At 50.2% G+C, this 57671-nt stretch carries 59 protein-coding genes (2 of these 59 only partly in view); 19 read left to right on the forward strand and 40 right to left on the reverse strand.

Annotation, left to right across the window (positions count from 1 at the left end):
- Positions 1–1559, reverse strand: the 5' portion of a protein-coding gene (locus JM656_RS18730) for a hypothetical protein (RefSeq protein WP_203359057.1). The gene continues 115 nt to the left of window position 1, outside the view; 1559 of the gene's 1674 nt are visible here — the first part of the coding sequence; the start codon lies at positions 1557–1559; the stop codon falls past the left edge of the window.
- 247 nt (positions 1560–1806) lie between these two features.
- On the opposite strand from JM656_RS18730, the gene JM656_RS18735 reads away from it, so the two are divergent.
- The 5 genes from JM656_RS18735 (at position 1807) to hypT (ending at position 6456) form a co-directional block, all read left to right on the forward strand.
- Positions 1807–2970, forward strand: a complete 1164-nt coding sequence (locus JM656_RS18735; RefSeq protein WP_203359058.1) for an MFS transporter — start codon at positions 1807–1809, stop codon at positions 2968–2970.
- A gap of 185 nt (positions 2971–3155) precedes the next feature.
- The gene (locus JM656_RS18740) at positions 3156–3842 is read left to right on the forward strand and encodes a YjiH family protein (RefSeq protein ID WP_203359059.1); all 687 of its coding nucleotides are present in this window, start codon (positions 3156–3158) and stop codon (positions 3840–3842) included.
- Positions 3839–4300 (forward strand): YjiG family protein, encoded by a 462-nt coding sequence (locus JM656_RS18745; protein WP_162380735.1) that lies wholly within the window; start codon positions 3839–3841, stop codon positions 4298–4300. Before JM656_RS18740 ends, JM656_RS18745 begins: the two co-directional genes overlap by 4 nt.
- A gap of 12 nt (positions 4301–4312) precedes the next feature.
- Positions 4313–5479, forward strand: coding sequence for a beta-aspartyl-peptidase (gene iadA / locus JM656_RS18750; RefSeq protein WP_203359060.1), 1167 nt, complete (start codon positions 4313–4315; stop codon positions 5477–5479).
- A 68-nt stretch (positions 5480–5547) separates the two neighbouring features.
- Positions 5548–6456, forward strand: coding sequence for a hypochlorite stress DNA-binding transcriptional regulator HypT (gene hypT / locus JM656_RS18755; RefSeq protein ID WP_203359061.1), 909 nt, complete (start codon positions 5548–5550; stop codon positions 6454–6456).
- A gap of 7 nt (positions 6457–6463) precedes the next feature.
- Here the strand turns inward: hypT and JM656_RS18760 are convergent, their stop codons facing one another.
- The 4 genes from JM656_RS18760 to JM656_RS18770 form a co-directional block, all read right to left on the reverse strand.
- Complete coding sequence (locus JM656_RS18760; RefSeq protein ID WP_203359062.1) at positions 6464–7198, reverse strand: aspartate/glutamate racemase family protein; 735 nt, start codon at positions 7196–7198, stop codon at positions 6464–6466.
- Between the two features lie 335 nt (positions 7199–7533).
- Entirely contained in the window at positions 7534–7668 is a 135-nt protein-coding gene (locus JM656_RS22445; RefSeq protein WP_255565705.1) for a hypothetical protein, read from the reverse strand.
- 25 nt (positions 7669–7693) lie between these two features.
- Positions 7694–8956 carry an aromatic amino acid transporter gene (locus JM656_RS18765; RefSeq protein ID WP_203359063.1) on the reverse strand — a complete coding sequence of 421 codons (1263 nt, stop codon included), beginning with the start codon at positions 8954–8956 and terminating at the stop codon, positions 7694–7696.
- A gap of 186 nt (positions 8957–9142) precedes the next feature.
- Positions 9143–10513, reverse strand: coding sequence for a tyrosine phenol-lyase (locus JM656_RS18770; protein WP_203359064.1), 1371 nt, complete (start codon positions 10511–10513; stop codon positions 9143–9145).
- A 1041-nt stretch (positions 10514–11554) separates the two neighbouring features.
- Between JM656_RS18770 and JM656_RS18775 the strand changes: the two genes are divergently transcribed.
- From JM656_RS18775 to JM656_RS18785, 3 genes are all read left to right on the forward strand, one after another.
- Positions 11555–12259, forward strand: a complete 705-nt coding sequence (locus JM656_RS18775; protein WP_203359065.1) for a GntR family transcriptional regulator — start codon at positions 11555–11557, stop codon at positions 12257–12259.
- A gap of 8 nt (positions 12260–12267) precedes the next feature.
- The gene (locus JM656_RS18780) at positions 12268–13224 is read left to right on the forward strand and encodes a sugar phosphate isomerase/epimerase (RefSeq protein ID WP_203359066.1); all 957 of its coding nucleotides are present in this window, start codon (positions 12268–12270) and stop codon (positions 13222–13224) included.
- A gap of 132 nt (positions 13225–13356) precedes the next feature.
- Complete coding sequence (locus JM656_RS18785) at positions 13357–14610, forward strand: MFS transporter (RefSeq protein WP_203359067.1); 1254 nt, start codon at positions 13357–13359, stop codon at positions 14608–14610.
- A gap of 125 nt (positions 14611–14735) precedes the next feature.
- Here JM656_RS18785 and JM656_RS18790 read toward each other — a convergent pair whose 3' ends face one another.
- Genes JM656_RS18790 through JM656_RS18810 form a run of 5 tightly spaced genes read right to left on the reverse strand, consistent with a single transcriptional unit; the run spans position 14736 to position 18176 of the window.
- Positions 14736–15356 (reverse strand): DoxX family protein, encoded by a 621-nt coding sequence (locus JM656_RS18790; protein WP_203359068.1) that lies wholly within the window; start codon positions 15354–15356, stop codon positions 14736–14738.
- 4 nt (positions 15357–15360) lie between these two features.
- A complete protein-coding gene (locus JM656_RS18795) occupies positions 15361–16092 on the reverse strand; it encodes a putative DNA-binding domain-containing protein (RefSeq protein ID WP_203359069.1) in 732 nt (243 codons plus the stop codon).
- 12 nt (positions 16093–16104) lie between these two features.
- Positions 16105–16920, reverse strand: coding sequence for a DUF692 domain-containing protein (locus JM656_RS18800; RefSeq protein ID WP_203359070.1), 816 nt, complete (start codon positions 16918–16920; stop codon positions 16105–16107).
- A complete protein-coding gene (locus tag JM656_RS18805; protein ID WP_203359071.1) occupies positions 16908–17228 on the reverse strand; it encodes a hypothetical protein in 321 nt (106 codons plus the stop codon). Before JM656_RS18805 ends, JM656_RS18800 begins: the two co-directional genes overlap by 13 nt.
- A gap of 3 nt (positions 17229–17231) precedes the next feature.
- Complete coding sequence (locus tag JM656_RS18810; protein WP_203359072.1) at positions 17232–18176, reverse strand: MBL fold metallo-hydrolase; 945 nt, start codon at positions 18174–18176, stop codon at positions 17232–17234.
- A gap of 426 nt (positions 18177–18602) precedes the next feature.
- Here JM656_RS18810 and JM656_RS18815 point away from each other — a divergent pair, with 426 nt between their 5' ends.
- Entirely contained in the window at positions 18603–19688 is a 1086-nt protein-coding gene (locus JM656_RS18815; protein WP_203359073.1) for an alpha/beta hydrolase, read from the forward strand.
- Positions 19689–19781: 93 nt separating this feature from the next.
- Here JM656_RS18815 and JM656_RS18820 read toward each other — a convergent pair whose 3' ends face one another.
- The 5 genes from JM656_RS18820 to JM656_RS18840 all read right to left on the reverse strand — a co-directional run bounded on the left by JM656_RS18820 (position 19782) and on the right by JM656_RS18840 (position 25855).
- Positions 19782–21053 (reverse strand): RidA family protein, encoded by a 1272-nt coding sequence (locus JM656_RS18820; protein WP_203359074.1) that lies wholly within the window; start codon positions 21051–21053, stop codon positions 19782–19784.
- A 148-nt stretch (positions 21054–21201) separates the two neighbouring features.
- The gene (locus tag JM656_RS18825; RefSeq protein WP_203359075.1) at positions 21202–22095 is read right to left on the reverse strand and encodes a carbamate kinase; all 894 of its coding nucleotides are present in this window, start codon (positions 22093–22095) and stop codon (positions 21202–21204) included.
- 3 nt (positions 22096–22098) lie between these two features.
- Complete coding sequence (locus JM656_RS18830) at positions 22099–22908, reverse strand: DUF2877 domain-containing protein (RefSeq protein WP_203359076.1); 810 nt, start codon at positions 22906–22908, stop codon at positions 22099–22101.
- A 10-nt stretch (positions 22909–22918) separates the two neighbouring features.
- Entirely contained in the window at positions 22919–24178 is a 1260-nt protein-coding gene (locus tag JM656_RS18835) for a DUF1116 domain-containing protein (protein WP_203359077.1), read from the reverse strand.
- 9 nt (positions 24179–24187) lie between these two features.
- Positions 24188–25855, reverse strand: coding sequence for an acyl-CoA synthetase FdrA (locus JM656_RS18840; RefSeq protein ID WP_203359078.1), 1668 nt, complete (start codon positions 25853–25855; stop codon positions 24188–24190).
- 321 nt (positions 25856–26176) lie between these two features.
- On the opposite strand from JM656_RS18840, the gene allD reads away from it, so the two are divergent.
- The 3 genes from allD to allE are packed head-to-tail and all read left to right on the forward strand — an operon-like array spanning position 26177 to position 29276.
- Entirely contained in the window at positions 26177–27226 is a 1050-nt protein-coding gene (allD, locus tag JM656_RS18845; protein ID WP_203359079.1) for an ureidoglycolate dehydrogenase, read from the forward strand.
- Positions 27227–27247: 21 nt separating this feature from the next.
- Positions 27248–28483 carry an allantoate deiminase gene (gene allC / locus JM656_RS18850; RefSeq protein ID WP_203359080.1) on the forward strand — a complete coding sequence of 412 codons (1236 nt, stop codon included), beginning with the start codon at positions 27248–27250 and terminating at the stop codon, positions 28481–28483.
- Positions 28484–28493: 10 nt separating this feature from the next.
- The gene (gene allE / locus JM656_RS18855; protein ID WP_203359081.1) at positions 28494–29276 is read left to right on the forward strand and encodes a (S)-ureidoglycine aminohydrolase; all 783 of its coding nucleotides are present in this window, start codon (positions 28494–28496) and stop codon (positions 29274–29276) included.
- 77 nt (positions 29277–29353) lie between these two features.
- On the opposite strand, the gene glxK is transcribed toward allE, so the two are convergent.
- The 10 genes from glxK to allA form a co-directional block, all read right to left on the reverse strand.
- Positions 29354–30499 carry a glycerate 3-kinase gene (gene glxK / locus JM656_RS18860; protein ID WP_203359082.1) on the reverse strand — a complete coding sequence of 382 codons (1146 nt, stop codon included), beginning with the start codon at positions 30497–30499 and terminating at the stop codon, positions 29354–29356.
- A 22-nt stretch (positions 30500–30521) separates the two neighbouring features.
- The gene (locus JM656_RS18865) at positions 30522–31829 is read right to left on the reverse strand and encodes a uracil/xanthine transporter (RefSeq protein ID WP_203359083.1); all 1308 of its coding nucleotides are present in this window, start codon (positions 31827–31829) and stop codon (positions 30522–30524) included.
- Between the two features lie 49 nt (positions 31830–31878).
- On the reverse strand, positions 31879–33240 hold the full coding sequence (allB, locus tag JM656_RS18870) for an allantoinase AllB (protein WP_203359084.1): 1362 nt from the start codon (positions 33238–33240) through the stop codon (positions 31879–31881).
- 86 nt (positions 33241–33326) lie between these two features.
- Entirely contained in the window at positions 33327–34781 is a 1455-nt protein-coding gene (locus JM656_RS18875; RefSeq protein ID WP_203359085.1) for a putative allantoin permease, read from the reverse strand.
- 88 nt (positions 34782–34869) lie between these two features.
- Positions 34870–36129 (reverse strand): MFS transporter, encoded by a 1260-nt coding sequence (locus JM656_RS18880; protein WP_203359086.1) that lies wholly within the window; start codon positions 36127–36129, stop codon positions 34870–34872.
- A gap of 68 nt (positions 36130–36197) precedes the next feature.
- On the reverse strand, positions 36198–37076 hold the full coding sequence (glxR, locus tag JM656_RS18885) for a 2-hydroxy-3-oxopropionate reductase (RefSeq protein ID WP_203361328.1): 879 nt from the start codon (positions 37074–37076) through the stop codon (positions 36198–36200).
- Positions 37077–37172: 96 nt separating this feature from the next.
- Complete coding sequence (gene hyi / locus JM656_RS18890) at positions 37173–37949, reverse strand: hydroxypyruvate isomerase (protein ID WP_203359087.1); 777 nt, start codon at positions 37947–37949, stop codon at positions 37173–37175.
- A gap of 12 nt (positions 37950–37961) precedes the next feature.
- Positions 37962–39743: a glyoxylate carboligase gene (gene gcl / locus JM656_RS18895; RefSeq protein ID WP_203359088.1), complete on the reverse strand. Its 1782-nt coding sequence runs from the start codon at positions 39741–39743 to the stop codon at positions 37962–37964.
- A gap of 97 nt (positions 39744–39840) precedes the next feature.
- Positions 39841–40650, reverse strand: a complete 810-nt coding sequence (allR, locus tag JM656_RS18900; RefSeq protein WP_203359089.1) for an HTH-type transcriptional repressor AllR — start codon at positions 40648–40650, stop codon at positions 39841–39843.
- A 90-nt stretch (positions 40651–40740) separates the two neighbouring features.
- Positions 40741–41223 carry an ureidoglycolate lyase gene (gene allA, locus JM656_RS18905; protein WP_203359090.1) on the reverse strand — a complete coding sequence of 161 codons (483 nt, stop codon included), beginning with the start codon at positions 41221–41223 and terminating at the stop codon, positions 40741–40743.
- 216 nt (positions 41224–41439) lie between these two features.
- Between allA and allS the strand changes: the two genes are divergently transcribed.
- The 3 genes from allS (at position 41440) to JM656_RS18920 (ending at position 44194) form a co-directional block, all read left to right on the forward strand.
- A complete protein-coding gene (allS, locus tag JM656_RS18910) occupies positions 41440–42372 on the forward strand; it encodes an HTH-type transcriptional activator AllS (protein WP_203359091.1) in 933 nt (310 codons plus the stop codon).
- A 434-nt stretch (positions 42373–42806) separates the two neighbouring features.
- On the forward strand, positions 42807–43661 hold the full coding sequence (locus tag JM656_RS18915) for a GIY-YIG nuclease family protein (protein ID WP_203359092.1): 855 nt from the start codon (positions 42807–42809) through the stop codon (positions 43659–43661).
- A 329-nt stretch (positions 43662–43990) separates the two neighbouring features.
- Entirely contained in the window at positions 43991–44194 is a 204-nt protein-coding gene (locus tag JM656_RS18920) for a zinc-ribbon domain-containing protein (RefSeq protein ID WP_238929170.1), read from the forward strand.
- A gap of 302 nt (positions 44195–44496) precedes the next feature.
- Here the strand turns inward: JM656_RS18920 and JM656_RS22450 are convergent, their stop codons facing one another.
- The 14 genes from JM656_RS22450 to JM656_RS18985 all read right to left on the reverse strand — a co-directional run bounded on the left by JM656_RS22450 (position 44497) and on the right by JM656_RS18985 (position 51886).
- Positions 44497–44628 (reverse strand): hypothetical protein, encoded by a 132-nt coding sequence (locus JM656_RS22450; RefSeq protein ID WP_255565706.1) that lies wholly within the window; start codon positions 44626–44628, stop codon positions 44497–44499.
- Positions 44625–45005: a TA system toxin CbtA family protein gene (locus JM656_RS18925; protein ID WP_203359093.1), complete on the reverse strand. Its 381-nt coding sequence runs from the start codon at positions 45003–45005 to the stop codon at positions 44625–44627. Before JM656_RS18925 ends, JM656_RS22450 begins: the two co-directional genes overlap by 4 nt.
- 62 nt (positions 45006–45067) lie before the next feature.
- Positions 45068–45436: a type IV toxin-antitoxin system YeeU family antitoxin gene (locus JM656_RS18930; RefSeq protein WP_203359094.1), complete on the reverse strand. Its 369-nt coding sequence runs from the start codon at positions 45434–45436 to the stop codon at positions 45068–45070.
- Between the two features lie 21 nt (positions 45437–45457).
- Positions 45458–45679 carry a DUF987 family protein gene (locus tag JM656_RS18935; protein ID WP_203359095.1) on the reverse strand — a complete coding sequence of 74 codons (222 nt, stop codon included), beginning with the start codon at positions 45677–45679 and terminating at the stop codon, positions 45458–45460.
- Between the two features lie 9 nt (positions 45680–45688).
- The gene (radC, locus tag JM656_RS18940) at positions 45689–46213 is read right to left on the reverse strand and encodes a DNA repair protein RadC (RefSeq protein ID WP_203361330.1); all 525 of its coding nucleotides are present in this window, start codon (positions 46211–46213) and stop codon (positions 45689–45691) included.
- Between the two features lie 15 nt (positions 46214–46228).
- Positions 46229–46684: an antirestriction protein gene (locus tag JM656_RS18945; protein ID WP_203359096.1), complete on the reverse strand. Its 456-nt coding sequence runs from the start codon at positions 46682–46684 to the stop codon at positions 46229–46231.
- A 99-nt stretch (positions 46685–46783) separates the two neighbouring features.
- Positions 46784–47023, reverse strand: coding sequence for a DUF905 domain-containing protein (locus JM656_RS18950; RefSeq protein ID WP_203359097.1), 240 nt, complete (start codon positions 47021–47023; stop codon positions 46784–46786).
- 75 nt (positions 47024–47098) lie between these two features.
- Positions 47099–47566 carry a hypothetical protein gene (locus JM656_RS18955; RefSeq protein WP_203359098.1) on the reverse strand — a complete coding sequence of 156 codons (468 nt, stop codon included), beginning with the start codon at positions 47564–47566 and terminating at the stop codon, positions 47099–47101.
- Positions 47567–47589: 23 nt separating this feature from the next.
- A complete protein-coding gene (locus tag JM656_RS18960; protein ID WP_203359099.1) occupies positions 47590–48030 on the reverse strand; it encodes a YfjS/YafY family lipoprotein in 441 nt (146 codons plus the stop codon).
- Complete coding sequence (gene ypjK, locus JM656_RS18965) at positions 48027–48266, reverse strand: protein YpjK (RefSeq protein ID WP_203359100.1); 240 nt, start codon at positions 48264–48266, stop codon at positions 48027–48029. The genes JM656_RS18960 and ypjK overlap by 4 nt, the downstream gene beginning before the upstream one ends.
- 40 nt (positions 48267–48306) lie before the next feature.
- The gene (locus JM656_RS18970) at positions 48307–49008 is read right to left on the reverse strand and encodes a WYL domain-containing protein (protein WP_203359101.1); all 702 of its coding nucleotides are present in this window, start codon (positions 49006–49008) and stop codon (positions 48307–48309) included.
- Between the two features lie 218 nt (positions 49009–49226).
- Entirely contained in the window at positions 49227–50048 is an 822-nt protein-coding gene (locus JM656_RS18975) for a DUF932 domain-containing protein (RefSeq protein WP_203359102.1), read from the reverse strand.
- 91 nt (positions 50049–50139) lie between these two features.
- Complete coding sequence (locus tag JM656_RS18980; protein ID WP_203359103.1) at positions 50140–51003, reverse strand: GTPase family protein; 864 nt, start codon at positions 51001–51003, stop codon at positions 50140–50142.
- A 121-nt stretch (positions 51004–51124) separates the two neighbouring features.
- Positions 51125–51886 carry a hypothetical protein gene (locus JM656_RS18985; RefSeq protein ID WP_203359104.1) on the reverse strand — a complete coding sequence of 254 codons (762 nt, stop codon included), beginning with the start codon at positions 51884–51886 and terminating at the stop codon, positions 51125–51127.
- A gap of 288 nt (positions 51887–52174) precedes the next feature.
- Between JM656_RS18985 and JM656_RS18990 the strand changes: the two genes are divergently transcribed.
- The 4 genes from JM656_RS18990 (at position 52175) to JM656_RS19005 (ending at position 56839) form a co-directional block, all read left to right on the forward strand.
- The gene (locus JM656_RS18990; RefSeq protein ID WP_203359105.1) at positions 52175–52753 is read left to right on the forward strand and encodes an inovirus-type Gp2 protein; all 579 of its coding nucleotides are present in this window, start codon (positions 52175–52177) and stop codon (positions 52751–52753) included.
- A gap of 121 nt (positions 52754–52874) precedes the next feature.
- Positions 52875–53081: an AlpA family transcriptional regulator gene (locus tag JM656_RS18995; protein WP_203359106.1), complete on the forward strand. Its 207-nt coding sequence runs from the start codon at positions 52875–52877 to the stop codon at positions 53079–53081.
- 403 nt (positions 53082–53484) lie between these two features.
- Complete coding sequence (locus JM656_RS19000) at positions 53485–55560, forward strand: McrB family protein (RefSeq protein WP_203361331.1); 2076 nt, start codon at positions 53485–53487, stop codon at positions 55558–55560.
- On the forward strand, positions 55553–56839 hold the full coding sequence (locus tag JM656_RS19005) for an McrC family protein (RefSeq protein ID WP_203359107.1): 1287 nt from the start codon (positions 55553–55555) through the stop codon (positions 56837–56839). The genes JM656_RS19000 and JM656_RS19005 overlap by 8 nt, the downstream gene beginning before the upstream one ends.
- Positions 56840–56978: 139 nt before the next feature.
- Here the strand turns inward: JM656_RS19005 and JM656_RS19010 are convergent, their stop codons facing one another.
- On the reverse strand, positions 56979–57671 hold the final stretch of the coding sequence (locus tag JM656_RS19010) for a type I restriction endonuclease subunit R (RefSeq protein ID WP_203359108.1). The gene runs 2589 nt beyond the window's last position; only the last 693 of its 3282 coding nucleotides appear in the window; its start codon lies beyond the right edge, outside the window; its stop codon occupies positions 56979–56981.

Consider the following 57671-nt stretch of genomic DNA (forward strand, 5'->3'; position numbering starts at 1 on the left):
TCTTCCAGCTCAGCCGCGCTTCGGTACAGCTCCTGAATGTTGATCTGGCAGATCTCGCGCATGCTCCAGCTATTCTCCGCTTCGTGGGCAAAACGCAGGGTGAAAAAGGCTTTCTGAGCATGTAAAAACAGGTGGCAGTAGAGTGCAAACCCTTGCCACTCCTCCAGCCAGCGACGTTTTAGCGCGTAAGGGAAGGCCGCCGTTTGCGCAAAACTCAGCGCCTGCTCACGCAGCGCTGTCGCGGCCTCCCGGGCTTCGTCTTTTTCGCTGGCAATACGGGAGAGGCAGGCGGCAGATGTTTCTACATCGCTGCGATCGAAGGTGATGTCACGCTCCGAGCCGGGCAGCCAGTGGTTACGGTTAAGCTGCCCGTACAAACTCCAGACCGCCTGGCCGTAGCTTTCCGGCACCTGGCTGTGACGGTGAAAAACATGGTCACGCACGTAGGTGGCCTTGTACAGCACCTGCCCAGCCTGCTCCATCAGCGAACAGAACGTTTCAAACGTTTTCTCGTCGGGACGCCAGCCGTAGGTTTCATCCAGCCACCAGGTCATCAGTTGCGCTTCGCTATAGTGCGTTCCGCTATTGGCCAGCATCCGGCTACATGCCACCAGATTACAGGCGCTCAGGGTGCCCATAATCCAGTGGTTATCAACGCCTTCCCAGCTGGCTTTACATACCGCGCCACGAATTGCCGGATTACTGCGACACCACAACAGTCTTCCCTGCAACTCATTGATACGCGGGAACGGGAAAACGCCCCAGCCGACTTCCTCGCCGACCAGATCGATGTCGGCCCACACTTCACGTTCGCGGACCTGCAACAGCGCCGGGTTGTTGGGAAAAGAGGGCCAGAACCGCTCTGGCGTGAGTTTGATGGAGACACTGACGCTTTCCGGCAACGGGCGGATCGCCGCCAGCACATTGCCGAGATCGTGGTTTCCGGCAGGGAATACGCGCAGCACCAGATGTTTGTTTTCTGCCTGCATCACGCGGGATAACGTATTGAAGCAGCGACTGTAAATGGCAAAACTGCGCTCGTCACGCTGGGGCTGCGTTGTGTCGTCTTCCGACGGTAACTCCCAGTTAGGACGCGAAACCGGCAACAGGCCGTCGGTGTTGGAAATCGCCACCAGTAAGCCGGTGAGCGCCGGAATACGCTGGCAAATCAGCGAGACTTTGTCGGCGAGATAACCGCACCAGAAATCGACGTCAAACCGGACGCCGCGACCCGGTTCAAACAGTTGCGGATGCGCCAGCAGCAGGTCAGTCGGAAAGTTAAACTCTTTGGCTTGCAGATAAAAGCGCAGCCCTTTTTGCTGACAGAGTTTTCCCAGCCGGTTGAGGTAGACGCAACGAGCGCGCTGCTGGCTGGAAAGGCGGTCGTTATACTGATGCGGCGTGTAGCCTTTCGGGGAAACCAGTTTGTCGAACAGATCGACCTGCCCAACAATAAGGGTATTAAAATCATGCGCTACGGCCCATTCGACCAGTTCGCAGGCTTTTTCCCAGTTCCAGTACGCCTGATTGTTAAGTTCCAGCGCTCGCGTTTGCCACATCTTTATTTACCTCTACCACACGTTTTCGCCCGTATAGATAGCATAGAACAAAGCGTTTGTGCTCTGGCACCGCACGATATCACCCTTCATTCAGTACCGGCATTTATCGTGGGCGACCCAATCTGTTGTATCGCTTTACGAAAATGCCGCCACGCTGAGGTAGCACGCGTTAATTATTTTACTTTTTATTATCATTTACCTATGTATGATAACAAAACGGTCATGAGAGAAGGAAAGAGAAGACGGCATGATTCAGGGGAACACAGATTCGGATCGCTATTCCATCAGGACGTCGCTTTTTGGCCTGCTGGTGCTGGCGCTGGGCATGGGGATTGGCCGCTTTCTGTATACCCCGATGTTGGCACTGCTGCTGACGGAAGGTCATTTCTCTTTCAGCCAACTGTCGTGGATTGCCAGCGCCAACTATGCTGGCTATCTGGCGGGAAGCCTGCTGTTCTCCTTCGGCCTGTTCCATCTCCCCTCACGTTTACGCCCCATGCTATTGACCTCGGCCGTTGCGACCGGAGGGCTGATCGTCGCCATGTCGGTGTTCACGCAACCCGCCCTGGTGATGCTGATACGTTTTCTGGCGGGGGTCGCCAGTGCCGGAATGATGATTTTCGGCACCATGATCGTGCTGCACCATACGCGCCATCCGTTTGTTATTGCGTCTCTTTTTTCCGGCGTTGGCGCAGGCATTATTCTGGGTAATGAGTATGTCATCGCCGGGATCCAGATGTCGTTGGCCTCTCACGCACTCTGGCTTGGCGCAGGCGCGCTCTCCGGCCTGTTGCTACTGTTGCTGGCCTGGCTGATACCCGGTCGCGCTCACGCGCTGCCCCCTGCGCCACTGGCGACCGCGCGAAATCCCGTCATGCGCTGGTGGCAACTGGCGCTACTGTACGGCCTTGCCGGATTCGGCTATATCATTGTCGCCACCTATTTACCGCTGATGGCGCGTGACGCAGGCTCACCGCAAATCGCCTTACATCTCTGGTCACTGGTGGGTCTGGCGATTATTCCGGGCTGTTTCGGTTGGTTATGGGCGGCAAAACGTTGGGGGGTGTTGCAATGCCTGACGGCGAATCTGATTATTCAGGGCGTCTGCGTGATGCTGACCCTCGCCAGCGACGCGCCGCTACTGCTCATCGTGAGCAGCATCGGCTTTGGCGCCACCTTTATGGGCACGACCTCTCTGGTGATGCCTCTGGCGCGCCAGTTGAGCGTTCCGGGCAACATCAATCTGTTAGGCGTCGTGACGCTGACCTACGGCATCGGCCAGATCGTCGGTCCGATGTTAACCAGCATGCTGGGCAGCGGTTCAGAGGCGTTGACTTACGCCACTCTGTGGGGCGCCGCCGCGTTGTTCCTCGCGGCCACAATCAGCGCAATACAGCTGTATAAACGTTAGCGCCCGCCACAGCGTAAACGGATCAATACCCTCCCCCTCTCCCTAAGCTATGCAAGAAACGCATAGCTCGAAACATACTTGCATTTTCCCCTTTTCCCTATGACTGATAAGGTCATTCAGTTTCAGGCCCGACGTGGCCTGTCGCAGCAAACACACATTATCAAAAAAATAAAACGGGGTTCACTATGGCGCAACAAGGGGAACAAGCGGCCATACCGCTTGCAACGGAACGGGTTGGAATTAAAGGCTATCTGGCATTTTTTCTGACCATCATTTTCTTTTCGGGTGTTTTTTCCGGGAGTGACGGATGGTGGCGCGTTTTTGATTTTAGCGTGCTGAACGGCGGGTTTGGTCAACTTCCTGGCAGTGCAGGGCACGCCACTACGTCATTTCGCGGTGCGGGTGGCACTGGGGCAAAAGATGGCTTTCTGTTCGCGCTGGAACTCGCCCCGTCGGTGATTCTCTCTCTGGGTATCATTGCCGTCACCGACGGTCTGGGCGGGCTGCGTGCGGCTCAACAGCTGATGACCCCGATTCTCAAACCGTTGCTGGGTATTCCCGGTATTTGCTCACTGGCGCTGATCGCTAACCTGCAAAACACCGATGCGGCAGCCGGTATGACTAAAGAGCTTGCACAGGAAGGGGAAATTACCGAACGGGATAAAGTTATTTTTGCGGCGTACCAGACCAGCGGCAGCGCCATTATCACCAACTATTTTTCCTCCGGCGTCGCCGTATTCGCGTTTCTCGGCACCTCCGTGATCGTCCCGCTGGCGGTGATCCTGGTCTTTAAATTTGTCGGCGCTAACCTGCTGCGTCTCTGGATTAACTTCGAAGAACGTCGTCACCCTCTGCAAGGAGCGCAATCATGACCACTCAGGTACGCAAAAACGTCATGGATATGTTTATCGATGGCGCACGTCGCGGTTTTACCATCGCCACCACCAACCTGTTACCTAACGTCGTCATGGCGTTCGTGATTATTCAGGCCTTAAAAATTACGGGCCTACTCGACTGGGTGGGACACATCTGTCAGCCGATCATGGCGCTGTGGGGACTTCCCGGCGAAGCCGCAACCGTTCTGTTAGCCTCGCTGATGAGTATGGGCGGCGCCGTCGGCGTCTCTGCAAGCCTGCTCACGGCCGGAGCCTTAACCGGTCACGACGTCACAGTACTGCTCCCGGCCATCTATCTGATGGGTAACCCGGTACAGAACGTTGGTCGCTGTCTCGGGACTGCCGAAGTGAATGCCAAATACTATCCCCATATCATCGCGGTGTGCGCTATCAACGCATTGCTTTCGATCTGGGTTATGCAGCTTATTGTTTAGTAAGGAGTCATCATGTCTGATTTATCCGCTGCAGAGTTTACTCTGCTGCAGGGGGCGCACCTGTTTGCGCCAGAAGACCGGGGAATTTGCGACGTGCTGCTGGCCAACGGCAAGGTCATTGCCGTTGATAGTGCCATCCCAACAGACATTGTGCCGGACTGTACGGTCATTGATTTACGCGGGCGCATTCTGTGCCCGGGTTTTATCGATCAGCACGTCCATTTGATTGGCGGCGGCGGTGAAGCCGGCCCTACCACACGGACGCCGGAAGTCACGCTGAGCCGTCTCACCGAAGCGGGGATCACCACGGTGATAGGCTTGCTGGGCACCGACTCCGTCACCCGTCATCCGGAATCCCTGCTGGCGAAAACCCGGGCGCTGAATGAAGAAGGGATCACCGCCTGGATGCTGACCGGCGCTTATCATGTTCCTTCGCCGACCATCACCGGTTCCGTAGAGAAAGATGTGGCGCTCATCGATCGCGTTATCGGCGTGAAATGCGCGGTCTCCGATCACCGTTCTGCCGCACCAGGCGATTATCAACTGGCCAGTATGGCGGCGGAATCTCGTGTTGGCGGACTGCTCGGCGGGAAGCCCGGCGTCAGCGTGTTCCACATGGGCAGCAGTAAAAAAGGGCTGCAACCGCTGTATGACATTCTGGAAAACAGCGATGTGCCGATGGGTAAACTGCTCCCGACCCACGTAAACCGCAGCGAATATCTGTTCGATCAGGCGCTGGCCTTCGCGCTCAAAGGCGGCACCATAGATATCACCAGCGGTATTCCCGGCCCGGTGACGCCAGCAGAGGGTATTGCGCGCGCGGTGAAAGCGGGCGTACCGCTTGCCCAGGTCACGCTCAGCTCTGATGGCAACGGCAGCCAACCGCTGTTTGACGCGGCGGGCAATCTGACGGGCATTGGCGTTGCCGGTTTCGACAGTTTGCTGCAAACCCTGCAAGCGCTGGTTAACGACTACGGTTTTACGCTAACGGATGCGTTGCGCCCTCTCACCACCAGCGTGGCGACGTTTCTGAATCTTTCCGGTAAAGGTGAAATCCTCCCCGGTCGCGATGCCGACCTGCTGGTGATGACGCCGGAACTGCGCATTGAGCAGGTTTACGCGCATGGGAAACGGATGGTCGTGGACGGTAAGGCTTGCGTAAAAGGGACGTTTGAGTAGGTCGAAAGGTTGTCAGCCGTTCGAATGAACGTAGAATGCGCAAACGAGCGGCTGACAGGTAAACAGGAATGGACGAGAGTGGTGCAGGTTTGCATAACATTGAAACGAAATGGCTTTATGATTTTCTGACCCTGGAAAAGTGCCGAAACTTTTCTCAGGCAGCGATCATCCGTAATGTCTCACAGCCTGCGTTCAGTCGTCGGATCCGCGCGCTGGAAAGCGCCGTGGGCGTCGAACTGTTTAATCGCCAGATCTCTCCGCTACAGCTTTCTGAGCAGGGAAAAATCTTTCATTCTCAAATTCGTCATCTGCTGCAACAACTGGAAAGTAATCTGACGGAACTGCGGGGCGGCAGCGATTTTACGCTGCGTAAAATCAAAGTTGCCGCGGCGCACTCGCTTTCCCTCGGCCTGTTGCCGGGCGTTGTCAGGGCGATGCCCACGCAGTTTACCTGGTCGGTTGAGGCGATCGATGTCGATCAGGCTGTCGATATGCTGCGGGAAGGACAAAGCGATTTTATCTTTTCTTATCACGACGAAAATCTGCTGCAGGCGCCGTTTGCCAACATTCGTTTGTTTGAGTCGCAACTCTTTCCTGTCTGCGCCAGCAACGAACAGGGGCAACCACGCTATACCCTTGACCAGCCTCACTTCCCCTTGCTGAACTATAGCCGCAACTCCTACATGGGCAGGTTGATAAACCGCACGCTAACCCGCCACGCCGAGCTCAGTTTCAGCACGTTTTTTGTCTCTTCAATGAGTGAATTGTTAAAGCAGGTCGCGCTGGACGGCTGCGGGATCGCCTGGCTGCCGGAGTATGCCATTCGCCAGGAGCTCAGCAGCGGACAGTTGATCGTGCTGGACAATGACGCGCTGGTGATTCCAATCCAGGCATACGCGTACCGCATGGACACGCGCATGAATCCCTTAGCGGAACGTTTCTGGCGGGAACTGCACAACCTTCACGCCGCCCCCTGAACGCCATTCAGGCATGCGCAAACTGTTCCGGCACCCGCGCTGTCTGCGTATCCGGCCAGGACTCATACCATCGAATGGCGGCACGCACCAGTGACGCAGTGGAGTCGATAAAGCGGCAACCAGACGCGTCCTCGTGCCCGGACACGATCAGTGGAATTTCGGTACACCCCATGATAACCATCTGCGCACCACGGGAAATCAGCTGTTCGATTTGTGGCAACAGCAGCTTTTCCGCCGCCGGTTTATCGCCGCTTTTCAGGGCATAAATAGCCTGCATCACCTGCTCCTGCCCCGCATCTTCCGGCGGGATCAGGGTGAGTCCCTGCGCCGTCGCTTTCTTCTGATACAGTCCTGTCGCCAGTGTGGCGTTCGTCGCCAACAGACCTACGCGTTTGACCGACGGAGGAATTTCACCAAGGGTCGCATCCAGAATGCTGATCATCTCAGCCTTTGCCACGGCCCGCAGATCTTCAAACCAGTAATGCGCGGTATTGCAGGGGATCACGATACATTCCGCCCCCGCCTCTTCCAGCATATGCAGATAACGCTCAAGATAGTGATAGGGTGAAGGACCGCCGGATAATAAACAGGCCGTGCGATCGGGAATATCCGGGATAGAGCTCACAATCAGCGGGATATGCTGCTGATCGCAGCTGGCGTCGCGTAAGTAAACAAACTTTTCCAGCATATCCGCCGTCGCTGCTGGCCCCATTCCACCTAAGATCCCAATCGTATGTTTCATCACTTTCTCACTGCTTAGCTTGAGTTCAGAAACACACTATCAGCATGATGTTTAGGTAAAAAATGCCGTTTTATTAGCGGCTATGCGTAAAAATCATAGCCCCCTCTTCCCGGCGGCGACCGGTTGCCACTGTGAACAAAAAGCTTTACACCCTCACAAAAGAGAGAACGCTTAGGCTATCTTTTAAGCGCCTCCATAGCAGCATAAAATAGCGCCGATGTTTCAAGTAGAGGATTGTTGTTATGTTGTTCTGGAAAAAGATGGTGAGAAAAATCGACGCGTTCGCAATGTTGCTCCCACCAGGCTACTTCCGGGTGTAAAACCAGGCAGGCCTGTCACCGACAGGCCTGATTCCCTTTCCCTTCTTTGCTTTTACGCAATCCGGATGTTCTTAACACCACCACCCACATCCGTAGCCAGGTATATCGATACACCAGCGGATGCTGCCACCTGAGTAATGTCAGAAACATAGCGACTCCTTTCTTGCCTCAAGACCTAACGGAATGTCGGCAGCAAGCCAAACACATCCAGAACGACAGTCAGATAGACAATCCCCCCTCCCACAATCACCAGGTTCAGCACCGTGTTGTTACAAGGAGAGGTGTAATGCGCCGTCGCAAAACGTTTACGCGCGGCTTTGACCAGAATAGGCGGTAAGATCACGCTCCAGATGGTAAACGCCAGACCCGCGTAACCAATCGCGTGCACGAAGCCATTCGGGAAGAAGAAACACACGGCCGCAGGTGGGAAATAGGTCACCAGCGCGGTTTTCAAACGCCCCATATTGTCATCCGGGAAGTGAAACAGATCGGCAATATAATCAAACAGACCCAACGTGGCCGCCAACAATGAACTGGCTACCGCGAAATTACCGAAGAATGTCAGGATCAAGTCCATATACCGACTGGTAAATAACCCGCTAATGGCTTCCACAAACACATCGATGTTCCCCCCTTTGGCAATGATGGGAGGAAAGTCCGCACGACTGATATTCCCCATCGTGACCGCCAGCCAAAAGACATACAGCAGCACAGCAAAGAGCGTACCGATGATAATAGAGCGCGTAATGTGCGGGATACCTCGCGTTCCGTAGAGTTTAACCAGGCTCGGAACGTTGCCATGAAAACCAAAAGAGATAATGCAAAACGGCAGCGTCATCAGAATGTACGGAAGGTATTGTGCATTGGGTAGCGCGATCTCAGCACTATCGACTAGTTTAGCCACTTCAATATGACCGACCAGTCCGGAGAAGGTGGCAAAAAACGCCAAAAATTTGCCGATGATAAGAACAGTCGTAATTCTCCCGACCAGCAACGAACTGTACCAGGCAATCACGCCGACCAGCATACTGACAAGAACCACTGAAATATTTGCCGGGAAACGAATACCGCTATATTTGAACACGGTCTGCGCCATCACCGCCGAGGAGCCGGAGATATAAGCGTAAGTTAAGATATACAGCACAAAGCCAAAGGCAATCCCAACGACTACATTCCACTTTTGCCCCAGCAAATCCTGAGTAAACGTATTAAAACTGGCTCCAGCACCATAGTGAAGGTTAACCTCAACCAACATCAGACCGGTTAACAACATCATGATGGCAATAACAATCAGAATGACAGAAGCGCCGGGAAACCATACGCCAGCCATCGCAATAGGAAGAGAAAACATCCCCCCTCCCACAACGGTCGCAATGACAAGCATTGTCCCGCTAATCAATCCGGGGGTACTCTGTCGTTCAATGGCATTAATATCCATAATAAATGTTCCTGTTGACTATTATTTATAATTACGGCTGTCATTTGTACATCTTCGGATAATGAACGTGTTGAAGTCAGGTTTGCATTTTTATTAGTCAGCAAAGAATCGCCGATACGGTAAAGGCTTCCTGTTCTGTGAAAATAAAAACAAAAAGGCCCCAGTTACCTGGGGCCACGAAAAAAATTAAATATAGTCAAAACGCGCGGTGAAGAAGCGTAACTGCTTAGGCTCATAAATGAACTTAAGCCCACGAATATCTTCTTTATGCTGATACAGTTTGATAATACCGTCTGCCACCACATCCATATGTGCATAGGTGTATACGCGGCGTGGGATCGTCAGACGCACCGTTTCCAGTTTTGGACGGTGGTTCTCACCGGTCTCTTTGCTGCGTCCAGCAGAAATAATACCGCGCTCCATACTGCGAACGCCGGTTTCCACGAAAATGCTGGCTGCCAGACTTTGCGCCGGGAACTCATCCTGCGTCAGATGCTCACAGAAACGACGCGCGTCCAGGAACACCGCATGACCGCCGATCGGCTCAACAATGGGTACACCCGCCGCCTTCAGCTTATCGCCCAGGTAGCGAACCTGCTTAACACGGTGCTCAATGTATTCGAACTGCATGGATTCACGCAGACCAATGGCCATGGCTTCCATATCACGGCCCGCAAGGCCACCGTAGGATGGCATCCCTTCGTAAACCACCACCAGCTCTTTGGCCTCGGAGAACATTTCATCGTCGTTCATGCACAGGAAACCGCCGATATTCACCAGACAGTCTTTTTTGCCGCTCATGGTACAACCATCAGCATAACTGAACATTTCATGCACGATATCTTTGATGCTGGTATTCTCGAACCCTTGCTCCTGCTCTTTAATGAAATAGGCGTTTTCTACGCAACGGGTCGCATCGTAGAACACTTTAATACCATGAGCCTGAGTTAATTCTCTGACGGCGCGCATATTCGCCATAGAAACAGGTTGACCGCCAGCGAGGTTAACCGTGACCGCCAGACAAATATAGGCAATATTTTCTGCGCCTTTTTCATCAATCAGTTTTTGCAGTTTATTAAGATCAATATCACCTTTAAATGCGATATTCAGACCTGCATCGTGCGCTTCGTCACGTACGATATCGACAAAGATCGCACCATTTTTTTCCTGGTGATAACGCGTCGTGGTGAAATACATGTTCCCGGCGACATACTGTCCCGGTTTAATTGCCAGTATTGACAGCAGGTTTTCTGCGCCACGCCCCTGGTGAGTAGGCACAATATGTTTAAAACCAAACAGTTCCCGAACTGTTCTTTCCAGGTGATAGAAGTTTTCGCTCCCCGCATAAGCTTCATCACCGATCATCATACCGGCCCACTGTTTATCGCTCATCGCGTTGGTGCCACTGTCTGTCAGCAGGTCGATATAGATATCTTTCGAGTTTAACAGGAAAGTATTGTAACCCGCTTCCTGCATTTTCTGAATGCGCTCATCACGCGAGATCATAGATACAGTTTCAACGCTTTTAATACGGAAGGGTTCTGCCGGATAATTCATTTTGTTTCTCCAGTAAACAGTGATCATGTTCGTATTAATGTGAAGTAAAGCACCCTTATCTCATCAACAGACTCTGAGGAGATATAACTATTCACCGCCTGAACCAGGGGGTGGAAATAATGTAATGGCACTATGCAAGATTTAATTACTGAAGAAAATAGTCCTCGCACCATTAATCATTTCAAATGATAAAGAAAAGTGTAAATGCACGTGATATAAATCACACGTTCTTTTCTTAGCTTTTCATATTCAACAAGTTATTTACCACGCAGTGAATTGCAACGTCCCTTCAGACACTGTAAAAGCAAGAACGAACTGAAAACATAACTTTCCAGCCCCTTTTCAGCTCACAATCTCTATTTTTGAGAGTGGATATTGTGGGATTACGATCACCCTCCACCGTTAATTTCGTGATTAATATCACTAAAAGCGTAAAGTAATTTGTACAAAACAGCGTACTTTCAGAAATCATGATTTACTTCAGAGATCTACTTCACGTTTTTATGCAATGGTTTTGCAATACCAGATCTGACGCGTGAGACAATTAGCGGGAATGGTTTTTAATGACGTGCAATGTCTATTTTCCGACAATATTATTTTCTGGAAATATATTTAAAGGAGCCGATTATATTTTATATCCGTCCTGATTTTATTGCTTTTCCCTGATGATGCATACAGTTACTTATCATTGTACGAGCGTGTCGTGACTCTTCCACTCCACAAATCTCTGTACGCTAAATAATCCCACTCTCCGAATAATTTACTATTTCATAACAATCCCGCTTTATCCGATCATCTGACTTTAGAAAAACAAAACAATTAACAAAATAACAACAATAAAAATCCACCTGCGTGAAACCAAAGATCGTCGTTTTATTTTGAATGCCACCGATATCACCAATAAGACGTATTTCAAATGAATGTGCATCGCATTATTTGCGATAAAGAACACAAAATTTAACCACCATTGGCGAAAAAACTTGCTGTTTAACCTAAAACCCTTAACGTAGCGAAAAATTGGTTTATACCAGATTGGTGAGAATGAAAGACAAAAGCTATGTAGATATCATCCGGGAGCGCCTGGAAAGGTGGTTGTCTGAGACAAATCTGGCTGCGGGTTCACGACTTCCTTCAGAGCGGGAACTCTGTGAATTGCTCGATACCCGCAGGATGACGCTGAGACAAGTGTTACTGGAGCTGGAGGTGGCATCCATCATCTTCAGGAAAAATCGTAGCGGCTGGTTTATTGCGCCCAAGCGTTTCATCTATAACCCAAAGGCGCAGTCCAGCTTTAATGCCGAAGCCCGCGCCCAGGGGCGACTTCCGTTTTGGGGGTATCTGGAAGAAGAATTGTGCGAAGCACCGCCTTCCAGTGTGGTGAAGGCGTTCTCTGAAAATACCAGCAGTTATCTCATCACTGGCTGGTGTGGTCTTGACGGACATAAGGTTTTTTATCATGAGTCCTACATTGACGCCGACTTCGCCCCTGATTTTGTTAATAAAATCAACAACCAGTCATTTGCCGAAGTCTGGGAAAGAGAATTCAGTCAGTTCCTGAGTATAAAGAGCATGGTATTTAAACCCGTAAAAATACCTGATCAGGCATGCAAAGAGTTGGGTGTTGCACCAAATTCTTTCGTCATTCTGGTCGAAAAACACCGGGCAACACGAGAAAAAAGAGTGGTTCAGGTTGACTTTGAGTACTGGAGACTGGAGTCCGTTGAACTCTATATCAAAGATGAATGAGGGTGAAAATGAAAACAACAGACAGGGTGTGCCTCGCTGAGCGAGCCAGCAATATCCCCCTATATTTGCATGCCTATGCATTTCATTTAAATATGCGGTACGAACGGATTCTGCCAGGTGATCTACTGGATATTGCTCATCAGCATCAATTACAGGGTGTGAAGATTCATGTTGAGGATGGTGAAACTCAGGCCTTACAAATGTTGAGTGACCATCAGTTATTTGATTTCAGGAAAAAAGCAGAAGACTACGGTCTGGATGTTAACATTGAAACCAGCGCATCAGATAAAAAAACGCTGGACGATGCGATCAGGATTGCCCGTGCGACAGGCGCTTCATCCGTCCGTTTTTACCCTCGCTATGAGGGGCATCTGCAAGACGTCATGGAAAAGATAGCGTTAGATATACAATATTTATCTCAGTTTGATGATTGCGGCTTAACATTCACAATAGAGCAGCATGAAGATCTGAAAGGAGAAGAACTGGTCAGCTTAGTAAAACAGAGCGGGATGAAGAATCTTTCAATACTTTTTGACTTCGGCAATATGATTAATGCCAATGAAAAGCCGCTCGACGCCCTGAAAGTCATGGCACCGTACATAACGCAAGTGCATGTAAAAGATGCCAAAATCATCCAGGATGGTTCCGGCTGGGCACATGAAGCGTGCCGCTCCGGGCATGGGGATTTACCCATGGAGGCGATGCTGAGAGAATTATTGCTGCTGGGAGAAGACAAGCCGCAGGTCATCTCTTTCGGCCTTGAGGAAGAAGTCGATTACTTTGCTCCCGCTTTCCGCTTCGACGATGAGGGAGATAACCCGTGGATCCCCTGGAGAACCGCGAGTTATACACCATTACCTGATGCTGATAAGGTTGATGCGCGCCTTGCTCAGGAATCAGAACACGCAATAGAACAAATTCACTATGTCAGAAACATATGCAATAAGTTTATTAACGAGAATTAATTTAAATATTATAAATTAATCTAACACAACGATAATTACATCAACTTTCTTATCGCTTTGATATGTATCAATAGCGGATATGGAAGGTTATTCCCTCTATGCTTTTAAGTAAGTGAAGGTATAACTATGTTCATGAACAAGTGGGCACGACTGTGCTTTTTAGTCCTCGGTGGTGGAACAATATTTAAGCTTTCCAGCATGAAGGACGTATTTTATGTCCCGATGCAAAATGACTGGGGTTTAACCAATACACAAATTGGTCTCGGCTTCACTGTATATACCATTATCCAGACAACAGGACTGTTTCTTTCCCTTTATATTGCTGACCGTTATTCCAAGAAAATACTCTTACCCTTTGGGTTGATTGGCGTTGGACTCTGTGGATTGTATTTATCCACACTGCCTTCATTCACCGGTTATCTGCTCTGTTTTGCGGCAATGGCCTTCTTTGGCGATGTCATTTTCTGGCCCGTATTGTTGAAAGCCGTACGCCTGCTGGGGAAACAGGAAGAACAGGGACGCATGTTTGGTTTCCTGGAAGCCGGTCGTGGTGTTGTGGATGTGATTGTCGCCTCTGGCGCCTTGTTTATTTTTGTGCAGTTCGGCGAAGGTAAAGCAGGTATGCAGGCGGGTCTGCTTTTCTACACGTTAATCACGCTCACCGTCGGTGTTATTACCTATTTCATCGTGGGGGATGATGACAAAGTCACCGCTCGCGATAACAGCAGTGCAAATCTGGAAGTTCTCAAGGGCATCAAACATGTTCTGACCTGCGCTAACGTATGGCTGGCCGCATTTGGTATCTTCTTTGTGTACGCCGCGTACTGTGGATTAACCTACTTCATCCCTTTCTTAAAGGATATCTATATGTTACCGGTAGCCCTTGTTGGGGCGTACGGTATCATCAACCAGTATGCGTTAAAAATGGTCGGCGGCCCGATTGGCGGATTCCTTGCCGATAAAGTCACTAAATCGCCAACGGTCTATCTGAAATGGACGTTCCTGATCGCGGCGATTGCCATGATCCTCTTCATTCAGTTGCCTCACGAGTCTATGAACGTGTATGTCGGGATGGCGGTGACGTTAGGCTTTGGCGCCATTATCTTCTCCCAGCGCGCTATCTTCTTTGCGCCGATGGATGAGATCGGTATCTCACGCCAGTACAGTGGTTCTGCGATGGCATTTGGTTGCATCATCGGCTACATGCCAGCCATGTTTGCCTACACCCTGTATGGCTCGCTTCTGGATAACTTCAAAGGCATTACCGGCTATAACTATGTCTTCAGCGTGATGGTGGTATTCAGCCTGCTGGGCTTCGTGTGCTCCACTCTTCTGGCCAGAAGGATTAAGCAACAAAAAATGGCGTTAGAAGCAACGTCAGCATAATTGAGTTATTGATGACTTTTCTTCCCTGAACGTAAAAAAGAAAGTAAGGGTCGTTAGTTTTATGCTTAAAAATGGCAGCCGGGTGATCCTGCTGCCATTTCTCCCCTCAAAAATACGGCGTTGTTTTAGGATTTCAGAGCCGTATTGCTTTTCTGATTACGCCAGACGGGTGTCGCTTTTGTCAGCCAATAGTCCACGCTGACATATTTCCCGCCACCGTAGATCAGCAAAACTAGCAGCATGATGAAATAAGTGGTAGAGAATTCAATACCGTTATTCAGGATAATCGGATCGCCCAGTTGCGTAATATAGTTATACCGACCGGGGAAGTTTTCCATCAACCACTGGAGAAACGCCGTCATTCGCTGACTGGATTCCATGCTGTTACTGGCGATAGCCAGCCAACCGTGCGACCAGTGAACCATCAGGCTGGCGACGCTCATCACGACGATCATTGGGATGGCGATGATCCGCGTGAAAAGCCCCAGCGTAATACAAATCAACCCCAGCACTTCAGTCGACGTTGCCAGAAACGCCAGCAGCCAGGGAAACGGAAGCCCCAGTCCGCCTTCTGCTGTCGGTTGTGCAAACCAGGCCACCGTGCCGCTAAATCCCATGACCTTGGAGTGTGCGCCAGCAAAAATCACCGGAATTAAAAAAAGGCGGATAAGCAGCAGCGCAATAAAGTCTGCTTTCTTTATTTTTGATATAACGAGCTTGTACCACGAAATTACGTTTATCCACATAGCATCACCCTTTGTATTTTAAAGACAAAAGTTCGTCGTTATAGTTGGTTTCCAGCCACGAGCGCAAAGAAAAATCAGCTAAAAAAAGTGAGGCCGTATTTAGCAAGCGTTCGGCTGAAATAATCTGATGATTAATCGCTGATAACAGCTGCACATCAACCTGGCTGAGCCTCTTCTGGTACAGCGCATTATTATACTTTCGATAGAGCGCATAATAATTCAGGCGCCCTTCATCCTCATAACAAGGCTCTCCCTCGTGGATCCGAAACGGTAAAGCCACCATCTTCAGCGTGGGATTTCGCACCACGTCCACATCGCCTGTCTGTACCAACCGTAACGACGTTTTCTGAGGAGGTGGAACGTGACTGTCATCGATTTCCACGGCGTACAGCAGCCATTCATACTCGATCAGCGCCAAATCGTGAGGCGACAGCTGACGTTGCTGACGCATAAAAAGCAGCAACTCTGTCGCCACCTGGTGAAATTCCGGTTGGCTGGCCTGATGCTGATGGAGAAAAGCCTCCGTCAGATCCTGAATATCTGCGTCTTTGATGAGTTGGCAAAATAAAGGAAAAACGCGTTGCAACACGCCGCCAATATTTTCTCTGACGATTTTCCGGTACAGCGACATACCGCGAGAACAGGTTTCGCTCGACGTTGTTCTGGCCCGAAGTTGCGCCGAAAACGTTGTCTCCATCTCGACCAATAATGCAGGTGCTAAATCATGTGTCGTCACAGGCACTCGCTTTTATAAAAGGTATTCCCTGATTTGCGTTAATTCCGCACATAACGTCTCCAGCGGCGGAACGTTGTTATCACACTCCAGCAGCAAAGGTCTCGCGCCATGAAACTGCACGGTCTGTTTTGCCAGCGCTAATACATCCTCCAGTACTGGCATTCCGTGGGTATCGAGGCGGAACTCCTCATACTCCAGATGACCTGCGATGTGGTAATAGATAATCGACGACGACGGAATGCTACGAATATACTCAAAGGCATCAAACCCATGATTACAGGCATTCACAAAGACGTTATTAATATCCAGCAGCATTCCACAACCGCTCAGGTTGAGCAGCTCGCCCCAAAATTCCGCCTCCGGCATTTCACCTGCATAGCGGTGATAGGTGGAGATATTTTCAAGAACCAACTGCCGCCCCATCATATTTTGAATCTGGTCAATACGTGCGGCTAAATAAGGCAATACATCGGTAAATCCGGGTACGGGCAGCAAGTCGTAGAGATACCCCTGGCGATCGCGAGAAAAGCATAAATGGTCGCTGTAAATATCAATATGGTATTCGTCGAGAAAACGGCGAACATCATTAATATATTCTTCATTTAATGGGCAACTATCGCCAATGGATAAACTCAGTCCGTGCGCAATTAACGGATATTTTTTACTGATGTCTGCTAACTGTTCTTTCCTCGCACCACCTATATTCATCCAGTTATCTGGGGCCAGTTCGAGAAAATCGATATCCTGACGGCGGGGTTGTTGCAGCAGTGCCGTAATATGCTCGCCGCGCAGCCCGATTCCTGCCCCCTCTGAGGTTATTTCCCGCATACGCCACTAACACATTTTTCGGCACTCGCCAGCTGGGAGGATTCAGGCTTATTTATGCCTTCCCCCGTCAGGCCACATTTACCATCTCTGGCACGCACCAGTTGATCCTGAGGGTCATACTTTAGCGCGGCCTGACTATAGATTTTCTCCGTACCGCATTTACCACTGGCACATTTACCGCTACTGGTCGGCGCTTTATTCTGCACCTGACTGGCGCTGCCGCTCGCCTCTGTTGCACTGGCGGGGTTAACCATTCCAGCGGTCATCATGGAACCCATGACGATTGAAAGGACAATATCTTTTTTCATCGGTTATTCCTTCGCATTGGCTAATGAAATCGGGAAACAGGAGAGATCGCGGCTGCTATAGACCGGACCGTGGTAATACTGTTTCACAATGTCGATGGACTGATCTTTGAGGCGCAACCCCTTGCCCATAAAGTGATTTAGCACCAGTACTTTGGGATTGATTTCAGCTGCCACCTTGCCCACCACATCCGGGGCGGCATGAATAAATTTTGAGGTTTCGTCAGTATCTTCATCAATGGCTAACGGCATCACCAGCATGTCCGCGCCTTTGGCAAAGCGGGCAAACGCTTTATTACTGCCATTCTGATCGGCTGAAACCACAATAGTGCCTTTCGCCGTTTCAATACGGAACGCAAGGCAAGGTACATCGCCGTGAGGAATCCCCAGAGCGGTCACTTTCATTTCATCGTCCTGGTATACCAATTGCGGCTCAGTGGCGGTGTAACTAATATCCTTAACGTGACTCGCAAGTTGTAAACCATCTGTCGCGTTATGCAGTCCATTCAGATAGGAGTAAGCGCCATTTTCTTTTTTAAAAAGCGCGTTAAAATATTGCGTCATTGACGGGAACACGCCGCCGCTTTCTGGCCCCGCAATATTAATGGTCTCCTTCTCCTTCAGGAAATAGCCGCCTTTTAAAATCGGTGCCAGATCCGAGACATGGTCAGTGTGGAAATGGCTGATGGCAATGAGTTTCAAATCCTCCAGACGGGCACCTGATTGGCCAAAACGTAAAAAAATACCGCCACCAGCATCAATAAGAATGGCCGACTTCCCATTTAGCCAAATAACCTCTCCCGATGAAGCACGCTGATCATCGGTAATCGGTCCGCCAGTGCCCAGCGTTTGCAGAGTGAAATCCTTATTTTCGCACTGCACCCCTGCAGCCAGCACATTGACAGAAAAAAACAGCGAAAGTGTCAACAATGACGCTTTTCTTAAATACATTAATTTTTTATTTCCTTCCATATCTATTTAACCCTGTGTATTAAGTGCTGAAATTTCTATTCCTGCCAGACAGTTAAAAATGTAAAGGAAATGTAATTCAAGTTTTAAATATGATAAAACCCATAATTTAACTTATCGATATCTGTTTTCTTGATAAGCAATGCCGCATGCAAAGAATCCTAGAGTAACTTGTATTAATTCACATCGTTACCCAAAATAACATTTGAAAAAGTAAGGGTTAATTTCGTAAATCATGAGCACGATAAAAAAGAAAATAAGCAAGAATAGCTAAAAATCAATTTAACGATAAAAGTGTTTTACTAAACCTGGCTACCCGATAAGCAATAATATTTACCTCGATAAAACACATTTTTACTCTGGGTTATATGCTTAACGAAGCGACACTATTGTACGCCTGGAGAAAAAATGAACGTCATACCCAGATTAGGATTATCCATAAAGCAATTACTATTACCCTTCGCCGCAATAACCACTGCCAGTATGCTCAGTCCTTCCGTGAGTGCGGAGTCACTACAGGAACAACAGCGGCGTTACCAGCAGGCGTGGCAGCACGCTAACGGTCCTCTGGTACAAACACCACCTGCCCCGCTTGCCGCATTTCTGGAAAAACAGGCCAGTAATCCTCCCGTGGTTTACGATACGTTAAGCACCAGAGAGGGGCTGGCGGCGCTGACCAAAGCTAACGTCACCACGTCCGACCCGATGGCAGCGGTGCTCAATGATGAAGTGGATACCGGCGAACGGCGCATCCCTGTTCGTATTTACCGCCCCACTTTGCAGGGAAAACAGGATGTTTTGCTCTTTATTCATGGTGGCGGTCATCTGAGTGGCTCGGTGGAGGTGTACGATCCCATTGCCCGCCATCTGGCAACAGCAACCGGAAACACGGTCATCTCTGTTGACTACCGCCGGGCACCGGAAAGTCCCTATCCGCAAGGGCTTTCTGATGCGCGGGCGGTGACAGAACAGGTCTGGACGCTGCTGGATCGTCTGCATATTCCATATCAGCGTCAGCTAACATTAGTCGGAGACAGCGGTGGCGGCGCCTTTAGCGCTACGCTTGCGCAGGCATTCTCACGCACTCATCCGGGATTGATTAATCGACTGGTGCTTATCTATCCGAGCCTGGATTACACCCTGACCTGGCCGTCAGTAAAAGAAAATGGCACGGGAAAGCTGTTAGATGAAAGTAAGATCCGCTGGTATTTTCACCAGTACTTTCAGCATGGCGAAGATCGTCAATCGGCGTCGCCACTCTACCTACCTGTCAGCAAAGAGTTCCCGGAAACACTGGTATTCAGCGCAGGCCTTGACCCTCTACGTGATGAGGGATTTGCTTTTGTCGCCCGGCTGAAAGCCGCAGGAGTATCGGTGAAGCACCGCCATTTCCCAGGCATGGTCCACGCCTGGCTCATGCTGGAAGACAAAGTACCGGAAGAAGCGAGGGCAACCTATCAGACTATTGGGGAGTTCGTTCGCCATTCGCGCTGAATCTGTTGGCAGAGGGAAAATTGGCGTATTAACTTGTGGGAACAACGGCTGTAAGCGGTTTCCCGTTAACACGCCGTGTTCCTCGACGGTCTATTATGCGGTCGGTGGCGTACCTTCCGCATTGGACAGCACGACATCAATCTGGATTAACGCATCATGAGGTAGCGCAGCAACCCCCACGGTGCGGCGGGCCGGAATCCCTCCAGGGAAGAAGGACGCATAAACATCATCGACTGCCTGACTCTCTGCGATGTTCTTCAGGAAAATATTAACCTTAACAACATCCGTCATCGCGTGGTCGATACTTTCCACGATGGCTTTAATATTGTTCAGGCATTGTTCGGTCTGCGATTTTATGTCTCCGCTGACCATCGCCCCTGTTTTTGGATCTAACGGTAATTGCCCGGAAACATGATTGTAATGAGAGAACGCAACTGTTTGTGTATGCAGTGAACTGGTTGGGGCATTAATTGTATTATGCGCCTTAATAACGATCCCGTGACGGTCTTCAACTGCCTGGGGCGGCGTACCATCGCCATGAGAGACTACCGCTTCAATTTGTACTAACGCATCCATTGGCAGCGCACTGGCGGCGATGGTAGTACGCGCAGGTAAATAGGCGGCGCTACGGGCAATCGATGAATCAGGGAAAAAGGTGGTATAAACTTCGTTGACCGCATCAATATCGGCAAGATCTTTAAGATAGAGATTAATTTTAACGATATCATCAAAAGGAACATCAATGCTGTGCAGAATAGCTTTAATATTATTTAAGCATTGTCTGGTTTGATCTTTAACACCACCGGTGACCAGTTTGCCTGATGTTGCGTCTATCGGTAATTGTGCGGAAATATTGTTGTAATGAGAAAATGCCACGGTTTGTGTCGACAGAGGACATACTGGCGCATTTACTGTGTTATTGGTCAGTTTGATAAGATCGCCTGATTGCGGCGCGCCCGGGATCGTACCCTCACCGTGGGAAATCAGCGCTTCAATTTGCACTAACGCGTCCATCGGCAATGCAGCAACAGCAACCGTCGTGCGGGCAGGAACATAGACAGGGAAATAGGATTTATAGACCTCATTGACCACGCCCATATCTTTAATATTCTTCACGAATACCGTGATTCTGACGACGTCATTCATAACATGGTCGATGCTTTCCACAACGGCTTTAATATTTTTAAAGCATTGCTCAGCCTGGGCTTTTATCCCGCCAGAAACCAGTTTTCCCGATGTTGGATCAACAGGTAATTGAGCAGAAATATGATTGTAATGAGAAAAAGCCACCGTTTGTGAATAAGGACCTAAATCTTTTGGCGCATTTCCCGTATTTCTTGCTAATACTGCATTGTAACCACTCATAATAGTACTCATCTTAGTCTGTTAAAATATCATGGGTTGCGCGAAACAGATCTTTCGCTAAAACTGCCGTAATACGGATTACTGGCATGTGGTGTATCGGGCCTGCAGGAGCGCACGCCCGACACACCTCAAAGACATACCGCAGTGGTTACGGTCTGATGCAGGTGCCGGCAAGACCCGCCAGCGTATCGTCGATACGAGCCAAAGAGCCTATCCAGGCAGGTTTTTGTCGGCGGTTAACATAACCACTGACTGCCGTCACTTTCGGCCCCATTGATCCATCTTCTTTGGCAAACGGGATCAGCATTTCCGGCGTCGCTTCACGAATCGGTCGTTGCATCGGGGTTCCCCAGTGTTCGTACACCGCATCCGCATCTGTCAGGATCACCAAACCGTCAGCATCAATCTGTTCCGCCAGCAACGCGGCGGCCAGATCTTTATCAATAACCGCCTCTGCTCCACGTCCGTTTTCCGTAACGGGAACACCGCCGCCACCGCAACAAATCACCACATCGCCTTGTCCCAGCAGACGACGAATCGCGTCGCTTTCCTGGATGCTTACCGGCATCGGTGACGGCACAACCCGACGCAGATATTGACCATCGCGCTTCAACGTCCAGCCATACTGCTCTTCCAGTTCTGACTGCTGATCAGGACGATACACCGGGCCGATAAACTTCTCCGGTTTTGCGAAAGCAGGATCCTGTTCAGACACCTGAATGCGTGTCATCACCGTCGTCACCTGAGGCATACCAGGCTGACACATCAGGCGCTGCGCCAGCATAAAGCCGATCATGCCCTGAGTCTGCGCCACCAGCACATCCAGCGGATAAGGGGTCACATCCCGATAAGCGAGATTTTGCAAAGCCAGCAATCCGACCTGGGGGCCGTTGCCGTGCACAATCGCCAGCCTATATTCTTGCGCCAGACGAGCCAGAGCCGATACGGCACTGTCGATATTACGGTACTGATTTTCGACCGTCAGCGCTTCGCCGCGCTGTAGTAACGCATTGCCGCCAAGGGCAACGACCAGCGTTTTCATTCGCTATCCTCTAATAAAGTGTTGCGCTAGCCAAAACCCCAACAGCGTATCTGCGCCTGAGGTATGTCCCATCGCCAACAGCGACGCCGTTGCCGCCGTCATACGACGACCGGAACGTAGCGCAAAGACAAAGTGCAACAACGGGGAGGCAAAACATCCCCGTGCGGCGTATTGCAAGTAATTGGCACTGACCTGAGTCGTCGCCGTATGCAGAGAACCTGAAGCACGAAAAAAAGCGTTGCTGTTATGCACGTTGAGCCACCCCGCCTCCCAGGCAGCCAGCATCATGCCGATCAGCATGTCATCCTGGCTGGGAGTCAGACCCGGGCCTCGCCCCAGCCATAACGTCCAGTCGATATCCTCTCCGGCGAGGGACGCGGAAAAACAGTGCAACATCTGTCTCAGTTCAGGGAGTACCGGTAATCGCGTGGCCTTCGATAAAGGGCCAAATAATCCCGTCTCGTCCGCCCGGTCGATACACGACCCCGGGAGAAGGCTGATCTTTTCGCCAGCCGCCAGCCGCAACGAACACTGTCTGACGGGCGGCAAAAGCAACGATCTGCCCATTTGAATCCCGGAATCTGTCACTACGGGCATCGCTCCCGCGATAATTTCCCGGCTCAGTTGCGTAAAGTCATGATGGCGTAATACCCATCCACCTGGGCTTATCCCCCGACCGGCATGATGCAAGGTCAGTAAGGCGCCACCCTCAACATAGAGGGTGATCGTCCGGCGCCAGACGCCACCGGTACGCCATGTCTGGCGAAAATCAACCGCGTCCTGGCAACCCAAAAGTGGGTGGATATCATGCATCACGTTGCCCTTAGCTCACGCCCATCTCTTCCGCCAGAGCTTCCAGCGCTTGCTCAAAGCAGGCCAGCGGTGCTCTGACAGTCCCGGCACCAATCTGTCCGATGCCCGCATCTTTATGGGCAATACCGGTATTAATGAGCGGAGTGATCCCGGTCTCCACAACCCGACGGATATCAAGACCCAGACACGCGCCCTGGAAATCCCAGCCCGGGATCTGCAATTGCATATTGCGTTCAAGGAAGATTTCCGCCATTTCTTCGGAAACGGATTTCGCCGCATCCATCCCGCCTGCGCCGACAAACCGCGTGACACCCGGTGCGGCTATCATTGCCGCGCCACCAATACCGAATGTTTCCGTAATAGCGCTGTCGCCCATATCCGGGTTAGCCTGCTCCTGCGAAAAACCGGTAAAAAACAGGCCCTGAGGCGTATTCACTGGCGCGGTAAACCAGCGATCGCCAAGGCCGCTGACGCGGATCCCGAACATGTCGCCGTTACGCGTCATTGCCGTCACAATGCTTCCGGCGCGAATTTGCGCCCCGGCGTCCATCGCGGCTTTGCAATAGGCCATCGCTAGGTTCAGGAAGAACTGATCGGTGATCGCCAGGAAGCTCATTACTTCGGAGATCTGTTGTTTATCGTGGTCGAGTTGCGCCATATGAGGCGCCAGGGTGCGCATCAGTAATGCGGAAGTGGCGATATTACGCTGGTGAAATTCATCGCCCATGGTGATGCCCTGCGCCATCATGGCGGTGAGATCCACGCCGTTATCCATGCGATGTAGCGCGGCACTCAATACTGGCATCAGCACATCACGCATCCAGCGCTGACGTTGCAGTACATCTTCGCCGTAGGCGCCAAAACGCATGACTTTGCCGATCCCTTCGTTAAGATTGCAGTAAGCACGGTTTCCCTGCTTGATATTCTCCACAACCAACATTGGCATTCCCGGCGAGGTGATACCGCCCATCGGCCCGACGGCATTCACATGATGGCAGGGGATAAAGGTGATCTCACCGCTTTCCAGCATTGCGGTTGCCGTTATCTCATCCTGCGCCCAGCCTTCAAAGAGACAAGCTCCGATACAGGCCCCTTTCATTGGGCCAGTCATATCCTGCCAGCGCATAGGCGGACCGGCATGCAACAAGGTTTTTGTCTCGTTCAACTCCGGAATCAATGAACCGGCAGGCTTGACATCCAGCCAGTGCGGGCGTGCATTGCGGATCTGTTCAATTACTGCAGCATTGGCTTGAGCCAGTGATGTAAACATAATGTCCTCTTATTGCAAACGTGCTAATAAACGTGCCAGTTTTTTATTTCCGCCAGCGATCGGTGCCCACTGATAGTGAACTACCGGCGTGCCAGCGGACTGTAGATCCAGAGCGAAGCTGCGCAGACCGGCATTGATCACCGCCACCCCCTCCAACAAGCTGGCAGGTTGCCCGCGTTCCACGGCCTGCGTTGCGCTAATCAGTTCTGCCGCCAGAAGCGTGGCCTCCGGCAGGGTATCCACCACCATCACCCCCGCGTCTTCGAGTATGGCTATCTGGCGGGAACGGCATTGCGGATCGCTGTCAGTACCGGTAACGGTAGCAATAATGTGCAACGGCTGGTCTTCTGTGCGCCCGGCAGTAGCGCGCTGACACGCCTCTACCAGCGACTCTGCAGGTTCCTGCGTGGCGCCATAACCAATCACCACATCCAGCAGCAATACCCCTACCTGACTGTCATGAGCCAGCGAGGTAATCAGTTGGTGACGCAGGGAGGGATCAATCATGGGATGCGGACGCCCGACGGTGTAAAAATCATCACCGAGATCGATAATCTGATGACCGTCGTGGTTGAGCATCATGCCGTTGGGATGATCGGAATCGGTCTGAATAGCGAGACGATCAGCAAGCAGACCGGCAGCTTCTGCCGCCAGCGTACCACCGGTATACAGGCCGAGAATTCGTTGACCGGCCACTCTGGCCAGTGACTCGCGTCGGCGTATCACGCGGGACAACAGACACGCCAGTCGCGCCGCCTCATCCAATGTACGGGCAAACCAGACATTTTCATCACGCATCGCGGCCGGAACATAGCCCAAAAACAGAGCCACAACCGGCTTACCGCTTTGCTTCATGGTGGTAATGATCTGCTGGCGTACGGACTGGGCTGGGGGTTTGGAAACAAAGGTGATCAACTGGCTTTGCTCATCATTCGTCAGCATTTCCAGCGCGCTCAGGGCGCTAATGCCACCGACATCCTCACTTAAATCACGACCGCCGAGACCGATAGCGTGGGTAATCCCTTCACCGCCGAGAGCGATTTGCGACACCAGTTCCTGAATACCGGTGCCGGAAGCACCAATGACGCCGATATTGCCGTGCGGGACAACGTTAGCAAACGCCAGCGGCGTTCCGGCAATCATCGCGGTGCCGCAATCCGGCCCCATCACCAGCAACCCTTTATCTCTGGCGCGGGTTTTTAATGTAATTTCATCCGCCAGAGAAACGTTATCGGAGAAGATCATGACATTCTTGTCATCATCAAGCGCCTGATGCGCCAGTTCAGCAGCGTATTCACCGGCAATAGAGATCAGGGTTAAATTAGCCTGAGGCACCTTCCGGGTCGCGCTTTCCCAGCGACGTACCACTGACAACGACTGGCCCTGATGACCTCCCTGCGCCAACGCAGTTAACGCCGCCTCCAATTGGGCGTTGATGATGCCAGTGATCGCGTCATCGGCATCATCCGTGCGAATCGCTACGCAGATATCATTGGGTGTCGCAGTCGTAAAATCGTCATGCCAGAATCCTGTCGCCTCCAGCAGAGATTTATTGGCAGGTGTTCCCATCATAATTGAAACATCATTAACGTTTTCAGATTCGCTCAATTTCCGCGAAATAATCATCAAACTGACAGAATCCTGAAAACAGCCCTTTTTGATAAAGGCATGAATCATATTAACTCCCCAATAATTGCACCCATTGCAATTGAATGAGCGTGATTGTTCTGTAGTAAGGCTAGCGCCACAAAGTAATTTATAGCGTGACTAAAATCACATGAAATTTATTACCAGAATAATTCAAATAGTCCCGATGAAATTAGTGCATTTTTTCAATTAATGGATTCATTTAATTAACCACAACAAATTACGCAAGATTATCAAATAAAATCTAACTATATAGTTTTACGCTGACGGATCACAGTTTGCTTTTATTTTCCCGGTATATTCGTCGCCAATAGCGTTTTAAGCTTTACACCGTCGTTAAAAGGAAGGCAGATGAGAATCAGTCGGGAAACACTTCAGCAGCTAATTATCAACAAGCTAACCAAGGCAGGGCTTACGCATGACCACGCGACGACTGTCGCCGATGTATTAGCTTATGCCGATGCCAGGGGCATTCATTCTCATGGCGCTGTGCGTGTTGAGTATTACGCAGAACGTATTTCGAAAGGCGGGACCAACCGAAGTCCGCTATTCGAATATGAACAAACCGGCCCCTGCAGCGCCATTCTGCACGCAGACAACGCTGCAGGTCAGGTCGCCGCAAAAATGGGGATGGAAAAAGCCATCGATATGGCGCGTGAAAATGGCGTGGCCGTGGTCGGTGTTCGCCGAATGGGTCACAGCGGTGCGATTTCCTACTTTGTCAATCAGGCAGCTCAGGCCGGTTTTATCGGGTTATCGGTCTGTCAGTCAGACCCCATGGTGGTGCCTTTTGGCGGTGCGGAGGTCTACTACGGTACGAACCCGTTAGCATTTGCCGCGCCGGGAGAAAATGACGATATCATCACCTTCGATATGGCGACCACCGTACAGGCATGGGGGAAAATTCTCGATGCTCGCTCACGCCAGGAAAATATCCCGGATAGCTGGGCTGTCGATAAGCATGGCGCGCCAACCACCGATCCTTTTGCGGTGAATGCGCTGCTCCCGGCTGCGGGTCCTAAAGGTTATGGATTAATGATGATGATCGACGTACTTTCCGGGATTCTGATGAATCTTCCGTTTGGTCGTCAAGTCAGCTCCATGTATGAAAACCTGAGTAAGGGTCGTGAATTAGGCCAACTCCATATCGTTATTAATCCGGAATTTTTCTCTTCCAGTAATTTATTCCGCAAACACATCAGTGAAACCATGCGTGAATTAAATGCGATAAAACCAGCGCCGGGTTTTTCACAGGTGTATTACCCAGGGCAAAACCTGGATATCAATGAAAAATTGAGTGCCAAAGATGGCATCGATATTGTTGACGATATTTATGAATATCTGGTTTCGGACGCCATTTACCTCCGTTCTTACGAAACCAATTCCCCATTTGCCCAATAAATTCAGAATCAGGAGTTGCACATGACTAATCATTTTCGTCAGGCAATTGAGGATACATTACCCTGGCTTTCTTCATTTGGCGCCGATCCGGCAGGTGGACTGACGCGTTTACTTTATTCTGACGAATGGCTGGAGACTCAGCTCGCTTTTAAAAAACGGATGAGCGAGAGCGGGCTGGAAACCCGATTTGATGATGTCGGAAATTTGTATGGCCGACTGACCGGTACCCGCTATCCGGACGAGGTCATCCTGAGCGGCTCCCATATCGACAGCGTGGTTAACGGCGGCAATCTTGATGGCCAATTTGGCGCACTCGCAGCCTGGCTTGCCGCGAGCTGGTTGAAAGAGACTTACGGCCCGCCGCTGCGTACGTTCGAAGTGGTGGCGTTGGCGGAAGAAGAAGGCAGCCGCTTCCCCTACGTTTTCTGGGGCAGCAAAAATATTGTCGGTCTCGCCAATCCGTCTGATGTGCAAAACATCACGGACGCCAAAGGCATCGGTTTCACCGAGGCGATGAACGCCTGCGGCTTTACCCTGCCCAGCTCACCGGTGCCGGCACGTAAAGATCTTCGCGCATTCGTCGAACTGCATATCGAGCAAGGTCGCGTGCTTGAAGCTAATAAGCAACCGATCGGCGTGGTGAATGCCATCGTTGGTCAACGCCGCTACACCATTACGCTGACCGGCGAAGCGAACCACGCCGGAACCACGCCGATGAGTTATCGCCGTGATACCGTACATGCATTCAGTCGCATCTGCTGCGAATCCATCGCCAAAGCCAACGCTCATGGCGACCCGCTGGTGCTGACGTTCGGTAAGGTCGATCCCCAGCCAAATACGGTCAATGTGGTGCCGGGTAAAACACTCTTCACCATTGATTGCCGCCATACCGACGCCGACGCCCTGAAAGCGTTTACGGCTGAGCTGGAGGCAGATATGCAACGCATTTGCCATGAGATGGAAATCGGTATCGATATCGACTTATGGATGGATGAAGCTCCGGTGCCGATGGATGTCGGGCTGGTTCAACAACTCACGGCGCTTTGCGAGAAAGAGAATCTGAATTACCGTCTGATGCACAGCGGAGCCGGACACGACGCGCAAATTTTTGCGCCTACCGTTCCGACCTGCATGATTTTCATGCCCAGCATCAACGGTATCAGCCATAACCCACTGGAAGAAACGCTGATTGGCGATCTTGCAGAGGGCGTAAAAACACTGGCGTTAATGCTGCACCAACTGGCCTGGACTGAATAAGGAAACTGAAATGGGATATTTAAATAATGTTGTGGGATACCGTGAAGACTTACTGAGCAGCCGCTCCATCGTCCGACATGGCAATTTTGCACTGCTGACGCCGGACGGACTGGTGAAAAATATCATTCCCGGTTTTGAGAATTGCGATGCCACTATTTTGTCCACGCCGAAACTGGGGGCATCGTTTGTCGATTACCTGGTCACCCTGCATGAAAAGGGCGGCAATACTCAGGGCTTTGGCGGTGAAGGCATTGAGACGTTTTTATATGTTATCAGCGGTGAAATCACGGCCGGTGTCCAGGGACAAACGTTTACCCTGACTCAAGGCGGTTATCTGTATTGCCCGCCGGGCGATCTCGTCACGTTTACCAATAATCTCGCGACCGATAGCCAGGTATTTCTCTATAAGCGCCGCTATGTGCCGACAGAAAACCACGCGCCGTATCTGGTTTCAGGCAATGTCAGCCAACTGGAGCGTATTCATTACGAAGGGATGGACAATGTCATCCTGATCGACTTTTTACCCAAAGAGCTCGGCTTTGATATGAATATGCATATTCTCGCTTTCGAGCCAGGCGCCAGCCACGGGTATATCGAAACACATGTTCAGGAACACGGTGCCTATATTCTTTCAGGTCAGGGTGTCTACAACCTGGATAATCAGTGGGTGCCAGTGAAGAAAGGCGATTACATTTTCATGGGCGCGTATTCGTTACAGGCTGGTTATGGCGTGGGAGGGGAAACCTTCAGCTATATCTATTCGAAAGACTGCAACCGCGACGTTGAAATCTAAATATGAAATCGGTCTAACCACTTTTGTTTAGCTATGTTGGATTTTGCCACGGTGTAAACCGTGGCTTTTTTATTGTTTCAGCGACGAACCTGTTGGCCCATTTTCATTACGCAAGCTATATTGCGCGCGCAGTGGTACAGGTTTTGTTCTCCTTTCGCCAGAACTTCTGACAAAGGGGCCAGCGCCGGCAGAATACTGAATACCGCATCGATACCGTGTTGATGCACAACCTCAACGTCTTCACTCAGAACCCCCGCAATACCAATCACCGGAACCCCATATTTTTGGGCTACACGCGCCACGCCAAGCGGTGCTTTCCCGCCGGTGGTTTGTGAGTCAATACGTCCTTCGCCAGTGATAACCAGATCCGCCTCCCTGATAGAGTCATCAAGATGAACGGCATCAATAACAATATCGATTCCGGGTTTCAGGGTCGCGTTGAGGAAAATCCGCGCCGCCACGCCCATACCGCCCGCCGCGCCACCGCCTATCAGCGTTTGCACCTCCTGCCCGGTCGTCATCTGGATAACCCGGGCATAGTTCTCCATACCCCGTTCCAGTATTTCAACCATTGCAGGGCTGGCACCTTTTTGCGGTGCAAACACCACCGAGGCGCCACGAGGCCCCGTCAGGGGATTATCAACATCGCACGCCACTTCAATCCGGCACTCAGCCAGGCGGGGATCGATTTGGCTCATATCAATACGCGCCAGCCGCGCCAGCTCTCCGCCACCGTAGCCCAGATTCTCGCCGCTGGCATCAAGGAATCGCACACCTAACGCCTGCGCCATTCCCATTCCGCCATCCACCGTCGCACTACCGCCAATCCCCAGGATCAAGTGGCGAATACCCGCATCCAGCGCATGGCGGATAATCTCACCGGTGCCGTAACTCGTGGCCAGTAGAGGATCGCGGGCTTCAGCGGGTACCAACATTAAACCGCTGGCAGCAGCCATTTCGATAAATGCCGTATCACCCGCACCGTTGTGTCCATAAAAGGCCGGAACGGCCTCTCCCATAGGTCCCGTGGCCATCAGGGAGATAACACGGCCCCCGGTCGCCTCTACCATCGCAGTGACCGTCCCTTCCCCACCGTCGGCAATGGGCAGACAGACGCAATCCGCCTGAGGAAATACCGACAGAAAACCAGCCTTAATCGCGGCAGCACATTTTTCCGCACTGACACTTTCTTTAAATGAGTCAGGAGCAATTACAATTTTCATTGTTAATCCTATTGTTGAGCAATTATTTAATTCGATCCCAGGGAATGAGATTTTCCATGACCAGCGCTAACAAAATGCCGACCAACAATCCGTTACTGAGCAGAGGACGCAGGGCCAACGGCAGTTCCTGTAGATACACCGGCGGTAAGCCCATCAAAAAAAGTCCCACAAATAACGGCAGCGCCAGACGGTAGATATTCCTGGCAGTGAAGGTGATTTGTTTGCTGAAAGACAAACTGGAATAGAGCAACGGCAAGTAAGAAACCAGCATCACGGCGCTGCTGATCGGTAACGGCAAGGTGGTGAAGAAATGGGTTAGCGGCGTAAATAGGCCAACGATCAGACAACAAAGGCATCCCAGAATAAAGGGCAGGCGCGAACGTTCCCCGGTTTGCGTCAATAGTCCAATGGAGGAGACAAAGGGAGAAAACGGCACCACACTCAACGGGAGGGTGAGTAAGGTCATTAATCCTGAAACTACAAAGCTGCGACGATAACGCGAACGTCCATTTTTTTGTTCTGGGTAGAAGACGTCCGTCCCACGCAGCGCGCCATAGGTATTGGTAATATTGACCAAACCAGCCAGCATCGCGGTCAGAATAATCCCTGGTCGTAGGGCGCCATGGCTGCCCAGTGGAAACCACTGCCAGTGGATATGCCCTGATGCCACCGACGCAGGTGGCGTTTGAAATAACAGATACCACCCACCCCACCCGACCAGCGCGCCAATCAACAAGGCATAGCGGGCAATTTTGTCAGGCAGAAAAATAATCATCCACAGGATGAAAAACATAACCAGCAGCGACAAGCCAAACGGGACCAGTTGTAGGGTGCTCTGTGGCTGCGTCGCACCGAACGGTAGCCCAAGCATGCCCTTAAAAAAGATAGAGGTGAGTTGCGCACCCAGTAACAGCATAAAAAAGACCATCACCGTGGGACTGAAGAGCCTCGCCAGACGATGTCCTGCTCCGCTTACGCCAATGAGGATGGTTAGCAACGATGACAAAAAAATACCGACGGCCAGACTGGTGGCGATGCTGTCTATCCCGGTACCGCGTGCGGCTTCCCCCACCGTGACCGTCAAAATTGTGCTCCACCACAGTCCGGTCGGGCCCTCCATAATCGCCCGACGGTGTCCACACAGCGCCTGAGCAAGACACGCCAGTCCTGTTGAAAGAAATCCGTATTGCGTCAGGGTAATCAGGGCGCTGGCCGGAAGTTGAAACGCAGACTGAAGTGTAGGCGGGACCACGACGGTATTGCAGAAGATAAAGAAAAACCACTGAAAACCAGCCAGGGTATTACGTCGATTAACCGGAAATACAGCCATCCGATGCTCCTGAAGAAGCGCCCGTCAAACAACGGGCGCTGGGCGTGAATTACTGCTGGTGTTTGAGAATAAACTGGCCTTTCGGTGCAATCGGGAAGCCTTGCTCGATGTCATAAATCACATCGCCGCGCAGCAGCGTTTTCGCAATACGCGCTCCAATTGTACGGCCAACGTACGGGCTAACTTTATGGCGATATTCCAGATCTTCTGCCGTCAGCACATAGCTGCTGTTCGGCTGGATAAAGACCAGATCGGCGTCTTTGCCCGGCGCGATACGGCCCTTATGCTGCAGACCAAAAATATCTGCCGCGTTGGTCGCCATCAGACGCGCAAACTGGGTTAATGGCATACCCCGTTTTTGTACCGCTTCGTCAAACATCACATCCATGCAGCTCTGCAAACCGGCGATGCCGCCCCATGCCTGCATGATGTTGCCTGCTTTCATTTCCGGAGGGCACGGTGAGTGGTCCGAAACCAGACAGTCGATTTCACCGCCCAGCAGTTTGTCCCACATGCCTTTCTGGTTTTCAGCATCGCGGATCGGTGGCGAGCACTTCGCCAGGGTGCCGATTTCTTCAAACTGATCGGTATCCAGTACGAAATAGTGCGGGCAGGATTCACAGGTTACGTCCTGGCCTTCCTGACGGGCGCGGGTGACTTCCGCAACGCCTTCCGGGCTGCTGATATGGCAAACGTGCAGACGGCAACCGGCGACTTTCGCCAGATACAGCACGCGACGAATGGCTTCAACTTCGGTAAATACCGGACGGGACGCCACATAATCGTGAGCGCTTACGCGGCCTTCGCGCTTCGCTTCAGCACCGAGTTCGTCACAAATCAGCGCATTTTCACAGTGGACTAAAACCGGTTGCTTCAACTCGCCCAGTTTTTGCGCCCCTTTGAAGAACTGAAAGTCGTTAACGTCGCGGAAATCATTATCAACCGCACGATCGCCACAGGTGGCAACGAAGCACTTAAACCCAACCACGCCGACTTCATCTAGCTCGTGCAGACGATCCAGGTTATAAGAGACCAGACCGCCCAGTTGTGCTGCATCGATAGTGAGTTTGCCCTTAGCCGCATCGAATTTGAGTTCAATGGTTTCGCGATCAACGGTCGCTGGCAACTGGTTCAGCGGCATTTCGATCATCGTCGTGATGCCGCCCTTAGCTGCTGCACGAGTGCCGGTTTCATAACCTTCCCAGTGGGTACGGCCCGGTTCAGAAATGTGAGTGTGGGCGTCAACCATACCCGGTGAAACGACCAGTCCGGTGGCGTCCATAACCTGCGCTGCTTCGCCCAGGTTTTCACCGATGGCCGCGATTTTTCCGTCTTTCACAGCAATATCAATAATTCTGGCTTCATTTTCTAAAATGACAGTGCCGTTCTTAATAATTAAATCAAATGACATATGATGTTCCTTATAGATATACAGATGTTTAATGTTCTCTTCCATAGCCTTACACGCCATGGTTAAAACTTATTTAATTTATGATGTTATTTAGTTGCATTGTTGTATTGCTGTACTGCTACCTTAGGCGCTTTTTTTAATAAAGCATAAGCACCGAAGGCAACGATAACGCCAACAAACCATGACACGCGAGAAATCGGCTCCAGCATGGGAATAAATTTCCCGCCCAAAGAGATAACTACTGCCACCAACGTTACCGAGAAAGCCGTAAGATTAAATCCATTATCGAAATACTTATAATCACCCTGCGCAGTATAAAGCTCGTCAAGATTAATTTGACCACGCATCACTACGAAATAATGCGCCATCATCACGCCAATCACTGGCCCCAACATACCACCAATAATATCGAGGAAGAGATAAATACTGTCCTGATTTTCCATTAATTTCCATGGGCAAATTAACAGACTGATAATACTGGCAATCAACACGCCATTTTTATACGTAAGTTTCGTCGGCGCAATTGCCGCAATCTGGTAGCCTGCCGGAATAATATTCCCCGTCGCATTCGTTGAAATAGTGGTCATCAAAATAACCAGTACCGCAAAGAAGGAAGCAAAGAGGCTATCCCATTTTTGCACAATATCCAGAACATTCCAGGTATCAACGCCATAGTGGATACTGGCGCCAGCAATAATCGATACCCCGGCAATCGCGAACAGAACATAAGCGACGATAAATCCCAGCGTCTGCCCTAGCATCTGATCTTTAAACGAACGTGCATTCTGGGTAAAGTCTGAAGCACTCACCGCAGGGGCTGCCCACACCGCCACCACCGAGTTGATCACCACCAGTAACAGAAAACCGCTGTTCTGTGATTTTTCGACACCCTGAGGCAAGTAGTCGAGAATTGGACCAATACCCACCAGCGAGATAGCCCAAATTGCCATGCCGCCAAACACGATGTAAATACACGGGTTGAGGATGGCAGTAAACTTATTTAACACCTTACCACCGCCAAAACCAATGCCGACGTTAACCAGCCAGAAAATCAGAAAGGCAATCAGTCCCGGCAATGACAGGCCCAGCAATTTGAAATCGCCTCCCAGGTTCAGGAACTCCGGCCATATTTTCCCGAGTAAGATTAAAAATGCTAACGATCCGGCGTAGCATTGCAAACCAAACCACATAATGGCAGCGATACCGCCTCTCAGAATGCCCGGTAATAATGCACCGCGGACACCATAAGAAGCACGTAATATCATGGCGAACGGAACGCCATATTTACTTCCGGCGGCACCATTTAATACCATAACCAACGCAATGAAGAACGCACTAAAAATAATGGCCATCATAATACTGAGCGTTGATAACCCAAGAATGAAAAATCCACCCACCATTACATAATTTGGCACATTATGTACGGAGCCCATCCATAGGGTAAAATAATTAAATGCTTTCCAGTTACGTTGAGACTCGCCTTTAGGCAGTAAGTCGTCACTATAACCTCTGTCCTGGTATAACTTTCTACGTTGTTCCATAATACCCTCTATTTACGCATCAGATTACGTTTACAGGTTTAGCTAAGCGGAACAAATCAAATAATAATAACAATTAATAAATTTATAATTATGACTGCGAAAATGAACAACTGACTACCGGCTTCCTTTTATAGAGTGTGGCTACTGCAAATAAAAGTGTACCTGTGGTGACCAGACCAGCAGAAATCATAAAGCTCAGTTCTTTCGAGCCTGTCAGGTCAGAAATAAACCCCGTCAGCATCGGTGCGATGATGGCGGAACTCATCCCAAAAAAATTAAACAGACTGAAGGCGCGCCCCATATTTTTTGCCGATGCCTGTTCTGATACAAAAGAAATCAGAATTGGGTCAACCGCCATTTTTCCCAGTAATCCGTACAACACCAGACTCACCATCAGCGTCGTCGCGGTAGGAGACAACACGGTGGCGACCAGCATGACAGCCGCCAGGACTTCCAACGCCAATATCACTTTCACCTTACTTTGGTGAAACTTATCTGCCAGGTGGCTAAAGAACAGCGCACCAGGTACGCCCGCGACGGCTACCATCGCCGAAGCCAGGCCAATGGTGCTTCCATCAAATCCGCGCTCAGTCTGCAGAAATGACGGCAACCATGTCGCGATCAGATAGTAGCCATAACAGGTACAGAAATAGAGAAAGTACACGCTGCATAACAGCGGGGAATACAATGACCCAGGGGTTTCCTCCTTTGTCACGGTTTCCGCTTGAGCAGACACATTATCTGCCGCCACGCTGGTATTCACTTTGCGACGGATAACCATCATGAAAACACACAGCATAACCACCAGAATCGCAGCCACAATGTACAGCAGGTTATGCCACGGCATATGCAGGCTTTTGACCAGATAACTGGAGCCTATCAAACCGATGCCCATGCCGATCGCCGCCCCACTGTTAATGATGGCGTTAGCCAGCGCGCGCCGTTCTTGTGGAACATTGGCCGACGACAGCGAATAGGCAGAACTGAAAAAGGAGGCGCATCCCGCTCCGGCCAACATTGAACCGATATAAATCAACTTCAATGTATTAGCGTTAGCGATACATAACGTGCCCAGTATGAAGACCGAAAAACCACACATCAGTATGATTTTCTGCCCCACTTTATCCACCAGTATTCCGCATGGAATTTGCATACCGCAGTAGGCAAGAAAATAAAAACTGGCGATCGCACCGACTTCTGAATTACTGATATTTCCCAGTGACGCCTGTATTTCAGGATAAACCGGAGTCAAAATTGTTCGATAGATCCATATTGCCACCCACCCCAGACTCATGACGACGATGATCTTCTTCCAGTAATTATCCGCCGCTTTATTATTCTGACTCATAATCTCGCCTGCTTATTACAATATCTACGCATTACTAAAATCGCTGCATTTAGAGCAGCGATTTTCCATTAAGAAAGTTTATGATTGGCCATTAATTCCAGCGCCTGAACAAGGGCTGAGTGATCCATTTCGCTGCCGCCATTCGCTGCACAGGTATTAAAGAGTTCCTGACAGGTCGCCGTATTCGGCAAATTCAGTTGCAGCGCTTTGGCGCTCTGAAGCGCAAGGTTTAAATCTTTCTGATGCAATGCAATCTTAAAGCCCGGATTAAACGTGCGCTTTAACATGCGTTCGCCATGAACTTCCAGAATACGTGAGGCAGCAAATCCACCCATTAATGCCTGACGCACGCGGGCAGGATCAGCCCCCGCTTTTGAAGCAAAGACCAGTGCTTCTGAAACGGCTTCGATATTCAGGGCGACAATAATCTGATTCGCCACTTTGCAGGTCTGACCGTCGCCATTACCACCCACCAGGGTGATATTTTTACCCATAATGTCAAATAACGGTTTTACACGTTCAAAGACCGCCTCTTCACCACCAACCATAATAGAGAGCGTACCTTCACGTGCACCGATTTCCCCACCGGATACCGGCGCATCGAGATAGTCACCGCCTGCTTCCTGGACCTGTTTGGCAAAACGTTTGGTTTCAATTGGCGAAATAGAACTCATGTCGACAATTGTTTTGCCCTGCAGACTCACACTGGCACATCCATTGGCACCGAACAGCACCTCTTCCACGTGTGGCGTGTCAGGAACCATAATGAAGATAATGTCAGAATGTTCAGTAACCTGTTTTGCGGTTTCGACATGTTTGGCACCCAGTGCAAGCAGGGTGTCGGCAACCGGTCCAATTGTCGTAACGTGTAAATCATGTCCGGCGCTGGCGAGACGAACGGCCATCGGCGTTCCCATAATACCCAGACCAATAAATCCCAGTTTCATCATCAACCTCTTAAATTTATACATTTACAGATTTGGGCAATAGTTATCCCTTCCCCATTGCGGAATAATAAATACTGCCCAATAATGGATTACGTATTAACGATAACGTTCAAACCATGTTAAACCGGCTTCAGTGGTAGTCTGCGGTTTATATTCACACCCCACCCAACCGTCATAATTTGATTCCGCAATACGGTTAAAAATATACTCGTAATTAATTTCCCCGGTACCCGGTTCACCACGATGTGGATTATCTGCAATTTGCAAATGTCCGATGCTATTAGCATAGGTTTGCATGGTTTGAGTTAATTCACCTTCCATTCGTTGCATATGATAAATATCATATTGAATTTTCAGGTTATCGCTGCCAACCTCAGCAATAAGCGCAAGCGCTTTTTGCGTTCCCGTCAAATAAAAACCGGGGATATCATAGGTATTAATCGGTTCAATCAGCAGCAGAATATTTTCTTTCGCCAGGGCCATGGCCGCAAAGCGCAAATTATTCACCAGCGTGCGACGAACCTCTTCTTCACAAATCCCCTGTGGCGTTTTCCCGACCAGACAGTTAATTTTAGGCGTACCTAATACTTTGGCATAACGTATGGCCGCCATAACGCCTTCGCGAAATTCCTCTTCACGCCCAGGAATACAGGCGATACCACGTTCACCTGCCACCCAGTCTCCGGCCGGTAAATTATTCAGAACAATTTCAAGCTTATTTTCCGTGAGCTTTTGCTTCAATACATCGATGTCGTAGTCATAAGGAAACATGAATTCAACACCGTGAAATCCACTGGCAGCGACTTTTTCAAATCGTTCTAAAAAATCGTACTCTTGAAAAAGCATGGAAATATTGGCAGAAAAGCGCAACATCGTTGACCTCACTTATTCATATTTCATGAAACAGGTTTCAGTTGGCGCATCGAGTGCGCTGTCAGTCACTTCTTCAAACTCCGTCACGTTATCCAGTTCGCTTCCCATCGAGATGTTGGTCACGCGCTCAAGGATCACTTCTACGACGACTGGCACACGGTATTGATTCATCAGGACTTTAGCTTGTTCAAGCGCGGGAGCAATCTCCTGCGGTGTGGTGACCCTGATCGCTTTGCAACCCAGGCCTTCAGCCACTTTCACGTGATCCACGCCATAGCCGTTCACTTCACTGGAGTTAATGTTTTCAAAAGCCAGTTGTACGCAGTAATCCATATCAAACGCGCGCTGAGACTGACGAATCAGACCAAGATAGGCGTTATTGACCAGGACATGGATGTAAGGAATGTTGAACTGCGCGCCGACAGCTAGTTCTTCGATCATGAACTGGAAGTCGTAGTCACCCGAAATAGCCACCACATTACGCTGCGGATCCGCAGTGCAAACCCCCAGCGCTGCCGGGAGAGTCCAGCCAAGCGGCCCAGCCTGGCCACAGTTGATCCAGTGGCGATCTTTAAAAATGTGCAGCATCTGCGCGGCAGCGATTTGTGACAACCCGATCGTCGTGACGTAACAAACATCGCGGCCAAACGCTTTGTTCATCTCTTCATACACGCGTTGTGGTTTGACGGGGACGTTATCGAAGTGAGTTTTACGCAGCAGCGTCCCTTTGCGATGCTGGCATTCCGCCACCCAACGCTCGCGGCATGGCAGGCGCCCTTCTTTTTGCATCTGCTTAGCCGTTTCAATCAGTAACAACAACGCTTCTTTTGCATCAGACACGATTCCCAGATCCGGGCACAGTACGCGGCCAATCTGCGTCGGTTCAATGTCGATATGAATGATCTTACGACCGTCAGTATATTTCTCTACTGAACCGGTATGGCGGTTAGCGAAGCGGTTACCAATGCCGAACACCAAATCAGAAGCCAGCAGGGTCGCGTTACCGTAACGATGGGCAGTCTGCAATCCAGCCATCCCGGCCATCAGCTCATGATCATCGGCGATACAACCCCATCCCATCAGGGTCGGGATCACTGGCACCTGGGTGATTTCCGCGAATTGTTGCAGCAATGCCGCCGCATCCGCATTGATAACGCCACCGCCTGCGACGATGACCGGGCTCTCGGCCTGAATCAGCATCTCCAGCGCTTTCTCTACCTGCGCTTGTGTAGCGGTCGGTTTATATGCTGGTAACGGAGCATACAGTTCCGGGTCAAATTCAATTTCCGCTACCTGAACATCAAAAGGCAGATCGACAAGCACCGGGCCTGGTCTGCCGGAGCGCATCAGATGAAATGCTTTTTGCAACACACCCGGAACCAGCGCCGCTTCGCGAACCGTTACGGCCATTTTGGTCACTGGCTTGGCGATAGATTCAATGTCTACGGCCTGGAAATCTTCTTTATGCAGTCGTGCACGCGGTGCCTGACCGGTAATACATAAAATAGGAATAGAATCGGCTGAGGCAGAGTACAGACCGGTGATCATGTCCGTTCCGGCAGGCCCGGAAGTACCCAGGCACACGCCGATATTACCAGCAACGGCGCGGGTGTAGCCTTCCGCCATGTGCGAAGCCCCTTCAACGTGACGGGCCAGAATGTGGCGGATGCCGCCATGCTTGCGCATTGCAGAATAAAACGGGTTGATGGCTGCACCGGGTACGCCGAATGCCGTGGTGATGCCTTCTTTTTCCAGAATATACATTGCCGCATCCACGGCTCGCATTTTTGCCATTTTCTTCCTACCTCATGATTTTGGAAAATTTTTCCAATATTAAAATTTGTGAAAAAAGTCCCGCTCCGGTGAGCGGGCTATTTCGTAATACGAATGATCAGACTTTGAGTCCAAGGGCGATACTAATATCCCTCGCGCAATCGCGCACCAACTCCCCCTGGCTGTCGAACCGGTCTGGCGTCAAGCGTGATGCCGGACCTGAAATGGAAATCGCAGCAACCACAGTACCGGTATCATCGTAAATAGCGGAAGCAATGCAGTTCAACCCGGTGACATGCTCTTCATGATCAAGGCAATATTCCCGATGTTTCGCTTCTTCCAGATCTCGCTGCAACGCCGGCAAATCAACAATCGTCTTGGGTGTAAAGCGCTGCATCCCGGTGGTCAGAAGCACATTAACCAGCTCTTCCGGCAGTAAGGGGTACAACAGCGCTTTCCCGGCCCCGGAAGCATGAAGCGGCATCCGGCTCCCCAGCGGGGCACACATCCTGACCATAGCTTTGCACTCTTGCTGACCAATCAGCACCGCTTCACTGCCATTGCGAATAGCGACATTCACGGTTTCGCCAGACATCAGCGTCAGTCGGCGCATAAAGGGTCCCGCGATGGACAACACATCCCGGTTGTGGATGTAGGCAGTGCCGACATTGAACGCACCAAGCCCGATATGCCACCAACCTAACTGGCTGTCCTGATAAACAAACTCCGCCCCTTCCAACACCTTTAGCAATCGAAAGGTTGACGATAACGGCAAATCCAGATTGATGGATATATCGCTTACCGACGAACTCCCCCCGCTTTTTTCCAGATACTGCAAGATGGCGATCCCTCGCTCCAGCGCCTGAGCACCTTTCTGCGCGGCGGGCTCTGCTTGCCCAGGCCTGCCACGGCGTTTGACCTCTGTCATACTCCAATCATCCCCGGCTCTAACATGAACGTTAATAGTTTGAAAACGCGAACATATTAAGCAAGATAATCGGTAGCGTCACGTGCTACATCACTCAAAGGCTAACTCGCTGGCTGGAATACTCATCACATCGCAATTGTCCAACCCTCCGCGATCTACCGTTAAAAAGCTGGTTTCGGTCTGCCATGCAAACAGCGGGTGGTGCCAGATACTGCGGTGGTAGTTAACCCCCTGCTTACCATCAGTAATAAAAGCACGCAGCGTGTTTAAGTCAGGTGAGTCTTCTCCCAGTGCAACGACCACCACAAAGGCTTCGCCGTTCATCGGAATAAACGCCTGCGTTCCCAATGGATGGCGCTCCAGTTCAGTGACAACAATGGGTAGCGCCGCCGGTTGCGCCAGGTTAATGCTGATTAACGTACGATCCTGCTGCAGGATCTCGACGTTAGCCAGATCGTGAAAACGCTTCACTTTGCCTTCATTAATATGAAAAAAATCGCGCCCTTGCGTTTCAATTACGTCGCCATAAGGCAAGAACGCCTCACACGTTAACGGTAATACTTCAAGTTTCATGACAGTATCCTTTAAGCAAAATCCTTTACACCGCCACCTAAAAAAGGGTCTGTGGTGTCCATATCGGCTAATTTAGAACCTACAAAAATGAACATCAACACAAAGTTGGAATATTTTTCCAAAACCAGACAAAGACCACATTAATTAAAATGATATTGTGAAAAAATACTTAAAAATAAAGGGAAAATTGTTCGATATTTCATTGAGGCGCCCATCATGCTGGACCCTGAAACCCTACGTACATTTGTCTGTATTGCCGAAACTGGCAGCTTTTCCAGGGCCGCAGAAAAGATGTATAAAACCACGGCAACCATCAGCTATCGCATCAAATTGCTGGAAGACAACACGGGAGTTTCTTTATTAAACCGCACGACGCGTAGCGTCTCACTGACACCCGCCGGAGAGCACTTACTGGCGCAGGCCAGAGAATGGTTGGGGTGGGTGGACAGCATGCCTGGCGAACTTCAGCAGATAAACAATGGCGTCGAGCGGCAGGTCAATATCGTCGTCAATAATTTATTGTACAACCCACAAGCTGTATCCAGCCTGTTGGCCTGGCTGTCGCAACGCTACCCATTTACACAATTTTATTTTTCCCGGCATATCTACATGGGTGTATGGGATTCTCTGCTCTATGACGATTTTTCGCTGGCCATCGGCGCGACAGGAACGGAAACGCTATCAGACACTATCTCCCTTGCACAGCTGGGAGATATTTCCTGGTTGTTCGTCATGGCTCCACATCATCCACTGGCACAGCACGCCGACTCACTGACAGAAGCACAGCTTCGCCGCTACCCGGCGGTCAATATTGAAGACAGCGCCAGAAGGTTGACCAAACGCGTGGCCTGGCGTTTACCTGGGCAGAAAGAAATTGTCGTACCAGATATTGAGACGAAACTGGCAGCGCATCTCGCAGGCGTCGGGGTCGGTTTTTTGCCTGAATACTTATGCCTGCCACTTATCGAAAAAGGCGCACTGGTCAGCCGCCAGATCCCGATGATGCGGCCCCCTTCTCCACTGAGTCTCGCCTGGCGCAAAGATCATCACGGAAAAGCGGTGCAGGACATTGTGTCGCTTTTTTCCAGCGCCGCACCGGAAGTGAGCGTTTTTTTAGATCCTTTTCGCCAGACCGTATCAGCCACCTGATGCAGAAAATGCCTTATCCCCGAAAAACAATCGGTTCCTGGGTATAGTATTATTTCATGGCAATGCGTTTCGTTGTGAGCGGAAAGAAAGTTCGGATATTTCAGTTTAGACTGGCACTGTTTTCAGGTGGGAGATCACACCGCTACGTACCGGATGAACTGCAGGTAGTTCGCAAGACTGACTGCCGCTGTTCTGGCTGCGACAGCGATTATCACGGTGAGAGATACTTCCTGACCTGCCGTACAGGTTATGGTGTCCTTGATAAAGATGATTATGCGACAAACTGTGTTCGGGTGTAGCAGTCGGCATTAAACAAACTTAATCCTGCTAGCTTTCGCCAGTGGAACCGCACAGCATTGTGACCGCTGCGCTACACCTGACAGGTGAAAATCTTTTATCATTGCCTTTTCCGTTACCGCAACCACAGACGTTTTATGGACACCCCCTCCCTTCTCTATTTATTGCTTTTCCCGGCCAGGAAGATGATGAAAGTGGGTAAAGCCAACAACATCTATAACCGTATTCAGTCGCTAAGACGCTCCTGGGGCGAAGTGGATTATGAGCACTCGTACCGGATTGCCTTGCCGCAGTCTGAGGTTTATAAACTGGAAAAAATGCTGCATTTTATGTTAGCCAAATATCAGACAGGCATTGATGCTGGTGACGGTTATACCGAGATGTTTTCCATTGAGGCGCTGGAGCCTGCGATTAAGCATATTCATTACGTTATCGAGCATGACGTAATTAACGCTCAGTTGCAGCAAGGAATAGAAAAACCGCAGCTCCGCCCCGGCAAAAGCGCAGCGCATCGCCACAGGAAAATGAAAAAGCAGTCCGATGCGATGATAAGCAACCTTGTCGGGGTGACGGAACAGTTCAGCAGGATAAATCGCTTACTGCTTATCTTGTTGTTTAAGCAGCATCGCCTTCGTTATCAATATGATATTGAAGAGAATACCGTGCTATTCCGGATAGCGGATAAGCGCGCAGACCAGCGTGACACTCTCAAGATAATCCGCATGTTTCGCTTTTTTACTGAAGACTTCAGGTACACGGGCGTGACCAACTACTGCTCGGGAGCCTGGAGAAAAGATACGATCACGCAATACAGCGTGCAGCTGATTTCAGGCGACCATAACGCGCACCCTCTGGTGACCTATCTCGCCTCGCAAACCGAGCGTCTGTTTAACAAGTTGCCGTCGCGCTCGTCGTTATTAACTGAGGATCTGCCGGTACTGGAATCGAGCCGCATTCTGCGCGAAATATTACATAATGAAGACGAGGCTTAAGAATCGAACCACCGAAACGCAAAACCCTCGCTCCGGCGAGGGTCTGAAAGAAGGGATGCCCGAATTCGCCACGTAAAGCCGCCACGCGTAATGGTTTCGATCTCCTCTTCATCCTTCAGAAGGTTATATAGCTTGTTAAGTAATCTGCGCGGTTTCGAAAATCATGCTGCCGCTCTCCTTCAATCACTTAAGACGCTTTTACAACTGCCTTGTGGGTGGCAATCGATCCGACATATCACTGGTCCTGATGGAGTGATAATCCATTTGCTGAAGAACCCGGTATCCGCATACTGAAATGCTTCCTGGCAAACAATGCCTGCGATCAGTATGTGAACGCAAAAGAGACTGCTGAAGCCTCCTGTGTCACCGAGTGCTGGACCTGCGCCAGCTACGGCTGTGGGTTACTCCTGCGTAAAGGCGGAGCGGGAGAAGCTCCCTGGTTTGAGCGCATTCTGCATTCTATTTCTCACCAACAACTAATTAAATGCGCATGGGGCGAAGGCCGGACTCGCAATTTCAACATAACCATCTGAATAATATAAATATAAAAACACAAAAAATCGTTTTATATACTCACTTATATACTCAATAAATTTTAGTTTACAACCATTAAAAATCAATGAGTTAAGCCAAGTGGTATATTCCCAGCTTTAAGCCGTTTTTGCTAGTAAGAAACAGCGGCAAAAGACTAGTTTCAACGGGGCGTAACTAACATCCCCGATATCCTCTTTGGTGATATGTACAGTATTGCACTGGATCCCCCTTAATATTACCGTTGGGGGAACAACGGCGAAACGACATAAACATGCCCGGGTTCATCAGCAATGTGAAGGGTTCAGTCGTTAGTATTTACGGTATCAATCAGCTCAGCCAGTTCCCCCCCCCCCCACCAACGTCTACGGCTATTTCCATATTGAGCCCCCAGAACACTGATACTGCCAGCGTTAGCATTCAGACTAATTTTCATCGTTTGGGCTCCTGTGGTTTGTTTCCCCCAGTGATATCAGTCACCATTTTGTAATGGTTGCGAGTCAACAAGCCGGTAGTCTTTCTGGCGTGGAGAATATCGATGCGGGTAACGAGAGGTGACTGTTCCGTGATACTGAATCCCGGACGGTCGGTGCGCACCAGTTCGTATTTTTCAACGATAAAATTGACGGCATCGCACAGCGATATACCAGCGTCAATGTGTGCCTGAATGATGCGGTTGTCGGCAAAGGGGGTGTCATTCAGTGCCAGGCCATAGTGCTGCGCCAACAAATGGGCCAGTAACATCTGCCAGACTTCGACTGGTGACGGGCAGGCGCGAGCCGCCCGTTCTGGTGAAACAGGTAAGGTTTGCATGTTAATTATCTCTTTGTGGATGAAGAAAAGGGGGTAATACGCAGGGAAAAGGTTAACGTGCTTTAAGCTGTTGTGACCGGGGTGGGATAAATCGCAATATACAGATAACCGCAACTCCCCAGTGTGTCCGCATCGCAGGTTAATCCTTTCGCATGCAGTGTGACGCAGTGCGGGTGGCGTGGATGAATTTCCCCGCTGGTCAGCATTAGCTCTAGCTGTTTCAGCAGCAGCGGGAAGGCCTGGTCGAGGTGGCGTAAATCCGCATTACTGAATGTACCGATGATACTGCCGCGGTCAACCAGGTAGTGCAGACTGTTGCCTTCCTGCACCAGACGCGCGCCAAAGCACGGGGTGATATTGCACTTCAGCCCCCACCAGGGCTCTGTGACGTCATGATTTACGGCGGGTGTAGCTGGTGTTGTTTGCGACAAGGTAATGTTCCTTAAATAAGGTTAATTGAGGGTGACGCTCCGCAGGACCACATACGGGCCATGGCGGTCCTGACGGCGTTCAGCAAAGACCGCCAGCACCCCGCGGATTTCCTGCACCTCACGACCGGCGTAATGGCAGACGCTGCCGGACCACTTGTATTTTCCGGTACAGAAGCGAAACAACCGGGAATGTGGATACTGGCGGTATATCGCCATCGCCTGGCGTTTACTGATAATTTTCATTCCCTCTTCCTAAAGCCAGCCGCGTTCGGCAAAGGAGACGATACCCATCCCTCCGATGACCAGGTGGTCCGGAAGGCGGACATCAACAAGGGCGAGTGCGGTTTTAAGGCGCGCCGTAACCTGGCGGTCGGCATCACTGGGTTCGGCATGCCCTGACGGATGATTGTGGGCAAGGATGACGGCAGCAGCGTTATATTTCAGCGCTGCCTTCACCACCTCACGGGGATGCACCTCTGTGTGGTTGATAGTACCGGTGAAAAGTGTTTCGTGAGTAATGAGGCGGTTCTGATTGTCGAGGAACAGAGCCATGAACACTTCGCGCTCTTCCCTTGCCAGCTGCAGGCGCAGCCAGTCCCGGACTGCACTGCTGGAGGTGAAGGCCACACCGGGTTCACGTAGCTGGCGTTCCAGGATGCTCAGCGCGCTCCGCAGCGTTCGCTGTGCATACGGGGACAGGACAGATGGTGGGTGAGAATGAATTAAGGAAGGGAACATATCGGGTTGTGACGGAGCGGGTAAAAATGTGGTGTTCATCATAGGCAGCAATTCCTAATCAATGATACGCATAATCGCGTGACATTCCGGGTGGCGGAGTGCGTAGTCGCGCAAACGGTAATAATGCTCAGTCATGGTGTCGCATTCGGTACGACAGGCATGATGACTGTACCCAATGAGACAGACCGCATTACCAGCAGCTTCAGTGCCCATTTCTGCATCGTTACCGTTCATGTTGTTGAACAGTATCCATTTTTCTTCACTGCCGCTGCTGGCCTCCGGTGCCATAAAGGATCCACCGTTGCTCAGCGTGTAAAAACTCCAGATACCGCCGCCGTAATCCTCACAGAAGCGGTCCATCCAGGCGAAGATGCGGGGTTCCAGCGTTATCCACTGCGGAATGGTGCCGAAGTGTTGCGGCCAGAAGCCGATGCGTTGTTCATCGGGTACTGGAGTGGCGGTGATAATTAACTGTGGCTCGTTAGCCGGGGTGAGGGTGTGTTGTGTCATGGTGCTCTCCGGGAATGAAAACGCCAGCGACTCAGGCTGGCGTGATGGCGAATAAATGATGTGGTGTGAAGTGTGATGCCGGATTAAGTACGTGTGAAATTAGTGTGCTGATGGCTCCTTCAGAATACCGTGTTGCCGGATATACAGGTTAAGCCCGGCACCGGCATCAGGTTCAAAATTCCATGCCCGCCAGACCATCCGGCCTTCGGGGCCACGAACAACCAGGCGAAAATGGCTGCGCTGGTCATCTTCAATGGTGATATTGCGGTACGCTGCAGTGACGGCTTCCGTCTGCGTCCGGGTGAAAGTCCCCGGTGGCAGTAACACAGGCTGGGGCATTTCTGGCTCCTGATAAAAGAAAACCCCGGCAGCCAGGAAGTTGTCGGGGTTAGTTTTCGGAAGAAAATACAACTATCAGTCGTTACCGCAGTCTCCGGGAGTGGGCAGGACCTTCGCGGCGTTCGTCGGGTCAGCGCTGAAAGTGCCCGCTTTGCGGCCATTGACGTAGACTTCGAACTGCCGGGCCTTGCGGATATCGCTGATGAAGTCATACCAGGCATTATCACCGTTACGCCAGCCCAGGCTGGACGGTATAACGTACTGCTGGTGATTCATGACCACCGTGAAAGTGGTGCCGTCATCGTGCGAACTGACCATTCTGTTATCCGTCAGTGTCAGAAAAACAGAATGCTGGTTGATACCATTCTGGTCCGGATTTCCCGTACAGTTGATGGTGAACAGTATCCCGCTGGCATCGGCCACGCTGTATTCCGCATTGCCCTGGCCGTAACCCTGCTGCCACAGCCCGGGAACTGCAGAGGCATTAAAGCTGGCGAGCAGTGCGCCTGCCAGCACAAGCCGGGTGAGTGAACGGATATTCATTTCTGTCTCCTTTAACATTTTCTTTATTCCCGGTTATCTGGGTTTGATGGTATCAGCAGCCGTCCCATCAGCTTGCCGTCATGGGAATATTCAAGGAATCGCTCCTGGGTGTGTGGATCGGTCTCTTCGTGATATTGCAGCGTGATGTTGTCGGCTATGCACAACGCATTCATCAGCGGCTGAACAGTTTTTTCCTCCATATCCACCAGATAGTAGTAATTACCACCCTCGCAACCATCGGGTGACTGGCGGGTACGTAAGACCTGCAGAGTGGGGCCAGAGAGAGTAATCTGCGACCACTCTTCCCTGACATCATCCTGACGGCTGACCACTTCACTGAAGCGTGGAGGTGTGAGGTCCTTGAAGTTGCTGATGGCCTTCAGGTCATCACTCCGGTCATCGCAGGCGGCCAGAAACAGACTGGCGGTAAGTACCGTCAGCAGAGATAGTGTTTTACGTTTCATTTTTTCTTTCCTGAAATCAGACGAACCACTTTTGCGAAAACATAAATCCCCACCAAAATACCCACCGGCACACCGACGAACGGCGTCAGTGCAACACTGGCTGCACCGGCTGCACCACCGCCCGTCAGCAGAGCGGCAACGGTGGCAAGCGTCAGGGCGATGAGGCTGTCGGACACCCCGGTTTTGTTCAGAATGATGACGATGACAACAATGGCGATAATGGCAATAACGGGCATCGGGTACCTCCCTGTTGCCGGGTTGATAACAACGCCTGTGCTATTCCGGTGAACTGTCAGCCGGAACAAACGCAAGCAGTGACTGCTGGATAAAACGAAAATGGGGTAAGGCCTGAATGAAGACCGGGTCCTCGACCAGGCGACACAGACTGTCGTTACGCCGAAAAGATTCCTGCAGGGGCTGAACCAGATGGATTTCATCCAGAGTGAATACGGCGATATGTCCGCCATGTTCAGCAACCAGATACCAGGCCTGCTGGTGGATGAGTAGGCGGCAAGGTGCCAGTCGTTCACAGCGCCGACCGTCGGTAAGCAGCGTCACCCGCCTGCGCCCGGTAATGGCCTGAATCAGCCGCCAGAAAGACAAGGCCCCTGATGGTGAAGAGACCGGGTTTGCGGGGGCTATCAAACAGGGAGACTCGTCACACATTAGCAGTGCGTTCACCAGACGGCGGTCAAGTCCAGGGAAAAGACCTGCCAGCCCGCTCCGGTGGGCAAAGATAAGCACGTCAGGCACCATCTGCGTCTCACTGCCAGCAGTGCGTAAGCGGCAGTAGCCGGACTGATATTCCAGGTCCAGATACATCAGCCGCTCACGAAAATCCCGCCGCAGCGTGCGCACCGACACGCCAAACTCAACGGCCAGTTTGCGCACGCTCAGTGTTTCCCCCGCCACCAGGCGACTGATGATCAGTGACAGCCTGACAGCCAGCCGGTCATGGCGGCGTTCTGCCTGGGTCATGAGAGGTTCTCCGTCTAAGTTAACTGACTGAAAATGATGTGATTACTTTAAAGAGATGGGCGGACAGGGTATGGACACTGCAGAAACTATTTTTCATTTCTGCGAAAGTCAGATATAGCAGGGGTTGCAGGCCATACCAGGGAGAGTGAGACCTACTGGCATGTCGTAACGCGGACAGGTGGTGTCCGATATTAACAACATGGCAACAAAGGTAATGACTACTGCAGTTGTGTAAGCAGTGTTTCCGCCATCACCCACAGCGCCCGGTTGAGCTTCACATCCCCGTCAATGCCATGCACGGCACGGGTATGCGTCCGCCCGCCTTTAGCATTACGCCCACTGAGTCCACCCTTAATCAGGTTTTCCTGTACACGCTGATAGGTGGTCCACAAGTCATTGCTCTCATCCTGCCAGCGGCGCGGGGAGAGGATCTGCGATTCACTGACAGGCTGGTGGTCTTCACCAAAGCGATACGTGAGGGCGGCTTTTGCTAGTGCCTGCTGAGCAGGCGGTGGTAACAGCAGCGATTGCATCGCATCCCGCTTCTCCTCCACCCGGTCAAAAATCCCCAGTACTTCATACGCTCCCTCAATCACCTGACTCACCACATCTCCTTTGTGTGGCACCCGCACCTCGCCAAACGACTCACCGCAGACAAGGCCGTTCTGACAAACCGTACGAAATAATCCCGGCAGCATCTGATACGAACTTGTGCCGTCATGCGAGTTGAGCAGAATGATTTCTGTGACCTGTTTACCAGTAATCTGTCCCTCCCGGCGCAGGCGCAACATGTGCTTTGTGTGTTCCCGACGACCCGGGTCACGTACCCGGGTCTGACAGGCAAAGAATGGCTGAAAGCCTTCGCGCTGCAGGCTGTCCAGCAGGGAGATGGTCGGAATATAGGTATAGCGTTCACTGCGGGATTCGTGTTTGTCCTCGCTGAATACGCTGGGCACCACACGAAACAGCTCTTCACGGGTTAACGGACGATCACGACGAATAAGGTTTGCTGCGCCAAAGCGCGAAGCCAGACGGGTCATAAGCAGACTCCTCATAACGGGAAAAACAATAAAAGAAAACCCCGTCGCACAGGCGACAGGGCTCAGGGAGTAATAGGTTGGAATTAAACTCTCAGAAGAAGAAATCCCAGACGGCACGGGCCACGGACACAACGGTGGTGCGCACGGCCTGAATGACGGCCCGCACCGGGGCTGGTATCAGGGGAAAGTCACTGATGCTATCGAGTACGGCACCTACGGTTTCACCAAAATCGCTACGAGCCTGCTCCCGGACTACCATCGTGCGAAAGGGATGCTGCAGTTGCGACACCACTGGGCTGCTGGCCTCACGTGGCAGACAACGGATCATGCGTTCTGCCATCACCCGTAGTCCCCACTGCAGACGGACCGACACGGCACACACCGGATGCACGGGCTGGAACAGCTCATGCAGCAGGCAGATTTTGCGGCTGATATTTTGTTTCTGCCCTGTGGAAAGGGTATTTCCACTGCTGGTGGGTTCAGCTTTGTCTGACTGGCTGATAACAAACAGCACCTTATGCCGGTATGCTTCACCAATCACCTGACGGTAAAAATGCTCATCCACCGCCAGTGCCCGGTCATCAGCTTTAATCAGCCACAGCACCAGGTCGAGCCGGGGAAGTTGTTTGCGGTACAGCGCAGCATATTCGTTATCACGTGCACCATTCTCCCCCACGCCGGGCAGATCCACTATGGTCATAAAGCGCTCACCGACTTGCAGACGAAATTGCAAAGGTTCACGAGTGCAGGCCACGACATCGCTGACCGGCGATACTTCGCCGACAAACAGAGCATTGCACAGGCTACTCTTTCCCGCCCCGGTTTTACCCATAATGCCGATCACTGGCTCGTAGTGGGTTAACTGATTTATCTGCTGCAATATACGTTCAGACACCCATTGCGGCACGCCGGAAAGCGAATGGTTTAATGGCTGCAAACCTTGCTGATTATTCATGACAACTCCTGCAATAAATAAAACTAAAAACGGCAGAACCGTGAAGTTTTGCCGTTATGCTGGTATGTTCATGAAAATGATATATATCTGAATATAGTTTGAACGATGATTTTCTATTGAATCACCCTAAATACTTCCAGTACTCGTAAGGGTAGTTTATGGTGACCTTAGGAGGGTATAGTTGATTAGGCAAAGCTTTATCGATGTGCAAAGCTGCAACAAAAATAAACCCATCCCGAAAGGCCGCAACAGGAACCCATGAAAGATACGCTGTATGCAGATACTTCTTATTTCTCTGCATGTATTCACTAATTCCAATATTGCAAAAATCGATAGCGCGAACATAGCAGATTGATTGGATATCAAACAAATATTTGTCAAGAATAAAAAGTGGGACAGCCACCTGAATCAAATCAAAATCAAACCTTTCAACAGGATCTTTTTTTATGCACAAATAAACGTACTTAGTTATCTCATCATCTTCTCTCACGTGCATTTGAATGCACTCTTCCAACACCCCATTAATTTCATTCCTTTTAGAATCCCATGCTCCATAAGCTGGAAGAGAAAATTGCGTTATAGGTGGAGTTCCAACATCAAAAATAAGCTTACTGGACAGGGAGTGAATATATTTAAGCGTGGAATCATCTTTATGCTGCTGCGTTTCGAAGTGACGAACCTCATGATAAAACATGCTAAAAAGCCTGCTTTCAACCTCCTGAGTAATTCTATTTTGATATGTCACAAAATCAAGAATAGGTGCAGTGGTTCGCAATAACTCACATATTACTTTCGAACGTGACGTGCCATTGGATTCGGCATACCTGTCGATTGAATCAATTGTTAAATTATCATCGGTGTTAAATGTTATTCTCTTTATCATAACTGTTATGCATTTTGTTGATTATGCATAATAACCTATCACAGAGGCCAGTAAAGCGCCAGATCGCACTGCAATACTTCAGATTTCTCGCACACATTTCTTCCTGTGTAAGGCCGCCATGCTAACCAGCGATAGAATCCCTAAAACCATCTGTTCTTACTGAATTAAGGTTAATTAGTATTATCACCCGGAGTTAACCATCCCCCTCCTGTAATCAATACTCATCCCTGTATTAAAAAATACATCACACATCTATCTATTGAACCCCGTTTAGTTTGAGGATAGATCATGAAAGCCCCCTACAATGCCAACCCTAATTACCCTATGAATCGTTTACTTCTTGAAGATATAAACCACCACCTGGATGAAATGTTTGAGCGTTATTCCCGCTTACTGGCTTTTCGTATGGATTTTGGCTGGAAACAAGGAAGTGAACGCTCGCAGCGTAATCTCATGGATGAGATGGAGGGTGAGATACAGCACCTGATGGACGTGGTAATTGGCCGAAAGATGGTTATTGGGTACTACTGGGTAATTGAATACAGACAGCGTAAGGGGTTGCATGTACATGCCATGCTTTATCTTGATGGGCAGAAGCATCGGAAATTCTATCCGACCTCGCGGGCGATAGGTGAAGAATGGCGCAGATTGACTGACGATGAAGGTATCTTTCATCTGTGTTCCAAGAAAAAGCATTTCGTTGCGAATTCCGGAATGATAGTGGATCACCGCAATAAGCAGGCAGTAGATGAACTACGTTACGTAATCAGTTACTTAGCTAAGTCTGAGCAGAAGTCCCGGGGTGTTATTGCAGGTATGAATGCTATACCACCACGAAGCCGTAGAGGCAGGCCTAGGAAGGAATAGCGGTAGGTAAACATTGAGCCGAAGTTTTTTTACAACAGAAGCCATTGATGTGGAGGAGCTGGCAGTAACCATCAGTTTACTAACGGCTCCGGTTATTCATCCTTAACCGGAACGCATCATCATGTATACAAAGCCTGCACTACTTGAAGATCAATTCATTGATATGAAATTCATTACCCGGCTTACTGGCCTGAGCGATAAATGGTTTTATAAGCTGATACAGGATGGGGCATTCCCTAAGCCCATCAAACTGGGCAGAGCTTCCCGTTGGTTAAAAAGCGATCTGGAAGAATGGTTATATTACCGTATTTACGAATCCCGCAAATAATAATTCCATAAGACTTGTTTTCAATATCCTCTTAATGATTATTTATAGAGAGAAAGCCCAGCCATAGAGACCCAATGAAACCTACGCCCCCACAATCGCCATAATGCTGTTTCAGCAGTGCTGTTTACGATGCACATGTCGCAAATACACGGACTTCCGGTTGCGTTCATGTGTAGATAAAGTAACTTTTACAATCACTTAAAATTTGTTGGTTATCGAGGCTGCCGCTGGATCGTTTGCTCATAGGCAGCTATCACCAGCAAACTCAGGCATTTGAAAATGCTGCCTTGTAGCATACATCTTGATCAAGAAGTGTGGCTGCAACTTGGCGCAAGATAAGACTAGGTCAGCATACACCTTCCTAAATAAAAATAAGCAATACCAGAACAGAGGAAACATCATGATGGATCTTGTGGGTAATATTGAAGCAGGCAAGCTGACACTCAGTGAATTGATTGATACCCTGGCCAAAGATGAAAATTATGCACCTTCCAGGTGGAATCAGCGATATCGTGAATTTACGATGCTGCTACAGCAAACCTCAACATTCACAGAGTCTGAAACGGATGATTTGGTCAAACGACTCTGGTATGAACGTGATAACGGCATTGCAAGTATTCGTCAGGGTGTCCCATCTTTGGCAGAATATCAGCAAAGTCTGCCACTACTTAGAGAACTAACCGAGCGTGTTCGTCAACAACCGGATGAAGCAAACTACCAATATGTAAGCAGTGCTCTGCTGCAGGCCAAAGAAACCGGGCTACTTAAGCGTATGTATTGGAGTTTGAGAAACCGCGTCTTTGCCGCTTTTTTGCCAGAGACCTGCACCAGTGCCGTGGATGAGAATGCGTTTGCTAAAGTGGCTGATTTCTTAAATAAGAATTTCAGCTTGGGTTTGGAACTTAATGGAAGTTGGCTGCAGAAAAACCACAAATTGAAGCAAGCAATACATGCACAATCTCCCAATGCAGATCCTTATTACGTAAATATGGCTATCTGGGATCTGTATGAATTATTACAAGAACGCAATAATGAGAAAAAACAGGAGAAAGTGCCCGGCAATACATCAATAGCCAGCAATGGTTTAACGAACATTATGCTCCCTCAGCATTCACCAATTAACGTGATCTACTTTGGCCCACCAGGCACTGGCAAGACCTTCAAGTTGCAGCAAAAGATGAAAGAGTACACATCCCAAGCTGCCCCAGCCGATCTTGATGCTTGGCTCGATTCTCGTCTTGAAGCGTTGAACTGGATGCAGGTTATAGCGCTGGTGTTGCTCGATCTTGGTAAACGAGCCAAAGTTCGCCAAATGACAGAACACCAGTGGTTCCAACGTAAAGCGCTGCTGAATGGCCGTAGTAGCAACTTTTCGCAAACGGTCTGGGCGACGTTGCAATCCTTCACCATACCGGGATCAACTACCGTTGCTTATAAAGGTCGCCGAGAACCCGCGATCTTCGACAAAACTGCCGATAGTGAATGGTTCCTGGTCGAATCCCAGTTAGAGCAAGTGGATGAGTTGCTTTCTCTATATGCTGAGTTAAAACAAGGCCCCAAATCTGCAGAAGCCATCCAGCGATTTGCGGTGGTTACTTTCCACCAATCTTACGGTTATGAAGAGTTTATTGAGGGTATACGTGCTCGTTCAGACGAGAGCGGCAATATCTCTTACCCTATTGAGCCAGGTATCTTTATGCGCCTGTGCCAACGTGCAAACGCCGATCCGACACACCGCTACGCCATTTTTATTGATGAGATCAATCGCGGCAACATCTCCAAGATTTTTGGCGAACTCATCTCGCTCATTGAAGTTGATAAGCGTGCGGGTATGTCCAATGCAATGAGTCTGCAACTGTCTTATAGCGGTAAACCCTTCAGCGTTCCTGCCAATGTCGACATCATCGGAGCCATGAATACCGCGGACCGTTCTTTAGCACTGATGGACACCGCTTTGCGCCGTCGCTTTGACTTTGTCGAGATGATGCCTGATTTATCTTTGCTGAGTGGAGCCAAGGTGAAGGGCATAGAACTCGAATCGTTGTTAGAGAAACTCAATAGCCGCATCGAAGCACTTTACGATCGTGAACATACGCTAGGGCATGCGTTCTTTATACCAGTAAAAAATGCACTCGATGCCGGTGATGAAGATACTGCGTTTAAACAACTGAAGATCGCATTCCAGAAAAAGATCGTTCCGCTATTACAGGAATACTTTTTCGATGACTGGAACAAGATCAGGCTGGTGCTGGCAGACAACCAAAAGCAAGACGACAACCTACAGTTCGTGATTGAGAAAACCGACGATCTGGATACGCTTTTTGGTAACAATCATGCTTTACGACGTCATGGTCAGCAATCGACAGCTTATGAGCTAGAAACATTCGATCAAGAGATCTGGAATATTCCGCAGGCTTACCGCGCTATTTATCAACCACAACAGACCACCCTTGATGAACAGGCTGTAAACCATGGGTGAAGTGATCTCTGTTTTTGAATATGACCTGTTAGGGAGTGGAAAAGCGGCGTCAGTTGGCGCAAAGCTAGTCCCTCAACAGGTCTTTGATTATTTAGAAGAGCTTAGCCTAACCAGTATTCAAGGAAGCCAGTTTCTCAAACTCACCTCTCGCTCAGGTTTCAAATTGCTTCAGGTGCAAAACTACGCGGGGATGCTTTCCACACCTCACGATTTCCAGCTTGAGATACTGCCCAAGGTGGGTAAAAACCTCACTGTTGCGAGTACGCGTGAAACATTGCTGACGATGCTAAGCCATCTGCCTGGGTTTCGACATATTCAGACCCAGCAAGCCACTCTTCAGGCTCAGCGTATGCCTTTGCTTGAGATTTTTATCAATCAGTTTTTGCATAGCGTCAGCCAATTGCTTAAACAAGGTTTACGCTCCGACTATTTGAGCGAGCAAGGTAATCTGCCTTTTATGAAGGGCAAGCTGATGCTTTCTGCACAGCTGCGGCATAACGTGGTGAATCGTCATAAGTTTTGTGTCGATTATGATGACTACATGCCTGATTGTGCAGCCAATCGACTCTTACACTCCGCGCTAGATAAGCTTCTTAGTCTAAAGCTGTCATCGGAGAATCAGCGCTGGCTTTACGAGCTGCGCTTTGCTTTTGACGGTATTCCACTTAGCCGGGATATTGAGAGTGATATAAGCAGCTTACGCTTGGATCGTGGTATGGCTCATTACAACGAGCCAATGGCTTGGGCGCAATTGATCCTGAGAGGAATGAGCCCGAGTGCCTTGCAGGGAAATACCAAAGCAATATCACTCTTGTTCCCAATGGAAGCGGTATTTGAGTCATTTGTTGCACAAACCCTCCCCTACGAGCTTCCTCCTCACCTTAAAGTTCAGCCACAGGTTTCCACTTATTCCCTTGTTAAGCATGGACTTCACGATTGCTTTAAGCTTCGCCCAGACTTGTTGATTCAATCACGCCAACCGGTTCAAACCAAAATGGTGATGGATACGAAATGGAAGCTGGTGAATAGCAGCAAGCAAACAAAATCACTATATGGACTGGCACAAGCAGACTTCTATCAAATGTTTGCTTACGGCCAAAAATACCTTGATGGGGCTGGTGAAATGTACCTGATCTACCCTGCGCATGATGACTTTAACCAACCGATACCGCAGCACTTTGCTTTCTCGGACACTTTAAAATTATGGGTTGTGCCGTACCAGATAACAGCAAAGCGCGGGGAGAGAATGATGTGGGTAGGTGATATACCTAGCGTATAGGTACCTTTCCAACTGTTTTAACCGTTGGGGCTAGGCACTTTAAAAATGACTCTGAAGTACCTATAAAATCAGAGTCAGTTCAGTTTGAGGTGGCAATCAGTTACACATGAAACGTCATGCCAAACCCCAATTTGATAAATCAGCTATGCAGGTACTTCTTGAAGTTCTCCGCTTGCTCTAGCACGCTCTTGTAGACCTCATCGTTGGCCACAGGGGGGAAGCCATAGCGGTGCAGCAGCAAGATAAGGTCTACTTTCAGCTTGGCCTTGATGTCGTCGCGGTTGCTCCAGTCGGGGTACTGTGCACTGTCGTCGACAATCACCTTCATATTCTTGGCCAATGCCAACATCTTGTCATCATCGTAGGTAAAGTCGTACTTCTGGCACATATGCGCCAGGATATCGAGAAAGGCCTTCTCTTCCATGTCGATGCCGATATCGGCAAATGACATCATCTCGGCCTTAATGTCGTAGATCATGTCAGCCATTTGCTGGGTGAACGTGTCGAACTCTTCACCGTTGAGCACGTCGTTCTCTTTACGCTGATTGTACTGTTCAACCAATGCCTGGAAACGCTTGGAGAAATTGATGCCCTGAAGCTGGTTCACCTTTTGAAAATCACTAATAGCTTTTGCCAGCATCTTTTGCAGCAGTTGCATCCGGGTATTAGGCAACTTGATCTTGCCAATGCGAGCCATATACTCATCATCAAATATGTCGATGGTCTCAGCTTTATCTTCGCCTAAGGTGAAGATCTCCTCTACCCCTTCAGCCTTGAGTGCCTCGGCAATCATCTCACGCACTTTCTGGTTCATCTGCGCGGTGTCCGGCGC

This window comes from Citrobacter sp. R56 (assembly GCF_016811995.1).
Lineage (GTDB): Bacteria > Pseudomonadota > Gammaproteobacteria > Enterobacterales > Enterobacteriaceae > Citrobacter_D > Citrobacter_D enshiensis.

Bases quoted from the DNA above. Each gene is read 5' to 3' on its own strand.
- JM656_RS18815 (WP_203359073.1), top strand. From the start codon at position 18,603: ATGAACGTCATACCCAGATTAGGATTATCCATAAAGCAATTACTATTA.
- allS (WP_203359091.1), top strand. From the start codon at position 41,440: ATGCTGGACCCTGAAACCCTACGTACATTTGTCTGTATTGCCGAAACT.
- radC (WP_203361330.1), bottom strand. From the start codon at position 46,213: ATGAACACCACATTTTTACCCGCTCCGTCACAACCCGATATGTTCCCT.
- JM656_RS18985 (WP_203359104.1), bottom strand. From the start codon at position 51,886: ATGATAAAGAGAATAACATTTAACACCGATGATAATTTAACAATTGAT.
- glxR (WP_203361328.1), bottom strand. From the start codon at position 37,076: ATGAAACTGGGATTTATTGGTCTGGGTATTATGGGAACGCCGATGGCC.
- JM656_RS18760 (WP_203359062.1), bottom strand. From the start codon at position 7,198: ATGAAACATACGATTGGGATCTTAGGTGGAATGGGGCCAGCAGCGACG.
- JM656_RS18915 (WP_203359092.1), top strand. From the start codon at position 42,807: ATGGACACCCCCTCCCTTCTCTATTTATTGCTTTTCCCGGCCAGGAAG.
- allB (WP_203359084.1), bottom strand. From the start codon at position 33,240: ATGTCATTTGATTTAATTATTAAGAACGGCACTGTCATTTTAGAAAAT.
- JM656_RS18955 (WP_203359098.1), bottom strand. From the start codon at position 47,566: ATGAATATCCGTTCACTCACCCGGCTTGTGCTGGCAGGCGCACTGCTC.
- JM656_RS18810 (WP_203359072.1), bottom strand. From the start codon at position 18,176: ATGTATTTAAGAAAAGCGTCATTGTTGACACTTTCGCTGTTTTTTTCT.
- JM656_RS18980 (WP_203359103.1), bottom strand. From the start codon at position 51,003: ATGAATAATCAGCAAGGTTTGCAGCCATTAAACCATTCGCTTTCCGGC.
- JM656_RS18865 (WP_203359083.1), bottom strand. From the start codon at position 31,829: ATGGCTGTATTTCCGGTTAATCGACGTAATACCCTGGCTGGTTTTCAG.
- hyi (WP_203359087.1), bottom strand. From the start codon at position 37,949: ATGTTGCGCTTTTCTGCCAATATTTCCATGCTTTTTCAAGAGTACGAT.
- JM656_RS18745 (WP_162380735.1), top strand. From the start codon at position 3,839: ATGACCACTCAGGTACGCAAAAACGTCATGGATATGTTTATCGATGGC.
- JM656_RS18960 (WP_203359099.1), bottom strand. From the start codon at position 48,030: ATGAAACGTAAAACACTATCTCTGCTGACGGTACTTACCGCCAGTCTG.
- gcl (WP_203359088.1), bottom strand. From the start codon at position 39,743: ATGGCAAAAATGCGAGCCGTGGATGCGGCAATGTATATTCTGGAAAAA.
- JM656_RS18800 (WP_203359070.1), bottom strand. From the start codon at position 16,920: ATGCGGGAAATAACCTCAGAGGGGGCAGGAATCGGGCTGCGCGGCGAG.
- allC (WP_203359080.1), top strand. From the start codon at position 27,248: ATGACTAATCATTTTCGTCAGGCAATTGAGGATACATTACCCTGGCTT.
- JM656_RS18925 (WP_203359093.1), bottom strand. From the start codon at position 45,005: ATGCAAACCTTACCTGTTTCACCAGAACGGGCGGCTCGCGCCTGCCCG.
- JM656_RS18765 (WP_203359063.1), bottom strand. From the start codon at position 8,956: ATGGATATTAATGCCATTGAACGACAGAGTACCCCCGGATTGATTAGC.
- JM656_RS18780 (WP_203359066.1), top strand. From the start codon at position 12,268: ATGAAAACAACAGACAGGGTGTGCCTCGCTGAGCGAGCCAGCAATATC.
- JM656_RS18740 (WP_203359059.1), top strand. From the start codon at position 3,156: ATGGCGCAACAAGGGGAACAAGCGGCCATACCGCTTGCAACGGAACGG.
- JM656_RS18820 (WP_203359074.1), bottom strand. From the start codon at position 21,053: ATGAGTGGTTACAATGCAGTATTAGCAAGAAATACGGGAAATGCGCCA.
- JM656_RS18945 (WP_203359096.1), bottom strand. From the start codon at position 46,684: ATGACACAACACACCCTCACCCCGGCTAACGAGCCACAGTTAATTATC.
- allE (WP_203359081.1), top strand. From the start codon at position 28,494: ATGGGATATTTAAATAATGTTGTGGGATACCGTGAAGACTTACTGAGC.
- JM656_RS18805 (WP_203359071.1), bottom strand. From the start codon at position 17,228: ATGAAAAAAGATATTGTCCTTTCAATCGTCATGGGTTCCATGATGACC.
- JM656_RS18840 (WP_203359078.1), bottom strand. From the start codon at position 25,855: ATGATTCATGCCTTTATCAAAAAGGGCTGTTTTCAGGATTCTGTCAGT.
- JM656_RS18735 (WP_203359058.1), top strand. From the start codon at position 1,807: ATGATTCAGGGGAACACAGATTCGGATCGCTATTCCATCAGGACGTCG.
- glxK (WP_203359082.1), bottom strand. From the start codon at position 30,499: ATGAAAATTGTAATTGCTCCTGACTCATTTAAAGAAAGTGTCAGTGCG.
- iadA (WP_203359060.1), top strand. From the start codon at position 4,313: ATGTCTGATTTATCCGCTGCAGAGTTTACTCTGCTGCAGGGGGCGCAC.
- JM656_RS18970 (WP_203359101.1), bottom strand. From the start codon at position 49,008: ATGACCCAGGCAGAACGCCGCCATGACCGGCTGGCTGTCAGGCTGTCA.
- JM656_RS19000 (WP_203361331.1), top strand. From the start codon at position 53,485: ATGGATCTTGTGGGTAATATTGAAGCAGGCAAGCTGACACTCAGTGAA.
- allA (WP_203359090.1), bottom strand. From the start codon at position 41,223: ATGAAACTTGAAGTATTACCGTTAACGTGTGAGGCGTTCTTGCCTTAT.
- JM656_RS18995 (WP_203359106.1), top strand. From the start codon at position 52,875: ATGTATACAAAGCCTGCACTACTTGAAGATCAATTCATTGATATGAAA.
- allR (WP_203359089.1), bottom strand. From the start codon at position 40,650: ATGACAGAGGTCAAACGCCGTGGCAGGCCTGGGCAAGCAGAGCCCGCC.
- JM656_RS18950 (WP_203359097.1), bottom strand. From the start codon at position 47,023: ATGCCCCAGCCTGTGTTACTGCCACCGGGGACTTTCACCCGGACGCAG.
- JM656_RS18975 (WP_203359102.1), bottom strand. From the start codon at position 50,048: ATGACCCGTCTGGCTTCGCGCTTTGGCGCAGCAAACCTTATTCGTCGT.
- JM656_RS18875 (WP_203359085.1), bottom strand. From the start codon at position 34,781: ATGGAACAACGTAGAAAGTTATACCAGGACAGAGGTTATAGTGACGAC.
- JM656_RS18935 (WP_203359095.1), bottom strand. From the start codon at position 45,679: ATGAAAATTATCAGTAAACGCCAGGCGATGGCGATATACCGCCAGTAT.
- JM656_RS18785 (WP_203359067.1), top strand. From the start codon at position 13,357: ATGAACAAGTGGGCACGACTGTGCTTTTTAGTCCTCGGTGGTGGAACA.
- JM656_RS22450 (WP_255565706.1), bottom strand. From the start codon at position 44,628: ATGAAAATTAGTCTGAATGCTAACGCTGGCAGTATCAGTGTTCTGGGG.
- JM656_RS18990 (WP_203359105.1), top strand. From the start codon at position 52,175: ATGAAAGCCCCCTACAATGCCAACCCTAATTACCCTATGAATCGTTTA.
- JM656_RS18790 (WP_203359068.1), bottom strand. From the start codon at position 15,356: ATGTGGATAAACGTAATTTCGTGGTACAAGCTCGTTATATCAAAAATA.
- ypjK (WP_203359100.1), bottom strand. From the start codon at position 48,266: ATGCCCGTTATTGCCATTATCGCCATTGTTGTCATCGTCATCATTCTG.
- JM656_RS18775 (WP_203359065.1), top strand. From the start codon at position 11,555: ATGAAAGACAAAAGCTATGTAGATATCATCCGGGAGCGCCTGGAAAGG.
- JM656_RS18770 (WP_203359064.1), bottom strand. From the start codon at position 10,513: ATGAATTATCCGGCAGAACCCTTCCGTATTAAAAGCGTTGAAACTGTA.
- JM656_RS18880 (WP_203359086.1), bottom strand. From the start codon at position 36,129: ATGAGTCAGAATAATAAAGCGGCGGATAATTACTGGAAGAAGATCATC.
- JM656_RS19005 (WP_203359107.1), top strand. From the start codon at position 55,553: ATGGGTGAAGTGATCTCTGTTTTTGAATATGACCTGTTAGGGAGTGGA.
- allD (WP_203359079.1), top strand. From the start codon at position 26,177: ATGAGAATCAGTCGGGAAACACTTCAGCAGCTAATTATCAACAAGCTA.
- JM656_RS18835 (WP_203359077.1), bottom strand. From the start codon at position 24,178: ATGTTTACATCACTGGCTCAAGCCAATGCTGCAGTAATTGAACAGATC.
- hypT (WP_203359061.1), top strand. From the start codon at position 5,548: ATGGACGAGAGTGGTGCAGGTTTGCATAACATTGAAACGAAATGGCTT.
- JM656_RS22445 (WP_255565705.1), bottom strand. From the start codon at position 7,668: ATGTTTCTGACATTACTCAGGTGGCAGCATCCGCTGGTGTATCGATAT.
- JM656_RS18825 (WP_203359075.1), bottom strand. From the start codon at position 22,095: ATGAAAACGCTGGTCGTTGCCCTTGGCGGCAATGCGTTACTACAGCGC.
- JM656_RS18830 (WP_203359076.1), bottom strand. From the start codon at position 22,908: ATGCATGATATCCACCCACTTTTGGGTTGCCAGGACGCGGTTGATTTT.